This window comes from Paenarthrobacter sp. GQ52 (assembly GCF_059759005.1).
The window spans coordinates 1-57,671 of record NZ_JCAXEJ010000001.1; the positions used below are offsets into that span (position 1 = coordinate 1).

At 62.1% G+C, this 57,671-nt stretch carries 46 protein-coding genes, 1 tRNA gene and 1 pseudogene (1 of these 48 running past the window's edge); 18 read left to right on the forward strand and 30 right to left on the reverse strand.

The genetic code is table 11. The features are described from left to right. Positions 1-148: 148 nt before the first annotated feature. A complete protein-coding gene (locus AC6CH8_RS00005) occupies positions 149-643 on the forward strand; it encodes an SRPBCC domain-containing protein (protein ID WP_420180219.1) in 495 nt (164 codons plus the stop codon). Continuing rightward, on the forward strand, positions 636-1,157 hold the full coding sequence (locus AC6CH8_RS00010; RefSeq protein ID WP_498188090.1) for a GNAT family N-acetyltransferase: 522 nt from the start codon (positions 636-638) through the stop codon (positions 1,155-1,157). The genes AC6CH8_RS00005 and AC6CH8_RS00010 overlap by 8 nt, the downstream gene beginning before the upstream one ends. A 7-nt stretch (positions 1,158-1,164) precedes the next feature. On the opposite strand, the gene AC6CH8_RS00015 is transcribed toward AC6CH8_RS00010, so the two are convergent. Together AC6CH8_RS00015 and AC6CH8_RS00020 are read right to left on the reverse strand one after the other, a co-directional pair. Next, positions 1,165-2,187, reverse strand: a complete 1,023-nt coding sequence (locus AC6CH8_RS00015; RefSeq protein WP_091465519.1) for a LacI family DNA-binding transcriptional regulator — start codon at positions 2,185-2,187, stop codon at positions 1,165-1,167. 20 nt (positions 2,188-2,207) lie between these two features. Then, positions 2,208-3,986, reverse strand: coding sequence for a glycoside hydrolase family 13 protein (locus AC6CH8_RS00020; protein WP_498188091.1), 1,779 nt, complete (start codon positions 3,984-3,986; stop codon positions 2,208-2,210). Positions 3,987-4,193: 207 nt separating this feature from the next. On the opposite strand from AC6CH8_RS00020, the gene AC6CH8_RS00025 reads away from it, so the two are divergent. The 7 genes from AC6CH8_RS00025 to AC6CH8_RS00055 all read left to right on the forward strand — a co-directional run bounded on the left by AC6CH8_RS00025 (position 4,194) and on the right by AC6CH8_RS00055 (position 14,025). Beyond that, the gene (locus AC6CH8_RS00025) at positions 4,194-5,492 is read left to right on the forward strand and encodes a sugar ABC transporter substrate-binding protein (RefSeq protein WP_498188093.1); all 1,299 of its coding nucleotides are present in this window, start codon (positions 4,194-4,196) and stop codon (positions 5,490-5,492) included. A 96-nt stretch (positions 5,493-5,588) separates the two neighbouring features. After that, positions 5,589-7,247, forward strand: a complete 1,659-nt coding sequence (locus AC6CH8_RS00030) for an ABC transporter permease subunit (protein WP_498188094.1) — start codon at positions 5,589-5,591, stop codon at positions 7,245-7,247. Continuing rightward, the gene (locus AC6CH8_RS00035; protein ID WP_091465525.1) at positions 7,247-8,182 is read left to right on the forward strand and encodes a sugar ABC transporter permease; all 936 of its coding nucleotides are present in this window, start codon (positions 7,247-7,249) and stop codon (positions 8,180-8,182) included. The genes AC6CH8_RS00030 and AC6CH8_RS00035 overlap by 1 nt, the downstream gene beginning before the upstream one ends. A 2-nt stretch (positions 8,183-8,184) precedes the next feature. Next, positions 8,185-10,167: a glycoside hydrolase family 13 protein gene (locus AC6CH8_RS00040; RefSeq protein ID WP_498188096.1), complete on the forward strand. Its 1,983-nt coding sequence runs from the start codon at positions 8,185-8,187 to the stop codon at positions 10,165-10,167. Positions 10,168-10,268: 101 nt separating this feature from the next. Next, positions 10,269-11,732, forward strand: coding sequence for an FAD-binding oxidoreductase (locus AC6CH8_RS00045; RefSeq protein ID WP_498188098.1), 1,464 nt, complete (start codon positions 10,269-10,271; stop codon positions 11,730-11,732). Between the two features lie 470 nt (positions 11,733-12,202). After that, positions 12,203-13,432 (forward strand): MFS transporter, encoded by a 1,230-nt coding sequence (locus AC6CH8_RS00050; RefSeq protein WP_498188100.1) that lies wholly within the window; start codon positions 12,203-12,205, stop codon positions 13,430-13,432. A gap of 104 nt (positions 13,433-13,536) precedes the next feature. Continuing rightward, complete coding sequence (locus AC6CH8_RS00055; RefSeq protein WP_498188102.1) at positions 13,537-14,025, forward strand: pyridoxamine 5'-phosphate oxidase family protein; 489 nt, start codon at positions 13,537-13,539, stop codon at positions 14,023-14,025. An 83-nt stretch (positions 14,026-14,108) separates the two neighbouring features. On the opposite strand, the gene AC6CH8_RS00060 is transcribed toward AC6CH8_RS00055, so the two are convergent. The 6 genes from AC6CH8_RS00060 to AC6CH8_RS00085 form a co-directional block, all read right to left on the reverse strand. After that, on the reverse strand, positions 14,109-15,338 hold the full coding sequence (locus AC6CH8_RS00060; RefSeq protein WP_498188103.1) for an amidohydrolase family protein: 1,230 nt from the start codon (positions 15,336-15,338) through the stop codon (positions 14,109-14,111). 36 nt (positions 15,339-15,374) lie between these two features. Next, positions 15,375-16,397 carry an ABC transporter ATP-binding protein gene (locus AC6CH8_RS00065; RefSeq protein ID WP_498188105.1) on the reverse strand — a complete coding sequence of 341 codons (1,023 nt, stop codon included), beginning with the start codon at positions 16,395-16,397 and terminating at the stop codon, positions 15,375-15,377. 8 nt (positions 16,398-16,405) lie between these two features. Then, a complete protein-coding gene (locus AC6CH8_RS00070; RefSeq protein WP_498188107.1) occupies positions 16,406-17,464 on the reverse strand; it encodes an ABC transporter ATP-binding protein in 1,059 nt (352 codons plus the stop codon). Beyond that, positions 17,461-18,462, reverse strand: coding sequence for an ABC transporter permease (locus AC6CH8_RS00075; protein WP_091465538.1), 1,002 nt, complete (start codon positions 18,460-18,462; stop codon positions 17,461-17,463). Before AC6CH8_RS00075 ends, AC6CH8_RS00070 begins: the two co-directional genes overlap by 4 nt. Positions 18,463-18,543: 81 nt before the next feature. Continuing rightward, entirely contained in the window at positions 18,544-20,268 is a 1,725-nt protein-coding gene (locus tag AC6CH8_RS00080; protein ID WP_178996081.1) for an ABC transporter substrate-binding protein, read from the reverse strand. Positions 20,269-20,312: 44 nt separating this feature from the next. Continuing rightward, entirely contained in the window at positions 20,313-21,344 is a 1,032-nt protein-coding gene (locus AC6CH8_RS00085; protein WP_498188109.1) for an ABC transporter permease, read from the reverse strand. 160 nt (positions 21,345-21,504) lie between these two features. Between AC6CH8_RS00085 and AC6CH8_RS00090 the strand changes: the two genes are divergently transcribed. Both AC6CH8_RS00090 and AC6CH8_RS00095 read left to right on the forward strand, forming a co-directional pair. Next, positions 21,505-22,971 (forward strand): chlorohydrolase family protein, encoded by a 1,467-nt coding sequence (locus AC6CH8_RS00090; RefSeq protein ID WP_498188111.1) that lies wholly within the window; start codon positions 21,505-21,507, stop codon positions 22,969-22,971. 34 nt (positions 22,972-23,005) lie between these two features. Next, entirely contained in the window at positions 23,006-23,707 is a 702-nt protein-coding gene (locus tag AC6CH8_RS00095; protein WP_243836685.1) for a GntR family transcriptional regulator, read from the forward strand. Here the strand turns inward: AC6CH8_RS00095 and AC6CH8_RS00100 are convergent, their stop codons facing one another. The 5 genes from AC6CH8_RS00100 to AC6CH8_RS00120 form a co-directional block, all read right to left on the reverse strand. After that, entirely contained in the window at positions 23,708-25,123 is a 1,416-nt protein-coding gene (locus tag AC6CH8_RS00100; protein ID WP_011773665.1) for a DUF4032 domain-containing protein, read from the reverse strand. Next, positions 25,120-26,709, reverse strand: coding sequence for a beta-N-acetylhexosaminidase (locus AC6CH8_RS00105; protein WP_498188113.1), 1,590 nt, complete (start codon positions 26,707-26,709; stop codon positions 25,120-25,122). Before AC6CH8_RS00105 ends, AC6CH8_RS00100 begins: the two co-directional genes overlap by 4 nt. Before the next feature lie 160 nt (positions 26,710-26,869). Further along, positions 26,870-27,952 carry an ABC transporter ATP-binding protein gene (locus tag AC6CH8_RS00110; protein WP_089593814.1) on the reverse strand — a complete coding sequence of 361 codons (1,083 nt, stop codon included), beginning with the start codon at positions 27,950-27,952 and terminating at the stop codon, positions 26,870-26,872. A gap of 206 nt (positions 27,953-28,158) precedes the next feature. Then, complete coding sequence (otsB, locus tag AC6CH8_RS00115; RefSeq protein ID WP_091465546.1) at positions 28,159-28,956, reverse strand: trehalose-phosphatase; 798 nt, start codon at positions 28,954-28,956, stop codon at positions 28,159-28,161. Continuing rightward, positions 28,946-30,448 (reverse strand): alpha,alpha-trehalose-phosphate synthase (UDP-forming), encoded by a 1,503-nt coding sequence (locus AC6CH8_RS00120; protein WP_498188115.1) that lies wholly within the window; start codon positions 30,446-30,448, stop codon positions 28,946-28,948. Before AC6CH8_RS00120 ends, otsB begins: the two co-directional genes overlap by 11 nt. Before the next feature lie 175 nt (positions 30,449-30,623). Here AC6CH8_RS00120 and AC6CH8_RS00125 point away from each other — a divergent pair, with 175 nt between their 5' ends. After that, the gene (locus AC6CH8_RS00125) at positions 30,624-31,502 is read left to right on the forward strand and encodes a DsbA family protein (RefSeq protein WP_498188117.1); all 879 of its coding nucleotides are present in this window, start codon (positions 30,624-30,626) and stop codon (positions 31,500-31,502) included. A 157-nt stretch (positions 31,503-31,659) separates the two neighbouring features. Next, positions 31,660-31,736 (forward strand) — tRNA-Thr (locus tag AC6CH8_RS00130). Positions 31,737-32,280: 544 nt separating this feature from the next. Here the strand turns inward: AC6CH8_RS00130 and AC6CH8_RS00135 are convergent. From AC6CH8_RS00135 to AC6CH8_RS00185, 11 genes are all read right to left on the reverse strand, one after another. Further along, positions 32,281-34,668, reverse strand: coding sequence for a beta-ketoacyl synthase N-terminal-like domain-containing protein (locus AC6CH8_RS00135; protein ID WP_498188119.1), 2,388 nt, complete (start codon positions 34,666-34,668; stop codon positions 32,281-32,283). Between the two features lie 3 nt (positions 34,669-34,671). Continuing rightward, positions 34,672-35,667 (reverse strand): aminomethyl transferase family protein, encoded by a 996-nt coding sequence (locus AC6CH8_RS00140; protein WP_420180239.1) that lies wholly within the window; start codon positions 35,665-35,667, stop codon positions 34,672-34,674. Beyond that, entirely contained in the window at positions 35,664-37,823 is a 2,160-nt protein-coding gene (locus AC6CH8_RS00145) for a GNAT family N-acetyltransferase (protein ID WP_498188121.1), read from the reverse strand. The genes AC6CH8_RS00140 and AC6CH8_RS00145 overlap by 4 nt, the downstream gene beginning before the upstream one ends. Then, a complete protein-coding gene (gene fabZ, locus AC6CH8_RS00150; protein ID WP_498188123.1) occupies positions 37,820-38,272 on the reverse strand; it encodes a 3-hydroxyacyl-ACP dehydratase FabZ in 453 nt (150 codons plus the stop codon). Before fabZ ends, AC6CH8_RS00145 begins: the two co-directional genes overlap by 4 nt. An 11-nt stretch (positions 38,273-38,283) precedes the next feature. After that, positions 38,284-38,577, reverse strand: coding sequence for an acyl carrier protein (locus AC6CH8_RS00155; protein WP_054808455.1), 294 nt, complete (start codon positions 38,575-38,577; stop codon positions 38,284-38,286). A 13-nt stretch (positions 38,578-38,590) separates the two neighbouring features. After that, positions 38,591-39,337 carry a 3-oxoacyl-ACP reductase FabG gene (fabG, locus tag AC6CH8_RS00160; RefSeq protein ID WP_498188125.1) on the reverse strand — a complete coding sequence of 249 codons (747 nt, stop codon included), beginning with the start codon at positions 39,335-39,337 and terminating at the stop codon, positions 38,591-38,593. Continuing rightward, the gene (locus AC6CH8_RS00165) at positions 39,318-40,235 is read right to left on the reverse strand and encodes an ACP S-malonyltransferase (RefSeq protein ID WP_498188127.1); all 918 of its coding nucleotides are present in this window, start codon (positions 40,233-40,235) and stop codon (positions 39,318-39,320) included. Before AC6CH8_RS00165 ends, fabG begins: the two co-directional genes overlap by 20 nt. After that, positions 40,232-41,110: an ABC transporter permease gene (locus AC6CH8_RS00170; RefSeq protein ID WP_178996093.1), complete on the reverse strand. Its 879-nt coding sequence runs from the start codon at positions 41,108-41,110 to the stop codon at positions 40,232-40,234. The genes AC6CH8_RS00165 and AC6CH8_RS00170 overlap by 4 nt, the downstream gene beginning before the upstream one ends. Further along, positions 41,107-42,027 (reverse strand): ABC transporter ATP-binding protein, encoded by a 921-nt coding sequence (locus AC6CH8_RS00175; RefSeq protein WP_498188129.1) that lies wholly within the window; start codon positions 42,025-42,027, stop codon positions 41,107-41,109. The genes AC6CH8_RS00170 and AC6CH8_RS00175 overlap by 4 nt, the downstream gene beginning before the upstream one ends. 1,444 nt (positions 42,028-43,471) lie before the next feature. Further along, complete coding sequence (locus AC6CH8_RS00180) at positions 43,472-44,839, reverse strand: MFS transporter (RefSeq protein WP_498188131.1); 1,368 nt, start codon at positions 44,837-44,839, stop codon at positions 43,472-43,474. Between the two features lie 117 nt (positions 44,840-44,956). After that, positions 44,957-46,519, reverse strand: a complete 1,563-nt coding sequence (locus tag AC6CH8_RS00185; protein WP_498188133.1) for a helix-turn-helix domain-containing protein — start codon at positions 46,517-46,519, stop codon at positions 44,957-44,959. Between the two features lie 168 nt (positions 46,520-46,687). On the opposite strand from AC6CH8_RS00185, the gene ppnP reads away from it, so the two are divergent. Then, positions 46,688-46,999: a pyrimidine/purine nucleoside phosphorylase gene (gene ppnP, locus AC6CH8_RS00190; RefSeq protein ID WP_091465575.1), complete on the forward strand. Its 312-nt coding sequence runs from the start codon at positions 46,688-46,690 to the stop codon at positions 46,997-46,999. A gap of 448 nt (positions 47,000-47,447) precedes the next feature. Here ppnP and pdxR read toward each other — a convergent pair whose 3' ends face one another. Continuing rightward, a complete protein-coding gene (pdxR, locus tag AC6CH8_RS00195; RefSeq protein ID WP_498188135.1) occupies positions 47,448-48,872 on the reverse strand; it encodes a MocR-like pyridoxine biosynthesis transcription factor PdxR in 1,425 nt (474 codons plus the stop codon). Between the two features lie 96 nt (positions 48,873-48,968). Between pdxR and AC6CH8_RS00200 the strand changes: the two genes are divergently transcribed. Together AC6CH8_RS00200 and AC6CH8_RS00205 are read left to right on the forward strand one after the other, a co-directional pair. Further along, positions 48,969-49,874 carry a dihydrodipicolinate synthase family protein gene (locus AC6CH8_RS00200; protein WP_498188137.1) on the forward strand — a complete coding sequence of 302 codons (906 nt, stop codon included), beginning with the start codon at positions 48,969-48,971 and terminating at the stop codon, positions 49,872-49,874. Continuing rightward, positions 49,875-51,098 (forward strand): MFS transporter, encoded by a 1,224-nt coding sequence (locus tag AC6CH8_RS00205; RefSeq protein WP_498188140.1) that lies wholly within the window; start codon positions 49,875-49,877, stop codon positions 51,096-51,098. It begins immediately after the preceding gene. Between the two features lie 319 nt (positions 51,099-51,417). On the opposite strand, the pseudogene AC6CH8_RS00210 reads toward AC6CH8_RS00205, so the two are convergent. From AC6CH8_RS00210 to AC6CH8_RS00220, 3 genes and pseudogenes are all read right to left on the reverse strand, one after another. Beyond that, positions 51,418-52,329, reverse strand: a pseudogene (locus AC6CH8_RS00210) (trans-sulfuration enzyme family protein); the annotation flags it as partial. Next, positions 52,298-53,041: a B3/B4 domain-containing protein gene (locus tag AC6CH8_RS00215; RefSeq protein WP_498188142.1), complete on the reverse strand. Its 744-nt coding sequence runs from the start codon at positions 53,039-53,041 to the stop codon at positions 52,298-52,300. The pseudogene AC6CH8_RS00210 and the gene AC6CH8_RS00215, both read right to left, overlap by 32 nt. Next, entirely contained in the window at positions 53,034-53,636 is a 603-nt protein-coding gene (locus AC6CH8_RS00220; protein WP_498188144.1) for a helix-turn-helix domain-containing protein, read from the reverse strand. The genes AC6CH8_RS00215 and AC6CH8_RS00220 overlap by 8 nt, the downstream gene beginning before the upstream one ends. A 149-nt stretch (positions 53,637-53,785) precedes the next feature. Between AC6CH8_RS00220 and AC6CH8_RS00225 the strand changes: the two genes are divergently transcribed. Both AC6CH8_RS00225 and AC6CH8_RS00230 read left to right on the forward strand, forming a co-directional pair. Further along, positions 53,786-54,733, forward strand: coding sequence for a LysR family transcriptional regulator (locus AC6CH8_RS00225; protein WP_498188146.1), 948 nt, complete (start codon positions 53,786-53,788; stop codon positions 54,731-54,733). Beyond that, positions 54,711-55,166: an Lrp/AsnC family transcriptional regulator gene (locus AC6CH8_RS00230; RefSeq protein WP_498188148.1), complete on the forward strand. Its 456-nt coding sequence runs from the start codon at positions 54,711-54,713 to the stop codon at positions 55,164-55,166. The genes AC6CH8_RS00225 and AC6CH8_RS00230 overlap by 23 nt, the downstream gene beginning before the upstream one ends. A gap of 196 nt (positions 55,167-55,362) precedes the next feature. Here the strand turns inward: AC6CH8_RS00230 and AC6CH8_RS00235 are convergent, their stop codons facing one another. Both AC6CH8_RS00235 and AC6CH8_RS00240 read right to left on the reverse strand, forming a co-directional pair. Then, positions 55,363-56,778: an aldehyde dehydrogenase family protein gene (locus AC6CH8_RS00235; protein WP_498188152.1), complete on the reverse strand. Its 1,416-nt coding sequence runs from the start codon at positions 56,776-56,778 to the stop codon at positions 55,363-55,365. Continuing rightward, on the reverse strand, positions 56,771-57,671 hold the 3' portion of the coding sequence (locus AC6CH8_RS00240; protein WP_498188154.1) for a homoserine dehydrogenase. The gene runs 146 nt beyond the window's last position; only the last 901 of its 1,047 coding nucleotides appear in the window; its start codon lies beyond the right edge, outside the window; it ends in the stop codon at positions 56,771-56,773. Before AC6CH8_RS00240 ends, AC6CH8_RS00235 begins: the two co-directional genes overlap by 8 nt.

The following is a 57,671-nucleotide window of genomic DNA, read 5'->3' on the forward strand; positions in this document are numbered from 1 at the left end:
GTGTGGGAGAGTAGGACACCGCCGGACATAATTTGAGAAGAGCCCCGACCTTTATGGTCGGGGCTCTTTGCATTTAACCGTCCCGCTTGAGCGAAGCCGTCCTGTTTAACCCAAGTGAGTGCCTTCTGCCCCGGTAGAGTTGGTGGTCATGGAAAACCTCTTCAGCCACCCCGAGTCGGAGCCCGAGTCGTCCCAGCAGGACAACGATGCTTTGGAGCCCTTCATCATCACCGTCGTGGTCCCCACCAACGTCTCACATGCCTTCCAGGGATTCACGGATCACCCACACCTCTGGTGGCCGCTGGACCAAGAGAGCGTGTTCGGCGAGGGATCACATGTTGAGTTCGAAGAGAACCTGATCCTCGAGACGGCCGAGGACGGACGTACCTCCGTGTGGGGAACCATTGACGATTGGCAGCCGCCATTGTCTTTCCACGCCAGCTGGTATCCCGCGAGCACACCCCTTTGGTCCACCGAGATCCGTGTATCGTTCCGGGCCGTGGAAGAGGGCACTGAGGTTCGCTTGGTCCACGACGGGTGGGAGGGCGCCGAAGACCCCGCGGCCTCGCGCGCGTCCTACGCCGAGGGTTGGCCCCGTGTCCTGGAGCGCTACGTGAGATTCATGGGCGGAGCAGTTGCCTAGGATCCGCAGGCTCCACGCGAAAGATTGGGCCCTGTTAAGGGCCGTCCGCCTGGAGATGCTCAGAGATACGCCCATGGCCTACGTGGAAAGCCTGGATGCTGCGCGCCGGCAAACGGACACCCAGTGGCAGGAGCGTGCTGCCGCGATGTCCGGGGACGCCAGTGTCACCCTGATTGCCGATGGCGGCGAAGACGGCAGCAGATTCTGTGGCCTGATGCGCGTGGTGGTCAAACACCCCCAGAGCCCGGAGAAACCGCTGCAGGCTATGCTGATCAGCGTGTATGTCGCACCCGAGCATCGCGGGCTGGGACTGGCCGACGAACTCCTCAATGAGGCGTGCAAGGCCGCAGTGGAAGACTTGGCAGCGGAAAGCATTGAGCTTGGGGTGCATGAGGACAACTCAAGGGCACTGGCGTTCTACAGGCGTCACGGATTCGAGACAACGGGTGCCAGCCGGCCTTATCCGCAGGATACGTCAAAGCTGGAGCTCGTGATGGAACGGCCGCTGCCCTAGGAACGTCCTAGGATGTACCGGGCCTGGGCACAGCGGTACTTGTCCGCACCACCAGCCTGGTGGGGTGCTCCGTGTCTGCGGGTTCCAGAACCAGCCCGTTGTTGATGGCACCCAACAGGGTCCGGACAGCCAATGCCCCCTGCCCTTTGGCATCCTGGTCGATGGTGGTCAAGCCAAGGACATTGCCCAGGTCATGCCCGTCGATGCCCATGACGGAGAGATCGTCCGGGATGCGCAGGCCGAAGTCCCGGGCGGCAAGGATGGTGCCAATGGCCATTTCGTCTGACGCTGCGAAAACGGCCGTGGGGCGTTCCGGTGCGCTGGCCAGCAGTTGCCTCGCAGCCGCGTAGGCGCCTTCTATGGTGAAGTCCGCGGAAACGATCCATTCGGGCCGGACCGGGCAGCCGGCGTCGTTCATTGCCTTTTCAAAACCGCTGCGGCGGGTTCCCGGCAGATGGAAGTCTTGGTCGTAGGCTTCATTGCCGGTGATGTGCGCTATCTTGGTGTGCCCCAGACCCAGCAAGTGGTTAGTGGCTTTCAGCGCGATCCCGGAGTCGTCGATCCTGATGGTGGATGCTCCCGGTAAGGGCCCGCCGATACCCACTATGGGGCGGTGCACCGCGTGAAGCTGCTCGATTTCGTCTTCGCTAAGCTCCAGGGATACTGCGATGACCGCATCCACCCGCTTGCGGAGCAGAAAGTCGCTGAAGACGCTCTGCCGGTGTGCGGGGTTTTCACCAATGTTGTACAGGGTGAGGTCGTAGCCGGCCTCAAGCAATGCCGCTGAGGCGCCCTCGATCACCGCTGAGAAGAACCAGCGGTGGACCGAGGGCACCACCAAGCCGACATTGTGGGTGCGCCCGGAGGCCAGGCTCGACGCATGGTAGGAAAGCACGAATCCCAACTCGGCAGCTGCGGCACGGGCACGTTCGCGGCTTGTGGGGGAGACATTGCCCTTCCCGCTCAGCGCCCGTGAGACCGTGGCAACGGACAGCCCTGCTCGCTCGGCTACGTCCTTGATGCCGGTCATGCTGCTCCTTGGTGGAAAAGTTAGCTGGCCGTGAGCCAGATTGTCTCCCCCGAGCCTAGTAGATCAACGCCTGGTAGATCAGCGCTTGGTAGGACGGTGCCTGGTAGATCGGCGGCGCTGCCTTCTCCAACGGAGCTCCGCAGGATCGTTTCGCCGGCCGGAAGTGGCATGGCCTCAGCCCCGACGTTCATGATCACCAGGGTGTTGCCGTTGAGGTAGGCGAGCGAGGTCTCACTGCAGTAGTCCTCCGCCCAGGCGAGGGAGCCCTCGCCCAGACGGTGCGTGGCCCGGAGGGCGAGCATCCGGCGGTACAGGTTAAGGTGCGACGCCGGATCAGACTCTTGCTTGTCCCTCGCCAGCGCGGTCCAGGACTCGGGCTGAGGCAGCCAGGGGTCCATACCGCTGCCGAACCCGGTGTGAGGTTCGGTCGAACGCCAGGGGAGCGGCACACGGCAGCCGTCGCGGCCGATGCGGGCTCCGCCGGTGCGGGCGAACGTGGGGTCCTGGCGCATGCTGCCGGGAATGCTGGAGGAGTCGGGTAGGCCCAGCTCTTCGCCTTGGTAGAGGTACGCGCCGCCGGGAAGTCCGAGCATGAACATGGTGGCTGCGGCAGCGCGTCGTCGTCCGAGTTCTTCGTTGGGCTGCATGTCATCAGGCCCAATGCCGTCACCGTCGCGGGGCCCTGGTCCGTCGTAGCCGAAACGGGACACGTGCCTTACGACATCGTGGTTGGACAACACCCAAGTGCTCGGGGCACCCACGGCGTCCAGCGAGACCAGCGAGTCGGTGATGATGTGGCGGAGGCGGTTCACATCCAGTCCTGCGTGCAGGTAGGGGAAGTTGAAGGCCTGGTGCATTTCGTCGGGACGGACCCACTGTGCCAGCCGGGGGAGCGGGTCGACGTTGGCTTCGGCGCACAGGATGCGGTCCGGTCCGTACTCTTCCAGGATGGAGCGCCAGCGGCGATAGATATCGTGCAGGGCGGGCTGGCCGAACATCGGCGCATCCTGGCCCGGGAAGCCGTCGGAGCTGTTGCCGTCTGCACGCCCACCCCAGTTGGGGAGGCCAGCGGCCTTGACCAGCGCGTGGGCAACGTCCACCCGGAAGCCGGAGATGCCGCGGTCCAGCCAGAAGCGGAGAACGCGTTCAAACTCAGCATGGACGGCAGGGTTGTCCCAGTTGAAGTCCGGCTGTGAGGAGTCGAAGAGATGCAGGAACCACTGGCCGGGCTGACCGTCAGCTTCGATGATGCGTGTCCACGCCGGGCCGCCGAAGTGCGATTGCCAGTTGTTGGGTGGCTCGTTGCCGTCGGGCCCTTGACCATCACGGAAGATGAACATGTCCCGCTCCGCGCTGTTGGCGCCGGCAGCAAGTGCTGCTTGGAAAGCGACGTGCTGGTCAGAACAGTGGTTGGGGACGAGGTCCGCGATGACGCGCAGGTTGAGCCTGTTGGCCTCTGCGATGAGGGCGTCGAAGTGGTGCAGGGTGCCGAAGAGGGGGTCGACGTCGCAGTAGTCGCTGACGTCGTATCCTGCATCGCGCTGGGGTGAGCGATAGAAGGGGGATAGCCACACGGCGTCGACCCCCAATGCCGCCAACTGCGGCAGTTCGGCAGTGATGCCAGCCAAGTCGCCTACGCCGTCACCGTTGAGGTCCCGGAAGGACCGCGGATAGATCTGGTAGATCACGGCGGAACGCCACCATCCGTGCGCCATTGAGGCGTCGTGGACCGGGGTCACATGCGTGAAAACAGTGGTGGGCTCGGGGCTCGCAACCGAGAGCAAGGAATCAACGGACATGAACACATCGTAGAAGACAAATCTAAAAGTTGTAAACGTTTCCAGTCCTAAGGGTGCTGTCTTTGCGCTACTCGGGAGGGGTGGGCTTTTCAAATGTGCTGCGGGCCCTGTAGTGTGTGGAAGCGCTTGCAGTTGTGAGCCATGTCACCGGCGGAGAGGCGGGCCTCAAGCCCTTGCCGTCGAAGCAAAAGAACGAAAGGGACACCAATGAAGGTGCACAATACCCTCGCGACTCACACCACCCGGCGCGTTTTCGCCACCGGGGCGCTCTCCGTGGCCGCAGCCTTGGCACTGAGCGCGTGCGGTGGAAGCGCCTCCACCGCACCGAGCTCGGAAGCCGCAAAACCGGATCTCAAGGCGGCAGGAGCCGGTGTCATCACCATGTGGGTGGACGCCGAGCGTTCCCCGGCATTGAAGGACATCACGGAGAAGTTCAAGTCCGATACCGGCATCGAGGTGAAGCTCGTGGTCAAGGACTTCGCCGCCGTGCGCGACGACTTCATCACCCAGGTGCCCACCGGGCAGGGGCCTGACTTGATCGTCGGACCCCACGACTGGATTGGAAAGTTCGTCCAGAACGGCGTGATCGCACCCGTCGAGCTGGGTGACAAAGCCGGACAGTTCCAGGATTCCTCCATCAAGGCCATGACCTACAACGGCGCTGTCTATGGCGTCCCTTACGCCATCGAAAACATTGCCCTCCTACGCAACACCGGCATCGTGGACAGCAAGGCTGCCACCTTGGACGAAGTAGTGGCGAACGGCAAGAAGGCCGTGGCAGATGGCAAAGCCACTTTCCCCTTCCTGGTGGGCATGGACCCGAAGCAGGGCGATCCGTACCACCTGTACCCGCTGCAGTCCTCCATGGGCTCACAGGTCTTCGGTAAGAACGCCGACGGCGAATATGACGCCAAGCAGCTCCTCATCGGTGACGCTGCCGGCGTCGAATTCGCCAAGAAGCTGGCCGCCTGGGGCGATGCCGGCGAGAAGATCATCAACTCCAACATCACGGGTGACATTGCCAAGGAGAAGTTCCTGGCCGGCGAATCCCCGTACTTCGTGACGGGCCCGTGGAACGTTCCGGATGTCCAGAAGAAGGGCATCAAGTTCTCCGTAGACGAGCTGCCCACCGCCGGCAACGAGCCTGCCCAGCCGTTCATCGGCGTCAACGGCTTCTTCATCAGCGCCAAGAGCGCCAACGCCTTGGCCACCAACGAGTTCGTCACCAACTACCTCACCTCCGAGTCGGCTCAGGACTCCATGTATGCAGCAGGAGGACGGCCTCCGGCCCTCAAGGCGTCATTCGACAAGGCCGCCAGCGATCCCGTGGTGGAGGCATTCGGCAAGATCGGTGCCACCGGCGTTCCCATGCCGGCCATCCCGGAAATGAGCGCGGTGTGGGCTGACTGGGGTGCTACCGAACTGGCCATCATCAAGGGCCAAGGCGATCCGGCTGAGGCCTGGACCAAGATGGCAGACAGCATCAAGTCCAAGATCGGCGGCTAGCACCGCAACCGGATAACTCCACCGGTCTGCCAGGGCCGGGCGGCACTCCACCGCCCGGCCCTGCCTGCCGCCAACCGCTTCACCCAAGGATCCACAATGCCAAAACCAGATCTCCGCGAACTGCCCTCCAGCCAAGGCCATGCGGCCCCGGCCGAGAATTCCAGCAGCAGGACCGGCCGTCCAGCGAAGCCCGCACGTCCAGCCAAGCCCACACGCCATCCGGATTCCCTCAAGGGCACCATCCTCAAAGTTGTCCTGCTGGGACTTGTGGACGCCTTCGCGGTGTATGTCCTGATGATGCTTTTCCTCAGCCAGTCGTGGGCTGCGCTGGCAGTGTCGTCGTTGGTGGTCCTGGCTATTAACTGGATCTACCTGCGGAAAGGCGGGCTGCCGGCAAAATACCTGGCCCCCGGGGTCCTGTTCCTGCTGGTGTTCCAGGTACTGGTGGTGGTATTCAGCGGTTACATCGCCTTCACCAACTACGGCGATGGGCACAACAGCACTAAGGACGATGCCATTTCGGCCATCCAGCTGACAGCGCAGAAACGCGTCCCGGATTCGCCTGCTTACAAGGCTTCCGTGCTGACCAAGGACAACGAGTTCTATCTGCTGTTCACCGATCCGGCAGGGAAGGCGCAACTCGGTAGTAGCGAAGATCCGCTCGCCGAAGCCCCGGACGCCGGCAAAGACTCAACGGGCAAGGCCAACTCCTTGCCGGGCTACCAGGCGCTGAAGTTCCAGGAGATCGTGGCCAACCAGCAGGAGATCCTGAAGATCACGGTCCCGGTTTCGGACGACCCCGCCGATGGAACGTTGCGCACAGCAGACGGCAGCACGGCGTACCAGTTCAAGCCGGCGCTCAACTACGACGCCGCTACGGACACCTTCGTGGACACCGAAACCGGCGCGGAATACCGCGACAACGGCAAGGGCGCCTTCGCCAATGCCAACGGAGAAACATTGGCCACCGGCTGGAAGATCGATGTCGGTATGGACAACTTCGTCCGGGCCTTCACGGATCCCAGCCTTCGCGGGCCGCTGGTGGGCGTGATCCTCTGGACGTTCACGTTCTCCATCGCGTCCGTCGCGCTCACCTTTGTGATGGGCCTCTTCCTGGCAATGACCTTCAACCGCGAGGACCTCAGGGGAAAGAAGGTGTACCGGATCCTGATGATCCTTCCCTACGCTTTTCCCGCCTTCCTGTCCGGCCTGGTATGGTCCGGCATCCTCAACCCCGAGTTCGGCTGGCTGAACCAAACCTTGCTCGGCGGCGCGAACATTGGCTGGCTGACGGACCCCGTCCTGGCCAAGATCAGCGTGCTGGTGGTCAACGTGTGGCTTGGTTTCCCTTACATGTTCCTGGTCTGCACCGGCGCCCTGCAGTCGCTGCCGTCCGAAATCGACGAGGCAGCCCGCATGGATGGAGCCTCCGCTTGGCGGGTGTTCCGTTCCATCAAGCTACCGCTGCTGCTCGTGTCCGTGGCGCCGCTGTTGATCTCTTCCTTCGCCTTCAACTTCAACAACTTCAACGTCATCTACATGCTCACCGGCGGTGGGCCGCGCTTCGCGGACACTGATCGCGATATCGGTTCCACCGACATCCTCATCACGCTGGTGTACAAAGTCGCGTTCGGCCAAGGCACGGGCCGCGACTACGGCCTGGCCAGCGCGCTCGCGATCATCATTTTCATCATCGTGGCCACCATTTCGGCCATCAGTTTCAAGCAGACCAAAGCACTCGAGGACGTGAACTGATGAGCGTACGCACCCTGGCTTCCAGCAAGGAAACAACAACGGTCGACGGCGGCCCGTCGCCGCTGACGCAAAAGCGCCGTCCCTTTGGGGTCTGGTTCAAAGACAAAGGCTGGCGGCATGTGGTGGGCATCGTCACCACCATCTTCGCCGTGTTCCCGCTGCTCTACGTGCTCTCCGCTGCCCTGGATTCCAACGGCACCCTTGTGGGTTCCAACGGGCTGTTCTCCAGGTTCGACACCGGTAACTTCGTGGCACTCTTCAGCGACCCCACCCGCCCCTTCGGCCGCTGGTTCGTGAACACGTTGGTGGTAGGTACGGTAACGTCCGCCGCTACCGTCTTCCTCGGTGCCATGGCCGCGTACGCTTTCTCCCGCATGCGCTTCAAGGGCCGCCGGATGGGACTCCTGACCCTCCTCCTGCTGCAGATGTTCCCGCAACTGTTGGCCGTCGTCGCGATCTTCCTGCTCCTCAGCGGGATCTCGCAGGTAATTCCGGCCTTGGGGCTGGGCAGCCAACTGGGCCTCATCATGGTGTACCTGGGCGGAGCGCTGGGTGTGAACACCTACCTTATGTACGGGTTCTTCAACACAGTCCCGCAGTCACTGGATGAGGCCGCCAAGATCGACGGCGCCAGCCACGTGCAGATCTTCTTCGGCATCATCCTGCGACTGGTCACGCCCATTCTGGCGGTTGTGGGTCTCTTGGCCTTCATCGGCATTTCCAGCGAGTTCGTCATCGCCAGCGTGGTGCTGACCGATCCGGACAGCCAGACGCTCGCCGTCGGGCTTTACTCCTACGTGGCCCAGCAGCGCTCCGAGAACTGGGGCGTATTCGCGGCCGGGGCCGTGATCGCAGCGATCCCGGTCATGGCACTGTTCCTCTTCCTGCAGAAATACATCGTCAGCGGACTTACCGCCGGATCAGTGAAAGGCTGACCATGCCAATCGCCCTTCCGCACCACGACGGCTCGAGCCTCTTCGTATCCAACACCGCACCCGGGCCTGTGTCCCTCGGCGACACCGTTCGCCTCCGGGTCCGCGTACCGCAGGGCTGGGGACCGGCGTCGAAAGTCTGGGTCCGTTCTGTCCAGGACGGTGAGCCCCGCTACGACGCCGCATTCCGGCTCGGCTCCGCCGATGGCTGGGACTGGTGGGAAGCGGCGATGCTGGTGGCGAACCCGGTGGCCAGGTACCGCTTCCTGCTGGAAGTCACTGACACGCACGACGACGGTGCTGCCGCCGGCACGCCGACTGGCGGCGCACTGGTTGGCACTACCGTCGGGCGGCGCTACTGGAACGTCAACGCCCAAGGCCTGTTCGCCCGGGACGTTTCGGATTCAGCAGACTTTAGGCTGACGGCGTTCGCCCCGGCGCCGGAGTGGCTGGGCAAGGGCACCATGTATCAGGTATTCCCGGACCGGTTCGCCCGATCCGCCCAAGCGGACGGACACCCCACGCCGGAGTGGGCCATCGCTTGCTCCTGGGATGCCCTGGTGGTGGGAACGGGCGAGGAAGCCTCCACACAGTTCTACGGGGGAGACCTCCCCGGGATCACGGGCAACCTGGACCACCTGAAGGAACTGGGCGTGGACATCCTCTATCTGACGCCCTTCTTCCCTGCACGTTCCAACCACCGCTACGACGCTTCCACCTTCGATTCCGTGGATCCGCTCCTGGGTGGTGACCAGGCCCTGGTGGATTTGGTTGAAGCCGCACACGCGCGGGGCATCCGCGTCATGGGGGACCTCACCGCGAACCACTCCGGCGCTGCCCACGAATGGTTCGTCAAAGCGCTCGCCGATCCTGGATCAGAGGAAGCCGGCTACTACTACTTCAGCCCGGACCATTCCAGCTATGAGTCGTGGTGGGGAGTGCCGTCGCTACCCAAATTCAACTGGTCCTCGGAAGCCCTCCGCCGGCGTTTCGTGACGGACCATGATTCCGTGGTGTCCCGTTGGCTTAAGCCGCCGTTCAACCTGGATGGATGGAGGATCGACGTCGGCAACATGACGGGACGCCTTGGATCTGTGGATCTCAACCATGAAGTTGCCCGGCTCATCGCTGACCGTGTGCGTGAAATCAACCCGAACGCGGCCCTGCTCGCTGAGTCCACATCCGATGCCGCCCCCGACGTTACTGGTGAGCACTGGCAGGGTGCCATGACGTACTCCAACCTCACCCGGCCGCTATGGTCCTGGCTCGCGAAAGACGCGCCGAACGTAAACTTCTTCGGCTCACCCCAGTCGGGGCCCAACAGGATCTCCGCTGAAGATTTCCTTGTGACGCACCAAGACCTCGCAGCGGGATTTAGCTGGGCTGTGCGACAAAACAACATGAACGCGCTCAATACGCACGACACAGCGCGGGCAGCAACGGTAATGGTCGACGGCGGCCCGGCAGTGGGCGCGGTGCTCACCTTCTGCCTGCCGGGAGTTCCGGTGTTGTTTGCCGGCGATGAATATGGATTCGAAGGGTTCAACGGCGAGGACTCCAGGACTCCCATGCCGTGGGCTGAGTCGGGATCGGAAGGGGAGCCGGCCCCTGTGGTCGAGCATCGCGTGGTTAAGGACTTGCGATCCGTCTACGCAAGCCTCGGGCGGCTCCGCAGGGAAATGCCCGCGCTGACTGAGGGTGGTGTGCGATGGCTGCACGCAGAGGGCGACGCCATGGTCTTTGTCCGGGAAACCATGGAGTCTTCAGTGCTGGTCTTCGTCTCGAGGGATGCTGCCCAAGTGGTCCTCGACGATTCGGTTCTCAGCGACGCGCAGCTTAGGGCGTTGCTACTGCCGCCCCTGCACCACTCCGGCACGGTGGCATCGGCAACTGCCGGTCCATCCGGCGTCGAAGGTGTTTGTCTACGCTCGGAAGGTATCTCCGCAGGAATCTGGGCGATCCCCGGAACCCCGCTTCCCTTGGACTAAAGGTTGCCCGATGCCCCGCCGGTGCTGGCTAGACTGGCAAGGAAAAGACTGCGAAGACTGCCGGTTTGGCGTGTCCGCGGTGCTCATGTGGAGGGAAAGCCTTGTCGGACGAAACAGCCATCGCCGGAACATCAGCGGAAAGCATCAAGGAACGCACGGTGGGCCGAGGGGAAGCCGCCAAGCCACCTGTCATCCAGGGGACTTTCGTGGAGGAGCTTGCCGCTGGACTTGGGGCCGGGCAGATGGCGGACGACGAAGAAACCCTCACCGTGTACTCGGCGGATCAGGGTCCAATGCTGGAGAGGCATCTGCCCCTGGCTGTGGTGTGGGCCGAGTCCGTGGAGGACGTGCAACATATTGTTCGCAGTTGCGCGGCGCATCAGGTGCCTATCGTCGCCCGGGGTGCTGGAACCGGTGTCTCCGGGGGAGCGCATGCCACCCAGGGCTGCATCGTCCTGAGCCTTGAACGGATGAACCGGATCCTGGACCTCAACCCCGACGACGAGACCGCCGTCGTCGAACCCGGCGTTATCAACGCCGAACTGAACGCTGCCGCGGCCAAACACGGCCTGATGTACGCGCCCGACCCGGCGAGCTACAAGATATCCACCATCGGCGGCAACGTTGCCACCAACGCCGGAGGACTGCGCTGCGCCAAATACGGTGTAACGCGCGATTCCGTGCTGGCCCTGGACGTCGTCATGGCGGATGGTTCGCTGATGCATACCGGCCACCAGACCTTTAAGGGCGTCGCAGGTTATGACCTGACCGCGCTCCTTGTCGGGTCTGAAGGAACGTTGGGAATCGTGGTGGGCGTGACCGTCCGCTTGAAGTACCTGCCTCGCGAGGTCCACACCATCGCCGCCTTCTACCAGGACTTCCGCAGCGCCGCCGCCGGAGTCCTCGCTGTGGGCAGGGCCAGGGTACAGCCCGCCATCATGGAGCTCCTGGACAACGGCACCTTGGTGCAGCTCGACGAACTCCATGGCGGTGACCTCCAAAAACGCGGCAAGTCATTACTTCTGATCCAGACCGATGGCTTCGGTGCGGCTGCAGAAGCCGACGTCGTTCGGCAAGTCCTCGCTGAAAGCGGCGCAACAGTGACCATGGAAGCCAGTGCGGAAGCCGAAATGCTGGTGGAAATGCGCCGCAACAGCCGCGGCGTCGAAGTGGATGACGAATTCAGGGTGGGGGAAGACATCGCCGTCCCGCGCTCGCGGCTGGTCGATTTCGTAGCCGAACTCGAGGCGATGGCCACCCGATTCCACGTCCGACTCAAAGTAGTGGCCCACGCCGGCGACGGCAACCTGCACCCCACTTTCTGGCTGGACAGGGTTGACCCTGCTACCGATGCGGAGGCCCTGAAGAGGCTGAATGCTGCCTTGGACGAATCCATTCGAGTCGGCCTCGATATGGGCGGCACCATCACAGGTGAGCACGGAGTTGGCCAATACAAGCTGCGATGGCTCGGCCTGGAGCAGCCCGAGCCCGTGAGGGAGCTGCAGCGGCGCATCAAAGAACTGTTCGATCCCCAAGGGATTCTGAACCCGGGGAAGGCTATCTAGGGTCTTGCCTTTGAGTCGGCCCGCAGGGCCGGAACGCTCGGCGCGCTCGGTCGTCTGGTGCCCGCAGGGCCGGAACGCTCGGCGCGCTCGGTCGTGCCTCCCTTAGACGCGCGCTGCCGCGTGCCGGCCCTGCGGGCCATCCGGGGACGACTCGCTGACGCTCTATCACGTCCCTCGTGTTTGGTTGTGACGCTCTATCACGTCGCTCGTGTTTGGTTGTGACGCTCTTTCACGTCGCTCGTGTTTGGTTGTGACGCTCTATCACGTTCAAGGCCGTCCACGGATCGACCTTGCGTTTCTTGGTATTCCAAACTTGACAGCATCGCACTTGGAGTCGTTTATTCACCATGGTTTACGGCATTTACTTTCTGCGCATCACCTCTTAGTCTTACTTGGTATACCAAAATTGCTATGAGGGGAATGACGTGCGTGTGAAGCGGTTGGCTGGGGCGGGATTGAATCCGAGGTTGATGACTGGCCTGATGCTGCTCGCACTTGTTGTGGTGTCAGTTAACCTTCGACCGGCCATTACGACCGTCGCCGGGGTCATGAACCAGGTCCCGGGAGTTTTCAACCTGGACCCCGCGCTGCTGCCCTTGTTGGGGACTCTGCCCGTGCTGGCGTTTGGTATTTCCGGTCCCATCGGGCCTAGGCTGGCTAGACGATTCGGCACCGGGCGGGCTGTGGCTCTCGCCTTGCTGGTTCTCGCTGTAGCGCTGGTGGTTCGGGCGACCGTGCCGGCACTCCTGCTGCCGGGCACATTCCTGGCCGGCATGGCGATCATGACCGCGAGTGTCCTGGTGCCCCAGATCGTCAAAGCAAACCGCGGCACCGGCTGGTGGACGGGACTGTGCACCATGGGGTTCGGGCTCGGAGCGGCGCTTGGGGCCGGACTGGTCCAGCCACTGGAGCACGCTTTCGGCGGCAACCTGCCATCAGCACTGGCTGTGTGGGCTGTCCCAGCCCTGTTGGGAGCCTTCCTGATCCACCGTGCCGGAGGCCCCGCCGGGGATGGCGCCGCTAGGTCGCTGGCCGGGGACGCGCCGTCGACGATTGTCACGAGAAAGCGGGCCGTCCCGCTCCGGAAGCAGCGCACCGCGTGGGCCGTGACAGCGTTCTTCGGCCTCCAGGCCATGCTCTACTTCGCGATCACATCCTGGCTGGCGGTGTATTTGGTATCCCGTGGGCTTGCAGCAGCCGATGCCGCTGCCCTGCTCGCTTGGTTCAGCTTGGCCGGGTTACCGGCAAGTTTGTTGGCACCCGTGCTGGCCGGTCGTCCTGCCATCCTGCGGATCATGGCGCCGGGGCTAGGTGTGTCTGTCGCGTTTGCGCTGTTGGGAGTCCTGACATCGCCGGTTGAGGTGCAGTTCCTCATGGTCGGGATTCTGGGGGTTGTGCAGAGTGCGGGATTCGGGCTCGCCATGGCGTTGGTGGTGATCCGATCTGACGGACCACAATCTGCGGGAAAGCTTTCGGCAATGAGCCAGGGATTTGGCTTTGCGTTGGCGTCCCTCGGTCCGCTGGGCGCCGGATTGCTGCACACCATGACCGGTGGCTGGGAGCTGACGTTCTGGGCGCTCGCCGCCGAAGCCGTAGTGCTGGCCGGTGCCGGGTTCCTGGCCGTCCGGGGACCACTGGTGACTGTTGATCAGGGAAGCCAACAGGCCGAGAATGTCTCGAAAGCCAGCCTTGTTCGATAATCCGGCCGTAGGAGGGCGGGCGCAGCGAACAAGACCGGGACTGGCCGCCCGGAACCCGAAGCACGGCCTGTCGGGCAGCAACTCCGCGGCGTATCCTCGGCGATATGACTAACTCACCATCAGGGACGCAACAGCCGGAAACACCTGCCACGGAAATCCTGGAAACCAACGAATGCTGGGAGCTTCTCCGTGGCGTCTCAGTGGGCAGGCTTGCCGTTGTGGTGGACGACCACCCGGACATCTTCCCCGTGAATTACAAGGTTGATCACGGGACCATGGTGTTCCGGACTGGCGAAGGCACCAAACTTCATGCAGCCCTGGGCGACGCGCCCGTGGCCATCGAAGCCGACGGCGTTAATGCCGAAACAGGGGTGGCATGGAGCGTTGTGGTCAAGGGCCAAGCATCTGCCGTGAAACTCACGCAGGACGTGCTGGATACCGTCGGGCTCCTTCTTTTCCCATGGGAAGCAGGCCAAAAGGACCAGTTCATCCGCATCACTCCCAGCAAGGTGACGGGTCGGCGATTCACAGTGACTCCCCCTGTGACGTGGTGGACGCCGCTGGATGAAGCGCCCACGGCCAGAGGCGAGTAGCCCGGCACGCAGAAACCCGTCCTCGTCCGGGCTCCTCACCGTTCAACGGAGAGGAGCCCGGACAAGAGCGGGTTCCGAGGGAGCTAGACCAGTTCCAGCTGGTCCGCCACAACCCTTCCGGCGTGGATCACGGTGCGGTCCCTTCCTCGGTCCATCACCGTGGAAGCCACCGTTTCGCCGTCCACCAGCAACAGGTCCGCGGGATCGCCAACCTCGACGCCGGGACGATGGGCCGTGTCCTTCAGCCTGGTTGCGCGGGGGTCAAGGATGCTCGCACCACCGATGGTGGCGATGGCCAGGCAGTGCTCGATCAGCTCGTCCTTGCGGAAACCGTGCGTGAAGGCGAGCTGCCAGGTGCGGTCCAGCATGTCCGTGTTGCCGTAAGGGGACCAGTAGTCACGTTGGCCATCCTCGCCCAACCCCAAACGAACGCCGGCTTCGGTGAGCAAGGGAATGGGCAGTTGGCCAGCAGCAGACGGAGCAACCGAGGCCAAGGACACGTCCAGTTCCGCGAAGGCATCAATGAGCCTGCGCGTAGTGGCCTCGTTGACGCTGCCCAATTGGTACGCGTGGGACATGGTCACCTTCCCCTGCATGCCTAACGCCCGGGTGCGCTCGAGGACCAGATCCGTGCTGAAGACTCCCAATTCGCCGGGCTCGTGGAGGTGGATGTCGATGGGAACCTGATACTTCTCTGCCAGCCCAAACACGATGTCCAGGTGCTTCGCCGGATCGCGGTCCAGCGTGCAGGGATCGATGCCACCCATCACGTTGGCGCCGGCTTTCAGCGCCTCCTCCATGAGCTCCAACGTCCCTTCCTCCAGCAACAACCCGGCCTGGGGGAAAGCGATGATGTCCACGGAGGCCTGGCCGGCGAATTTTTCCTTGGCGGCAGCAACGGCGTCGAAACGCTCCAGCCTGCAGTCCACGTCAACCTGCGCGTAGGAGCGGACCCGGGTAGTACCACGGGCGATCATCCGGCCCAGGGTGTCGTTCACGCGTTCCTGCAACGGGACCTCAGCGTTGCGCCAGTTTTGACGGTCGTTCATCATCATGGTCCACACACCCGGACCTCCGGTGTGCTCACGGAACGGAAGGCCGATCCGGGTGGAATCAAGGTGAACGTGGACGTCCGAGAATGACGGGAGCAGCAAACGTCCGCGGCCTTCCACTACCGTAACGCCACCCGGAACCACGCGGGCTGGATCATGCGGTTCGACGGCGGTGATCTTGCCGCCTGCTTCGCCCGCGACAAGGGTGACGTCGCTGAGCGCTTGCCCCCAGGGGCGGACGGCGCGGATCAGGGTATTCAATGGTTACTCCTTTGATAGTGAATCTATTGCCTGCTTCTATTGCACGCCCGCCAGGACCGTTGCGGCCATAGCTGTGTGGTGGCAGGCCGGAGCCGCGAGGCTGGCTGGTGTGGGAATCTGGTCAATGCACCGCTGGCGTTGCTCCTCGGGAAGCGTGCCGATCAACGGGCAACGGGTCCGGAAGACGCAGCCGCTGGGTGGGTTGGCCGGTGAGGGCAGGTCGCCACGAAGCCGGATCTTCACCTGTTCCCGTGCGGCACGGGGATCCGGGAGTGGTACTGCGGAGAGCAATGCCTTGGTGTACGGATGCAAGGGATCGCTGAACAAAGCGTCCCGAGGCCCCTGCTCGACGACCTTGCCCAGGTACATCACCGCGACTTCGTGGGAGATGTGCCGGACCACAGAGAGATCGTGCGCGATGAAGATGTAGGAAACGCCGGTGTCGCGCTGGATCTGCTGCAGCAGGTTCACCACCTGTGCCTGCACTGAGACGTCCAAAGCGGACACTGGTTCGTCGCACACAATCACTGACGGACTCAGGGAAATCGCCCGGGCGATACCCACGCGCTGACGCTGGCCCCCGGAGAACTCATGCGGGAAACGGTTGTAGTGCTCCGGCTTGAGCCCCACTTGGTCCAGGAGTTCCTTCACCCGGTTCTTGAGGCCACCTGGCGGATTGATCCTCTGCGCCACCATGGGAGCGGCGATAGCTGTACCCACTGTTTGCCGCGGATTCAGGGACGCGAAGGGGTCTTGGAAGATCATCTGGACCTTGCGCCGGAAGTTGTACAGATCCTTGCCGCGAAGTTGGCTGATGTCCTCGCCGTCCACCAGAATCCGGCCGCCCGTCGGGTCCATGAGGCGCGCCACCATACGGCCAGTGGTCGATTTACCGCATCCGGACTCACCTACGAGTCCCAAAGTCTGGCCTCGGGCGAGACTGAACGATACGCCGTCGACCGCTTTGACAGAGCGTTTGGCAGCGCCCGGAAGCAGGCCGCCCTTCAGCAGGAAGTGCTTTTGCAGGTTCTCCACCTGAAGAATTGGCTGATGTTCCATGGCCGGTCCTAACGCGAATTCCGAATGGTGATGATCTGCGGGCCGCTCAGATGGCAGCGTTTGCCGTGCCCGTCCTCCACCAGCAGTTCAGGCCGCTGGTTGGCGCAGATGCCGTCGCCGGCGAGTTCTGTGTACTGGCATCTTGCGCTGAAGATGCAGCCCTTGGGGAGGTCAAGGAGCGACGGCGGCTGGCCGGGTATGGGGTTCAGCTGGCTCGATGCGCTGTTGAGCGTGGGCATCGAGTTGAGCAGGCCCAGTGTGTAGGGGTGCTGGGTGTCGTAGAAGATCCCGTCCACCGGCCCGGACTCGACGCACTGCCCGCCGTACATGACCAACACGTTGTCGCAGACCTCGGCAACCACACCGAGGTCGTGCGTGATGAGGATCAACGCCGAGTTTGTTTCCTCTTGGAGCTCGGACATGAGGTCCAGGATCTGCGCCTGAACTGTGACGTCCAGCGCCGTGGTTGGTTCGTCCGCGATCAAGAGCTCAGGTTCGCAGATCAGCGCCATCGCGATCATGGCACGCTGGCGCATGCCACCGGAGAAGTGGTGGGGGTACTCGTCGTAGCGCTGCTCAGGGCTCGGGATACCCACCCTCCCCAGCATGTCGACGGCGGCCGCCCGGGCCTGCTTCTTGCTCGCCTTGTTGTGGACCAGGTACGCCTCGGCGATCTGGTGACCCACAGTGTAGAAGGGGTGCAGCGCCGAGAGCGGATCCTGGAAGATCATGCCGATGTTGCGGCCGCGGAGCGGGCGCATCGCGGACTCGGGCAGGGTGACAAGGTCCTTGCCTTGGAACATCGCCTGGCCACTCACCTGCGCCGAGGTGCCCTTGAGCAGGCCCATCAGCGCTTGGCTGGTGACGGATTTTCCGGAACCGGACTCGCCCACAATGCCAAGGGTCTGACCGCGCTCAAGGGAGAAGTCCATCCCGTTCACTGCGGAGACAACACCGTCGTCCGTAGGGAACTTCACGCTAAGGTCACGGACCTCCAGGAAGGGGGCGGTGGCGAGGCCGCCCGCTGGGGCGCCCGCCTGTTGAGTGGTGGTGTTCACATGGGTCATTGGAGCCTCACTCGGGGATCGATGGCGGCGTAGGCGAGGTCCACCACGACGTTGGCCACGATGACGAAGAACGCGGCCAGCATGGTGATGGCCATGGTGACGGGAAGGTCTCCGGAAATGGCAGCATGCACGGCCGTGAAGCCCAGGCCGGGGACGGAGAAGATCTGTTCAGTGAGGACCGCGCCGCCCAGCAACAAGCCGATGTCCATGCCGAGCATGGTCACAACCGGTGTGATGCCGGCCCGTACGCCGTGCTTGAACGTGACCATCCGTGGTGCCAGGCCCTTGGCGCGGGCCGTCCGGATGAAGTCCTCGCCGAACGTCTCGATCATGTTGGTCCGGGTGACACGGATGTAGGAGGCACTGAAAAGCACGGCCAACGCAATCCAGGGCAGCAGATAGTTGGCCACCCAGGCTCCCGGACCTTGCGGGCCGAACGGGCTGTTGATCTCGTTGGTGGTGAAGGGCAACAGGTGTAGTTGATTGACGAACAGGAGCAGCAGGAACAGGCCCGTGACGGGGATCGGCAGTGAAACGCCCACGGAGGCGGCGCCCACAATGAACTTATCCACGGGAGAGCCCTTGCGGAGGGCGGCCAGAAGGCCAAGCCCGACGCCGGTAACGGTCCACAGCACCAGCGCGCCGATGGCCATGGAGAAGGTGTAGGGGAGTGAACGGCCGATGATGTCGGCTACGTTCTCATTGGTTTGGAAGGACTTTCCGAGGCACGGCCATTCGCAAAGAGTCTGCGCACCCGGGGCGCCGATCATTCGTGAAGAAAAGAGCCCGCGGATGTAATCGGCGTACTGGACGAAGAAAGGTTGGTCCATGCCCAAAGCAACACGGGCCTCGGCCACGCGCTCGGGTGTGCACTCCTGACCGCACGCAGCGGCTGCGGGATCAGAGGGGCCGAGCTGGAAAAGCGTGAAGGTAATAAAGCTGACCGCGGCGAGAAGCAGGACCAACGAACCGGTCCGGCGAAGAATGAAAGTCATCATGGTGGTGGTTGCGGGCCGCCCGCTGAGGCAGGCGGCCCGCTTCTCCTTCTGGACTATGCCCGAATAGTTTTCGAAGCCCGGTTATTGCTCGACGCCGACGATCGAGAGATCGATGCCGCCGAAGAAGTAGCCCACCTGGGCGTTGCGGACGTTGGAGCCCACCACGCTGTTGGTGTGGCTGCGGATGAGCGGGACGATCGGGTAGGTCTTCAAAGCTGAGCCGAAGGCCTCGGACCACTTCTTGCCCAGTTCCTCGGAGGTGCCGTCCGTATTGCGGAGATCGAACATGGCCTTGGAAACTACGGGATCGAAGTATCGGGACGTGTTGGAGAAGCCGTAGCTGGTGCCTTCATTGTTCGGTCCCAGCAGGGGATCCGCGGAGGTGCGGACTGACGCCGGGTCGGCACCACCGCACCAGCCGGAACGCCCCATGTCCGGCAGTTGCTCACTGGCCAGGACGGAGTAGTAGTTCGGTGCCGGGATCGGTACCAGCTCAACCTCGATTCCCAGGGCCTTGAGGTTCTGCTGGACAACCGTGCCGGTGTTCTTGAACGCATCGCGGTTGTTGGCGTAGCCGTACGTCAGGGTCTTGGGGAAGTCCTTGCCTTCCAGGAGCTTCTTGGCTTCTTCCAGCTTGGGCTTTCCGGTGGGGTCCAGTTCCAGTTCGGTCTCCACGTAGCCGCGCATCTTGGCATTCAGCGGGCTCTGGGTGATTTCACCGAAGCGTCGTCCACCGTACTGAACCAGGATCGACTGGCGATCCAAGGCCAACGCGATCGCCTTGCGGACATCCGGGTCCTTGATCTTTTCCGTGTTCAAACTCAGGACGTCGTTGCATCCCAGAAGACCCGAAGCCACCCGGTCTTTCACCTGGGCATCAGCCAGCTTGGCGGAGTCCGAGGTTTGAAGCGCGCCATTGGAGTCAAGGGTGATGGCGTTGGGGTCCGAGTCGGCCAGAAGCTGCTGGCTGATGGTGGCCTGCGAGGTGGAAAGCGAGAAGCTGAACGTGTCCGGGAGTGCTGAGCGGTTGGGGTCCGTCGCGGGATCCCAATGCGGGTTGCGAACCAGTTTCAGGGACTTGCCACGGTTGTAGGACTCCACCATGTACGGTCCCGAGGACACCGGGTGGTTGGTGTAGTCCAGCTTGGTGTCCTTGGCCTTCGGGACAGGAGCGGTATTGGACCGGGATGCCAACGCCGGGAACTCGGCGAACGGTTTTTTCAGATGGAAGACCACGGTGCGCTCATCAGGCGTTTCAACGGCCTTGAGCACAGCGGAAGGATCCTTGTACGGCCCCTTGTACCCGCCGGCGTCGAGCGCTGCGTTCAACTCTTGCGGCGCCTGGGTGAAGACATCCTGCGCGAAGGTGCGCTCCACGCCGTACTTGATGTCCGCTGAGGTGATGGGTGTTCCGTCCTCGAACTTCACGCCTTCCTTGAGGGTGAAGGTCCAGCTGAGGCCGTCGTCGGAGACCTTGCCGGTGTCCGTTGCGAGGTCCGGGACCACTGTTGGCGGCTGGCCCGCTGTTTCCTTGGCCATGGTCAGGGTGCGGTAGTACAGCTGGCCAACATTTGCCGTCTGAACGTAGTTGCTGTTTCCGGGGTCCAGAGTCTGGAAATCGGAAGACATCAGGACGTTGATGTTGCCGCCCTTGGCAGTGAAGCCGGACTTGACCACGTTGGGCGCCAGTTCCGTGACCGACCCGGCGGGCTTGGAACTGCTTGGCTGGCTTTGGCCGGCTCCGCAGCCGGTAGCGGCCATGGCGATCAACACCGAAAGTGCCAGAGCTCTTGCAGGGGTTTTCATGATGCTCCTTGTGAGGGGGTGAAAGGCGATGCGGGGGATGAGTGTTAGTGGCGCGAAGCTTTAGGGTCAAGGGCGTCCCGGACGGCGTCGCCCAGGAGGTTGAAAGCCAGGACGGTGACGATGAGCATGATGCCGGGGACAGAGAGGAACCACGGATCACTGAGGTACCAGTTGCCGGATTGGGCGGCGTTGAGCATCTGGCCCCACGACGGTGTGGGGTCCTTGACGCCGACGCCCAGGAACGACAGCGCTGCCTCGGCTGAGATGTTGGTGGGGATCAGCATGGTGGCGTACACCAAGACGACTCCCATGACATTGGGGATGATCTGTCGGAAGAGAATGCTGAGGTGCGAGGCGCCAAAGGATCGGGCGGCTTCCACGAACTCGCGCTCGCGGAGGCTCAACACCTGTCCGCGGACGATTCTTGCGAGGTACGCCCAGCCGAAGAAGCCCAGGATGATGACCAAGGAGGCCATGGGCAGGAAGCTCCCTTCACCCAGCGGCGTATCCCTGAGCCGTGACTGCAGGATGGGCGTCAGGGAGAGCACCAGGAGTAGGTGCGGGAAGGCCAGGAATAAGTCCATGATGCGGCTGATGATGGCGTCGGTCTTGCCACCGAAGTAGCCGGCGGCCGCGCCCAGGACAGTTCCGAGGACCACCGAAACAACGGTTGAGAGCAGGGCGATGGTGAGGGAGACCTGTCCGCCGTACGCGAGTCTCGCGAAGAGGTCGCGTCCCAGCCCGGGCTCCACACCCAACCAGTGCTGGGCGGACGGGTACATGTAGCCGGGGAGCGGCAGGCCGGGCGTTTGAAAGTCGTCCAGAACTTCGGGGCTGGTATTGGACGTGTAGGGGTCGTTGCCGGACATGGCACTCAGGACGGGAGCCAGGATGGCGAACAGCAGGATGGCGACCACCACGCACAGGCTGAGGAGGGCGATCTTGCTGCGCCGGATCCTCATCCAGGCAGTGGCGAGGAGGGAACGCGCTTCGGCAGGTGCCTTGGCCTCCGGCGACGTTGCAGGAGTCAGCGGCGGGCTGCCGATGCTTGGTTCGACGGACTGTATCTGGGTCAACGGTTCTGCTCGTTTCGTGATCAGGAGCTGGCTCCGGAGTTCTTGTATACCAAAATAGACTAGAGCAGGATTGATGCGATGTAAATCACAAATAATGTACTGTTTGGAATACCAGAGAGTAATACGAGCTGTCCTTGGCGGACAGGAAACAGGAGTCGCCGTGCCTACCAAGGTCACCGCCCGCTACGTGCTGGGCCATCACAACGGACACCACGTGCTGCTGGAAAACGCGTGCGTGGTCTACAGCGGCCACATCATTGACTATGTGGGGAATGACTACGCAGGTCAGGTGGACGAGGAACGCGATCTCGGCGATGCCTTGCTCATGCCCGGCCTGATCGACCTCGATGCCCTCACGGACATTGACCACCTCATCCTGGACAGTTGGGCAGGTCCGGAGCAGGCCAAGGGTCACCAGTGGTCCGAGGACTATTTCCGTTACCGCCGCGCTGACGTCTTCACCGCCGAAGAACGCCAGGAGGTCCGCGAGTACGCCCTGATCCAGCTGATTCTGCACGGCATCACCACGTACATGCCCATCGCATCGGAAGTTCACTCCGAGTGGGCTGAACCTTTCAAAGAACTCGTGGGCATGGCTGAGTCCAGCCGACGCCTGGGCCTGCGCGGCTACCTGGGCCCGGCGTACCGCTCGGGAGTCAACGTCGTGTTGGAGAACGGCGAACGTTCAGTGATGTTCGACGACGACCGCGGGCGGGAGGGGCTGGCCGATGCCTTGCGCTTCATTGACCACGCAACGGAACTCGATGACCCGTTGGTCAACGGAGTCCTGCTACCGTGCAGGATCGAGACGCTGGACATCGAGCTGCTTAAGGCCACCGCAGCAGCGTCCAGCGAACGGGACATCCTGGTGCGTCTGCACTCACTCCAGGGCCTCGTGGAGCGCGAGCTCATCCTTGACTGGCACGGAGTGACACCCTTGGAGCTTTTGGAACAAGTAGGGATGCTCAACGAACGCCTGCTGATCCCGCACGCCACCTACACGGACCGAAATCCTGCGGTCCACGGCGAGGACCGCGGCGACCTCACCCGACTGGCAGCCAGCGGTGCCAGCATCATTCACTGCCCTTTGACTTCCATGCGTTATGGCAGCACGCTGGATTCCTTCGACGCCTACAAGGCGGCAGGCATCAACATCTCCTTGGGTACGGACTCGTTCCCGCCGGACCTGATCCGCGGCATTGATGCCGGCGTCCAGCTCGCCAAGATCATGGCCGGGACCAACGACGCCGGCGACGTCGCCGGATATTTCGACGCCGCCACCCTGGGAGGAGCGCACGCACTGCGGCGTCCTGACCTTGGGCGCCTCGAACCCGGTGCCCAAGCAGATCTCGTGGCCTTCTCACTGGGAGACATCCGGGACGGCGTCCACGACGACCCGCTCCGGACCCTGATCCTGAACGGCACTGCCCGCCAGGCCGTGCTCTCAGTGGTGGCAGGCAGGACCATTATGACCAACGGTGTGATCGAGGGAGTGGACCTGGACTACTGGCGCGCAAAAGGGCAGGAGCTCTTCGATAAGATGCGCAACGCCTACACCGTCAGGGACGCCCGGAACCGTGCGGCGGATGAGCTGTTTCCTCCCGTGTATGCTCGGTTGGAACGCTGACCGGCGTCGTCCGGCACATGGAGCGGACACTGGCATGAAGGGAAGTTCGACAGTGGCTGAGGCGATGCCGGAAACCGGAAATGGCCGCGACGAAGAGGCCCGCGCGGAGAACGTCTACCAACTGGTGTTGGAGGGCATCGTCACGGGCACGTACGCGCAAGGTATGCGGTTGCGGGAACGCGAACTTTCGGAGCTTTACAACGTCTCCCGTATTCCCGTGCGCGAAGCCATTCAACGCCTGGAGCAGGACGGCTTCGTTGCAACCTTCCCGCGCCGCGGTGCCGTGGTGCGCCAACTGACCCTGACCGATGTCAACGAACTCTTCGACGTCCGTCTCTGCCTGGAGACATTCGCCGCGCGGATGGCCGCCACGCGTGTAGCCGAAGGACGCGACGGCGGGCGGTTGGAAGAACTTATGGAGGCCTCCAAGGCAGCGATCGACGACGAACGCACCGACGACGTCGCCCTGATCAGCGCCGAGCTCCACGCCGAAATCGTTCGCCTATCCGGGAACAGGCTGCTGATTGAGTCCGTTAAGCCGCTGTTCGGAAGGATGCGCTGGATCTTCGGGCTGGCCCACAACCGCAGCAACGAACTCCAACGCGATGAGCACACGGAACTTTGCAACGCGATCCTGAAGGGTAAGCCGGACCTGGCCTACTCGCTGGCGTACTCGCACATTGAGCTGGGCCGCGAACCAGTCCTGGCCGGCCTCGCCGAGACGCTGGAGCCGTAGCTAGTCGTCAGCGTCCGGGTACTCGTCCTCGTCGTCGTACCGGCCCGATTCCTCCACCTCCACCTCAAGGATCTTGAGCAGTTCCGTGTCCGGGTTCAGCATGATGGCAGCTTCGTCACGGCGGTGTTGCAACACCGTGTCCAAGTAGGACTGGACGGTCTCAGCCAACGGGACGTACCTGTCCTGCTTCTGGCTCATGTACCAGCGGTGCTCCAGGACCTCGTGCACCACTTCCGCGGGCTCAAGTTTCCCAGCCAAGTGCCGGGGAATGGAACGCACAATGGGCTCGAAGATCTGGCTGACCCAGATATGGGCGCTGATTTCCTCGTCCAGGTCCGGGTTGTTGTCCGCCCGGAACTGGTCCATGTCGTTGAGGAGCCGGCGGGCCTGGTTCTCCTGGGCGTCCAGTCCGGTAAGGCGAAGCAGCCGCCGCTGGTGGTGGCCGGCGTCGACAACTTTCGGCTGGAGCTGGATGGTGGAGCCATCCGCCGTGGTCTTGATGGCGTACTCCTCCACGTCGAAGCCGAGCTCGTTGAGGCGCCTGATGCGGGCGGCCACGCGCCACCTTTCACCGAGCTCGAAGGACTCCTTCTCCGTCAACTCAGTCCAGAGCCGGCGGTAGCTGTCCATGATCAGCTCACTGGTAGCTACGGGATCCACTTTTTCCTCGATGAGCCCGCCGTCCAGCAGGTCCATCAGTTCGCCGGCGATGTTCACGCGGGCGATTTCGAGGTCGTATTCACGTTGGCCCATGGAGAGGTCCGGGTAGAGCTCGCCCGTCTCGGCATCCACCAAATACGCGGCGAAGGCGCCGGCATCACGGCGGAACAACGTGTTGGACAGGGACACGTCACCCCAGTAGAAGCCCACAAGGTGCAAGCGCACCAGCAACAGTGCCTGGGCATCGATGAGCCTGGTCAGGGTGTCCTTGCGCAGCATCTGGGAGAACAACGCGCGGTACGGCATGGAGAACTTCAGGTGCCGTGTGACCAGTACGGGGTTCAGCGGCCTGCCGTCCGCGGTGGTCCTGCCCGTAATGACGGCCACGGGCTCAACACAGGGAACGTCCAGCCGGGCCAGCTTCCGCAGCATGTGGTACTCGTGGCGGGCAACGTGCTCCGACGTTTCCTTGATGGCGATCACCGAGCCACCCAAGTGCGCGAAGCGGACGATGTGCCGGGAGATGCCGCGGGGGAGCGCGGCCAGGTTTTCGGCGGGCCAGTCTTCCAAGGCAATATGCCACGGGAGGTCCAGCAATTCCGGATCCGCAGCAGCGGCAGTGATGTTGAGGGAACCGATGACACTCGCAGGCGGCGCGGTGTCCTGCGCACTGGCGGCCTCGGTCCTGGGGAGCTTGCCGATCTGCCCGTAGTCGGTGGGTTCGTCGTGCCACTGGGCTTCGTTTTGCTCGCTCATGCCTCAATTGTTCCGTACTTGGAAGGGAAGGACGGCGTCGCGTCCGGAAACGGCCAGTTCGACGTCGCGGACCATTCGATGTCGGGCGCCTCCTGGAAGGCGACTCCCTGGCTGGCGAGCCGCTCGCCCAAGGCGCCCAAGCGGCGTCGGAAGTCACCCGCGTTGCGGACTTCCTGACCGGACCAGGCAACCTCGGCCAGGGAAATCGCCCTCGGGTAAAGGAGCCACTGGGCTTGCTGGTTGTCACGGACTGTTTCAGTCCACAGGGGACCTTCGACGCCAAGGATCCGATGATCTTTCAGCCCGCCTTGGGCAGGATCCCAGTTGTAGTACTCCGCCCAGGTGAACGGTCCGCCTTCCACCCACTCGAGTCCAACTGGCGAGTCCGGCGCGTACTTTTGGTCCAGGTACGTATTGGCGGCCGGCGACATGATCACGAGTGAACCGCCGGACTCCGCCTGTTGGACAACCGGAGCGAGGTCGCCGTGCCAGTACTGGATCACAGCGCCTTGGGGAAGGGCGCCCGCGGCGTACTCGTTCCAGCCGACCACCGTTTTGCCGGTCCCGGCGGCAATCCTGGCAAACTCCTGAACCATGGTCACGTAGTTCTCATGACCGGTCACCAAGGCTTCATCGCCACCAATGTGGAGGTACGGGCCGACCGTGATGGCCGCGAGCTGGCCGAGGACTTCCCGGACGAACTCATACGTTGCCGGCAAGTCTGAGGTGAGAGTCGACCAGCCCACCTCCGCCGTAGTGCTCATGGGTTTGGCTTGGCCGTCAGGGTTGAGCTGCGGAATGGCGGCGAGGGCAGCATTGACGTGTCCCGGGAGGTCGATCTCAGGTACCACGAGGACGTTCTTGCTCGCGGCGTAGGCCTGGATGTCCTTGAAGTCCTGCTGCGTGTAAAACCCTTCGCGCCCCCTCGCCGGCGTCGCAGTGGGCACTTCTACAGCGCCTTGGCCGCCGATCGCGGTCAGATTGGCGTAAGGCAGCCCGGACGGGTTGCCCGCGGACCCGGGATCGTGAATTTCGATGCGCCAGGCTTGGTCGTCCGTGAGGTGCAAATGAAGGGCGTTCAGCTTGAACTGCGTCATGACGTCGATCTGCTCTTTCAGCTCCTCCACGGTGAAGAAGCTGCGGGCGACATCCAGCATTAGCCCGCGGTACGCGAATCGCGGGGCGTCCGCAATCTCGACGGCGGGAATCACCCAAGTGCCAACACCCGGGTTGGAACCCTCAATGGCGGCTGGGAACAACTGACGGAGCGTCTGCACTCCGTTGAAGAGTCCAGCGGCAGTAGAGGCCGTGAGCCCGGCCCCACCTACGGTGACGCTTAGCGCATAAGCTTCCGGGCCGCCGTCGAACGTGTCCGTCAACTCGAGGGAGATGTCACCGGGGCGGGTGTCCTCAACGATGGGCAATTCGAAACCCGTGGCGCCGCGCAGCAGCGAGGCCAACTGCTCGGCGACCGGCACCGCTTGGTGGGGAGCGGCGATCCGCGCGGCAGGGGCAAGCGTGAAGGCCGACCCGTCCACAAGCGCGACGTGCGATGGACGGGGGATCAGGTTATCTGTGGTGTTCATGCCGTTCTTTCCAGGAGAAAGGTTAACGCGAGAGCGGCCCGACCGGGAGGGGTCGGGCCGCTATCTAAATGCGGAACGTACAGACGCGTCAGCGCCGCGATGGGCCCACGCCGGCAGGGTTCCCTGGCCGAGCGAAGCGAGGCTAGGGTGCCGGTGGGGACTAGTCGCCCAGGCGGAGACCGGTCTTGGTGTCGAACAGGTGCACGTGGCCGGACTGCGGACGAACGAAGATGGACTCGCCCTTCATCGGGGGGCGACGACCGTCGACGCGGGCAACGATGTCGTGGCTCTTGCCATCCAGGATGGTGTGGCCGTAGACGTAAGCGTCAGCGCCGAGTTCTTCGACGACGTCAACCTCAACCTGGAGGCCTTCGCCGTTGCCGACGGTCTCAAGGTCTTCCGGACGGGAACCGACTGTGACGGTCTGGCCGTGAGCTTCTTCGAGGATGTTGCGCGGCACGGGGTAAACCGTTCCACCGAACTGGACGCCGCCGTCCACTACAGGCAGTTCAAGCAGGTTCATGGCAGGGGAGCCGATGAAGCCTGCAACGAAGACGTTCTGCGGGCGGTCGTAAAGGTTGCGCGGGGTGTCAACCTGCTGCAGAAGACCATCCTTGAGGACTGCAACGCGGTCACCCATGGTCATTGCTTCGACCTGGTCGTGCGTCACGTAAACGGTGGTGACACCGAGGCGGCGGGTCAGGGATGCGATCTGCGTACGGGTCTGGACGCGGAGCTTGGCGTCAAGGTTGGAAAGCGGCTCATCCATGAGGAAGACCTGCGGGTTACGGACAATTGCACGGCCCATGGCAACACGCTGGCGCTGACCACCGGAGAGTGCCTTCGGCTTGCGGTCCAGGTAAGCCTCAAGGTCAAGAAGCTTGGCGGCTTCGCGGACACGCTCGGCGCGCTCTTCCTTGGAGACGCCGGCAATCTTCAGTGCGAAGCCCATGTTGTCCGCAACGGTCATGTGCGGGTACAGGGCATAGTTCTGGAAGACCATTGCGATGTCGCGGTCCTTCGGCGGTACGTCCGTGACGTCGCGATCGCCGATCAGAATGCGGCCGGCGTTGACGTCCTCAAGGCCTGCGAGCATGCGCAGCGAGGTGGACTTACCGCAACCGGAGGGTCCAACGAGGACCAGAAATTCGCCATCGGCGATGTCGATGTTGAGCTTATCGACGGCGGGCTTATCTGTGCCCGGGTACAGACGCGTAGCGTTATCAAAAGTAACTGTAGCCACAGTTATCAATCCCTTCACCGGCAGGTACGTGCCGGACGATCCGTTGTGAATGGTTCATTTTCTTCAGTTGAACTCCCCGGCCGATGGCCGGGGAGGATCGTGTGACGTCGCACGGTACTGTGCGTCACATCACATCCAAGAGTATGTCAGACTTTTGGACGAACTACCTAAATGTTACAAACGTCACATGTTGCGCTGGTCACTCGCTAGGCCTCCGCGGTCACCCGCCGGCGTTCCCGCAGCAAGGCTTCCAGTAACTCTGCCACGTGCACCGGCGCTTCCACCCGGTACTGCGCCTGGGTGAAGTCCAGGCCCACTTTGATGCCGACGTCGTCACCCATCAGCCGGCCGAGCGCATCCTCATCCGTGACGTCGTCACCGGCAAACAGGATGGCTGTAGCACCCGTCGCCTGACGGAGAAACTCCACGGCCTCACCCTTGGATGCGTGGACTACCGAGGTCTCCAGCACTCGCTTGCCGGTCTTCAGGTAGACCCCCGGATGCTCGCGGAGCACCCGCATGGCGGCCTCGACGGCGTCTTCGGCAACGTCGTCGTCGGCCATCCTCGTGTGGAGGACGACGCCGGCAGGCTTGTCCTCGAGCAACGTCCCCGGAGCGATGTTCACGATTTCCGCAAGAACCTCGCGGACCGCGGCAAGCTTCAGGCGCTGATCTTCGTCCAGTTCCAGGCCCAAAGAACCCTCACCCAGCCAGACCTCGGCGCCATGGCTGCCGATCAGCAGCGTATCCACCGGAGGCGAGGCGACCAGCCGCAAACTGTCCAGTGCGCGGCCTGAGATGAGTGCCGTCGTCGTGCGTGGCAGTTTTGCCAGGGCCTCCAGCGCAGCGGCGGACCGGGGCAGGGGGCGTGCGTCCTCCGCGTGGTCGACGAGAGGGGACAGCGTGCCGTCGAAGTCGAGGGCAACCAGGAGGTGCTCCGTGCCGGAAATACGTCGGACGGCGTCCAACAGTTCCGGTGACAGGGTGAGGTTTTCAGCTGTCATCACGCACCACCTTTTCCTCCAATGCAGCCAGGAACTCGGCTGACCAATGATCCACATCGTGGTCCAGGATCTGCTTGCGCATCAGCTTCATGCGGCGGCGGGCCTCCTTGGGCGGGAGGTTCACGGCACGCAGGATGGCCGACTTGAGTCCGTCAATATCGTGCGGGTTGATCAGGAGTGCTTGCTTGAGTTGATCGGCGGCACCGGCGAACTCGCTGAGTACCAAGGCGCCGTCGTCTTCCGAGCGGGCGGTGACATACTCCTTTGCCACCAGGTTCATGCCATCGCGCAGGGCGGTTACGAGCATGACATCCGCGGCAAGGTACAGCGCCACCATTTCCTCCACCGGATAGCTGTGGTGCAGGTAGCGGACTGCCGTGTTCTGGATGGTGTCGTAGGTGCCATTGATGTGGCCAACTGTGCCTTCGATTTCCTCGCGCAGCAGTCTGTACTGTTCCACGCGCTCACGGCTGGGGCTCGCCACCTGGATGAGTGTGGCGTCCTCCACCTTGATGCTGCCTTCGCGAAGGAGTTCCTCGAATGCCTTGAGGCGGTGGCCGATTCCCTTGGTGTAATCCAGCCGGTCCACACCCAACAGAATGGTCTTGGGATCGCCCAGGTCCTTGCGGATCTGCTTGGCCCGCTCGATGATGTCCGGCCTGGCCGCGAGCTCGCGGATCTGATCAACGTCGATCGAGATAGGGAAGGCCTGCGCACGGGCGATGTGGGTGACTTCGCCGTCCGGGCCCTTCACGTGAACCTGCTGCTGCTTGACGCTGGCACCTAGGAACCGACGTGCAGAGCGCATGAAATTGCCTGCGTCGCTGGGGCGCTGGAAGCCCAGCAGGTCAGCGCCCAGCAATCCGTCAATGATCTCCCGGCGCCACGGGAGCTGCGCGAAAATCTCCGGGGGAGGGAAGGGGATGTGGTTGAAGAAGCCGATCTTCAGGTCCGGCCGTGCCTCGCGGAGCATTCGCGGAACCAGTTGGAGCTGGTAGTCCTGGACCCACACGGTGGCGCGGTCGGCTGCGTGGCGAATGACGGCGTCGGCGAACTTCTTGTTGACCTGGCGGTACGAGTCCCACCACGTACGGTGGAACTCGGGCGGTGCGATGACATCGTGGTAGAGCGGCCAGATGGTCGCATTGGAGAAACCTTCGTAGTACAGCTCCACCTCGTGGCTGCTGAGCTGAACCGGAACCAGGTCCATGCCTTCGTGGCTGAACGGGCGCACAGTCTCGTCCGGGGCGCCATGCCAACCCACCCACGCGCCGTCGGACTTCGTCATCATCGGGGCGAGAGCAGTGACCAGGCCGCCGGGCGAACGACGCCAGCCATCTCCGCCGTCGTCGTTACCGTCGCTGCTGCACCGGTCCACGGGCAGCCGGTTGGAAACCACCATGAAATCGAACGTGCTCGCCGTGGGCTTCTTGGTTGGAGAAGCCTTGGCGCTTTGTTCGTTAGCGAGTTTTTCGCTTGCCAAATCCTGCATTAACGCTCCCTGGGGTTGCTGTGACTCAACTCCCAGCCTACTAGCGGAATCTTCCCGGGCAGTTGATCGTTCAACTACCGGGCCACGAGGTGTGGGGCAAAGCTCAAGTTTGCTCCCGTAAACTGACCCCGTTGCCCTAGCTATGCACTTTGACGTCGAATACCCCGAGGAACTGATGAGCCCCGCAAACGAACCACGCCTGTCCAAGGCCGAAAAGACCGCCCAGGCGCGGGAGAAAGCGCGTGCAATCCGCGAAGAACAGCTGAAGAAGGAGAAGCGCAACAAGCTCCTTGTCGGCTGGGGCATCGTGGTGGCCGTGGTGGTCATCATCGCTTTGGTTGCGTTTGTTGTTATCGGTAACGCTCAGAACAACGCGCCCGTGGCTGATCAAGGGCCAACACCGGCCAACGGCAACGTTCATGGCGGCATCACGCTGCTTGCCAACACCGAAGTTGTGAAGTCCGAACCTGCCTCGGTCAACGTGGCAGATGTGCCGGCTCCTCTTGATACCAAGCCGGCTACGGTGACCGTACCGGGTGGCGAGGCCGAGGCCGGCAAGCCCGTCAAGGTTGTTGCCTACATCGACTTCATCTGCCCGGTCTGCAAGCAGTTCGAGACCGCTTACGGCGAGTCACTCACTAACCTTCGCAATGAAGGCAAGATTTCCGTCGAGTACCGCGCCCTCGGCTTCCTGGACCGCCAGTCCACCACCAACTACTCATCCCGCGCAGCCAACGCTGCTGCCTGCGTAGTCAACTCTTCCCCGGAGAAGTACGCGGAATTTTTCAACCTGCTCTTTGAACGCCAGCCGGCTGAAGGCGGAGCAGGCATCTCCGACAACGACCTCAAAAAAATGGCCACCGAAATTGGTGCGGCAAACATCGACTCCTGCATCGACAGCAAGCAGTTCCGTCCGTGGGTGAAGGTCGCCACGCAGGAAGCTGCAGCAATCGGCGTCACCGGTACGCCCACCGTGTTCATCGATGGCAAGCAGTGGGACGGCAGGTCCGACCTCAACGCCGAGATCCAGACAGCCATTGGCGCCAAAGGCTAACCCCTTTTGAAAATCACGACGGCGGCTGGTCACCCTTGCGGGAGGCTGGCCGCTGTTGCGTGGTAGCGGTGTTGAGCGGTGAATTTCGTTGACGGGGATGGTCTGGGCTAACCTTATCTAGCGCTCTTTTGCGCTTTGCTTCGGGTAACCGGAGCGTGCCTCCTTAGCTCAGTTGGCCAGAGCACCGCTCTTGTAAAGCGGGGGTCGTCGGTTCGAATCCGACAGGGGGCTCCACGAGTGCAGTGTCAGTGGTTCGACGTTCTGTGACGCCAGGCTCCAGACGGCATCCCGGCTGGCGGCTGTGTGGACGTACCAATCCCCGTCCGCAGAGCTCTGCCAGCCGTAGTGCCACTGTGGGCTGAGCCGGAGTTCGCCCGTTTTTGGGCGGCGTGCCGCGTTGCCCATCGCTTTCCATAAGGCTTCACCTTGGGTCCATTGCTCGATGCCGACACTGGGCACACCCGTGACGCGCCCCAGCCATCTGAAGGCGGCGTTCCGTCTCTTTGGTGTCTCAATGTCCACACCTACCCAACTTCTTGCCCGTGCTGCGACAAGAATATTCTGCGTGTGTGAAACCGACCAGCCTGACAAACAGCTTCCGCAAAACCACCTGCCGTCCTCTGCCCGGATGACGTGGCAGGGTCGGGAGAGGTCATCCGGGCATCGGGTCGACTTCGCCGCTTCCGCGAGAAAGCGGGCACCGGACCGGGACCTGTACCGCCCAAAGTCGTCAGTAGGTGCTGGGCCTGTCGAATGAATCCATACATCCACCATCCTGTTACGTCGCGATGGTGACGGACTGGAAACTGCCTCCGGCCTCACACGTGGACACCAGGGTCCGGTAGACCTCTCCGGCCTTGCCGCTGCCTGGTACGAGTCCTGCAGGGCCGGACGCGACGACTCCGGCGTTGCCTGGGATGAACTTTTCCTGGCTCATCCACACTGCTTGTGCGACACCCAACAGACCACCTGAGGCGCCCGCATCGCCGAAGATTGCCTTGGGCGTCGAAATAGGCCGCCTGCTCAGGCCAGTTACCGCCAATGCCTCGATCTCCAAGGTATCCACGGCTTCCCGCCCGCAAGCGGCAGCAACAACGGCATCAACGGTTTCCGGTGAATGGCCGTCGAGGGCCAGCCGGAAGGACCGCGCCCAAGCCCCTGACCCTTGGCGCAGACGGCTGGGGCCACTGCCGTCACCGGTCATGCCAAAGTTCTCGATGCGGCCAAGAACTCTCCCGGGATCGACGCTGCCTTCGCTTTCCAACAGGATGGCCACGGCGGCACCGGAAATGACCCGGCCCGAGTTCGTGTAGGGGAGGCAGACCGAACGTGCCAAGTAGCCCGGAATCGGCGCGTAGGCGGCGAGCATCGCGTGCGGTGCTTCGTCCGCCGCCAAGACGATCATCCGGTCCACGACCCCGTTCGAGATGAGGTTCTGGGCGAAATGGAGCGCAGTGATCGCCCCCGTGTTGCCGGCACATATGGTCGCGGTGGGTCCTTGCAGCTTGTTCAACAACGCGACATGCCCGGGCGCGGCGTTCATGACCGTGTTAGGGAACAGCAGGGCGTTGCCGCTGCCCGTAGTCAGGAGCTCACGTTCGAACGCCTCAACGGTGGAGATCGGTCCGGTGCCGGTGGCGAACAACAGCCCGGTGCTGGTTGCCTCCGCTCGTGAGAGGCCCCGTTGTTTCAGGAGTTGGCTGACAGCCAGCGCCGACCTGCGTCCCAAGGTGTCCATGTGACGCAGGTACTTTGGGTCGATCCCTTTTTTGAGCTTGTCGACCGGAATGTCGCCAAAGGGGAAGGATCCGAATCCCTCGACCTCGACAGTCCCGTCACCGTAGACGGGCCGGCCCTCGAAAAGGGCGGCCTTTACGTCCTCAGTGGTGACGGCATCACCGGCAAGTGCGCCGATGCCGGTGATGACCACCGGTCGTACGCTCTTTGGTGCTTGGGCTGAGGGGTCAGCGCTGTATTCCCGGATGGCCAGCGAAGCGTTGTTGCCGCCGAAGGCAAACGAGTTTGAAAGCACGGTTTTCAGCCGCGCCTTCTTGGCTGTTTCTGCAACGATGTCCAGGCCTGTGGGTGAGCGCAGGCCGTCGGGTGTGACCGTTGGAGGCATCTCCTGGTTTTGGATGGCAAGCACTGATGTCACCGCTTCGATGGCTCCGGCGGCACCAAGGGTGTGTCCGATCATGGACTTCGTTGAACTTGCCGGGGGAGCGGCGCCCTCTCGCAGGTTGGCTATGGCTTTGGCTTCGACGCTGTCATTAGCGGCCGTTCCGGTTCCGTGGCCGTTAACGTAGTCGACGTCGTCGACAGTGTTCCCGGACATCCGCAGTGCCGCGTGCATGGCCCGTAACGCTCCTCGGCCCATGGGGTCCGGCGCTGTAGCGTGGTAAGCGTCGGCGCTGAGCCCGTACCCTGCGATTTCAGCGTAGATCGCAGCTCCCCGGCCGACAGCCGAAGCTTCACTTTCCAGAACAAGGAAACCAGCTCCTTCACCCAGGTTGAGTCCCGAACTCCGGGTGTACGGTGCGCAATGCAGGGGATCCAGTGCCTTCAGGCTGGAGAAACCACCGAAGGACAACAGCGCGAGCGGGTCAACGCCGCCGGCAAGGACCATGTCAGCGGCGTCGGATTCGAGGAGTTCGATCCCGTAGGCGATGGCGACAGCGCCGGCCGCGCAGGCGTTGGATTGGACACTCCGGGGTCCGAACAGCTGGAACTCAGAGGCAAGGTAGTCCGCGACGCTATGGAGTGGGTATTGCCGCAGCAGACCGGTGTTGGCTTTACGCAATCCGTCCTGTATCCACTGGCGATGGAATTCTTCTCCACTGCGGGCCCCGCCCAACGATGTTCCCAATGACAACGCGATTCTGGTCCGGTCAACGGGGGCCTGGTCGACCCGGGCATGGGTCAAAGCTTCGGTCGCGGCGGCTGAAGCCAGCCTGTGGCAGCGATCAACGTAAGTGGTCCGGGACGACGGGGGCCCCGTTTCCACTTCCGACTCGACTTGGCCACCCATTGAACTAACCAGACCGTCGGTAGGAACTACGGTCGTTCGAACGATCCCCGATTTTCCGTTGGATATGGATTCCCAGCTTTGTTCTGCGTCCGGGCCCACTGCTGCTCTGAGGCCGAAACCGGTGACAACTATTTTCATGGCTTAACCGATCGGTTCGGTCCAGGAGACCGGATCAACTGAGGGGCGCGAAATCGTCGTCAAGGTCACGCCGCCTGCTTGCAGTTCCAGACCCGGCACGTTGAAGGGGGCATCCAAGAGGGCCAGGGCGAACCCTTGTGGCTGCCCAGCGGAGGGAAGCGTATGGTGGATCCGGCCGATTTCGGTTTCCCCTGCGGTAATGCTGGTTCCTGCCGCCGGGATCGATGACGTGGTGGCAGTGACGGCGACTAGTGAACGCGCGGCTTTTTCCTTCTCAAGCTGGTCGCTGCCGAGGAAGTCGTCATCACGGTCCGCTGAGAGCATCCAGAGGGCAGCAGCTTCCCGGACGGTCAGGCCACTGAATTGTTCAGGGTAGAGGGGGTGGCTGACTTCGGCCTGAGCGCGCTGTAGTGCCTCGGGGCCGACTCGTTGGCCGCCTAATTCCGTGGCGATCGTTGAAATGAACTTCAGCAGCGCGTCACGGTCGGTGTCCGGAGCGAGAATCAGGTAGCCGTACTCGGCGGTGGTGCCGGTACGGATAATGGTCGCCGGCTGCTCTGATACCGGCAACGTCGCAGTGCAGCTTTCGCCCAAGAGGACGCCTGCGATTTCTTCGTCGGCGAAGTCTTGGACAACTTTCCAGGCCACGGGTCCTTCCACAGCTACGACGGCTGTGGACGCGGACAGGTCGGTGACGCGGACGGACTCCAGGCCGCGTTGCTTCGCGATGGTGGTGATGTCGACGTCGATGGGCTGTTCTGCAATCAGCAGGACGCGTTCCTCTTCGATATAGGCCGCGACGTGGCCTGCAACGGAAGCATCTTCCCTGAGCACCAGTGATTCAACGACGCTTCCGGGTTGGGCGAATTCGGTGCGTTTGGCTAGCAGGAAGGAAACGAGTTCCTCCCGCTGCTCGCCGGCGATTTCGAGAACCAGTTCACCGGTGGGGTAAACGGCGGCGGTGGAACGAATTGCCTCGTAGTCAGTCGTAGCTGTCATGACGGATTCTCCTTGATGGTTGTGGTGGGGCTCCCTAGTTCCTGAGCGGAAAGGAGCCATGATGTCGTGTTGGTGTCCCCGGCTCTGGCGAGGAGGGACAGCAGGAGGTACTCACCGGAGGACCTGATCAAAATTTCGGGATGGCTGCCTTCGTCGTTTTCGATGACCAACCAGGTCGTCCCGCCCAGACCTATGGCCGCTCTCCGCACTGAGGCCCGCCACGGAGTCCGGTCCCGGGCTGCTGCCCACCACAGGTCGGTATTGGTATCCGTCTGAAAAAGGATCGGCGCCCAGTTTCGGGCCTGCATTTGGGCGTTCGGCGTGAGGTGCGTGACCTGTTCAGACCCGTTGGCGCCGTCAACGACGATGCGGAGCGCTGTCAGATCGCTGTCGCGCTGCTGGATTTCCCAGCGGGGTCGATCTGATGGGCTGTCAGCGAGGTGGGATGTGCAACCATCGCTGCCCCACTCGATGCCTTGCTCCGGGTCTTCTCGCCCTCCCTGGTCCGAGACCCAAAGACCGGATTGCCATGCCGTCAGGGGCCCAAGTGTCCGTGTTTTCGGGAACGGCGACGCGAGGACCTGAGTTTGGCCTGACTTCCACGAAACGATGCCCCGGTCGGGAGCGACGAGCAAAAACCCGTTGCTCCCTACGGCCTCAAGCACATCGACACGCGACCTTTCCGCCGCCACCCACTGGATGGGCTTCCAATCCCCCTGGGTTCTGGAGGATAAGGGGTGAAACACCGGTGTTAATGAAGGAAGGATTTCCGGGTTTTCGGGAACGGGCAAAGCATCTGCGCCGTCGAAGAGGTCCACGTCATACAGGATGGAGCCGTTCTCGGAGGACGCCGCCGGAAGATGGGAGCCTTCGACCCGGAGCTTCCCATCCGAGTTCCAGGTAGCAGCCAATGCGAGCCCCAGCGCAGTATCGGTCCAAAGGGCGGAAGCGCCGTTGCTTTGATCATCGAAGGCACTTTCGGCGGCTTCAAAGTCGGTCCTGTCCGGCGGCCAGATACCGCGGACGATTGGACCGCCTAAGGGGCGCTGGCGGTTTTTCGTGTTGAGGTGGAATTCCCCTGAACGTAGATTCACCCAGGGGAACGCCGTCACCTTTTGATTTCCTTGGTGGCTCACTGCGATGCTGACTTTGCTGCCATGAACACGGATTTCGCGGGTAATCGGTCCCCGCCGGGTCGTCCATCCGTCGGGAAGATCCTGGCACGTGACGTTCAGCGCGGCGGGACGGCGCCAGAAAGGTGCACCGTCGGCTCCTACGGGGAAATGATCGGTCAATACCGGACCCGGGTGCCGAGGATGCTCAATCGTCAACGTCCCTGCCGCGTCCAGGGAGATAGTGAAAGCGCCAAGCCGGCGGGAGCCGATTGAAGGCCCGTGGTTGCCGTTCGGAGCAGCACGTTGAGGGGATTCCGGCCAGTCGAAGAGTTGGCCGTTGTGGCGGGCCTGGATGACTGCACCTGTTGACATGTTGACCTGGACTTCAACGACGTCATTCTTCACGGGGAAGGTGTAGGTCAGCAGCGGGGTGCCGTCCTGGACGGAGACGCCGTCCGTGAGGTCTTTGCCGCGGGCTGAGCCCATGCTTCGCCAGGAGTACTTCGAAAACATGTCCTCTGGGGAGGCGCCGGCAAAGGGCGTTTGAAGCAGATCCGATACGACGCCGGGGAGGAAGCTGATGAGTTCGATGTAGCCGTCCTCATCAGGCCTGATGATGCCTGCCGTCCTGAAGCCAACCCGTCCGTAGAGCGGGAAAGCCTTTTGGTTGGCTGGATCAACTTCAAGGCGCAGAGCCCGGACACCCTGTACGACCAGCTTGATGAAGGACTGCATGAACAGGTCACCGGCCAGGAAGCCCATCCGGTAGCCCGGCTCGATGAGGAACATGCCGGAAAAGAGTTCTCCGTCGCCGGCGACCCGTCGGCCCGAGACCTTCAGGTAGCCTATGGTGCCAACAATGTTCCCGCGGTCTTCCCCCACCATGAACAGTACTGCGCCGCGTTCTTTCAACACTGCGTTAACGTCGTTGCCAGTAAGAGGTGAGCCGCTCTGGATCGTGCCGTAGTTGTTTCGGTTGTAGAGCTCCGCGACACGTGCCGCGTCCAGTTCCGGGTCGTAGAGCCTTACTGCCGGTTTCATGTTGATGGGTCCGGGTCTATGCGTGCAAGCGCCAGGGACCCGGAGGCCACGATCTTGCCGCTGACTTTGATGTCGACGCTGAAGTCCGCAAGATTGGCGTGGCTTACGCCCGCGCGTGCTTGGATGCTCAGCACATCGCCAGGGTAGACCGGGGTGATGAACTTGAATTTGCGCACTGACGCCAGGTACCCAAGGACGGGGCCGTCTTCACCTGTAGGGGAGCCCAACAGGAGCCCGCACAGCTGTGCCGAGGCTTCAATCATGTAGACGCCAGGGTACACGGGGTTGTTGGGGAAGTGGCCTTGGAAGACGGGGTCCGAGATCGTGATGTTCTTGATTCCAGTCGCGGATTTGCCGTGGTTGAGGTCTTCAACCCTGTCCAGGAGGACCATGGGGTGACGGTGTGGGAGCCGGGCCAGGATGTCGCTGGCCTTGAGGGCGATGGACATTGCGCCCGCCCCTAGTCGTCGTCGCTGTTGGCAGCGATGAAATCGGCAATCTTGTTGATTGACCCGAAAACTGTCCGGTCCTCGTCGGTAATGTAGACGCCGAACTCCTCTTCAACCAAGCTCACGATTTCAAGGGTGTCGAGGCTGTCGAGTTCGAGTCCGCGCCCAAAGAGAGGCTGGTCGTCCTCGATCTGGTCACCGGTGATGGGCAACTCCAATCCTTCGGACAGCAGGTTTTTCAGGCGGGCGTTGAGTTCGGTCCTCTTCCGCCCGGCGGACAGGGAGGCTTCATAAATGTCGTTCATTGGGAGTTCTCCTTCAGGAGGTCAGGCCGCCGTCGACGGCGAGGACCTGACCGGTGATGTATGAGCTTTGGTGTCCTACGAGGAATGCCACAGCTGCAGCTATCTCGTGGGGTTCACCGATTCGTTGCAGCGGGATGTGCCGGGTATATTCGCGACGTGCTCTGGCATCCATCTGTTTGAGCATGTCGGTGTTCGTAAATCCGGGTGCCACAGCGTTTACCCTGATGCCGAAGGACGCCATTTCCTTGGCCATGGATTGGGTCAGGGCGTTGATTCCGCCCTTGGTCGCGCTGTAGTTCGCTTGGCCGGGCTGGCCGCTGATACCCGAGGTGGAGCTGATGAGCACGATCGAGCCGCCTGTTTTACGTAAAGCCTTGACACTTTCGCGACAGACCAGGAACGCGCCGGTCAGGTTGGTGCTGATGACGCGCTCCCAGTTATTCAGGGACATTGTTGCCAGTAGCCCGTCAGCGGTGATTCCGGAACTGTAAACAACGGAGCCGATTCGTCCGAAGTCTTTGAGAACCGTACGGAAGGCTGCGCGGACGTCGGCTTCAACGGAAACGTCGACGCGGACCGCCAAGGCCCTGCGTCCCAGTTCCCGTATCGCTTCAACTGTTCCAGCAGCGCCCTCGTCGTCCTGCCGGTAGAAGATCACAATGTCATGACCGTTCCTGGCAAGTTCCAGTGCGCAGGCTTTGCCGATGCCCCGGGATGCGCCCACAACCAAGGTGATAGGGCTAGGTTCGACGTCCAACATACGTGTCCTCCACGATCTGAACTGTTTGAGTTTGATTCCGTCTGAGACGGGAAAGTGATTTTGCTGTTCCCACGTAAACCCAGGTCCCGAAGCTGTCCGCGCTTTGAAGGACCTGGTCCCATCGCACCGGTTGTCGGATGCCGAAATAGAGCTCGTTGGAGACCTCCATCGCGGTTTCCAGGCGCCGGGGTGAGGTGCAGCCCAGCAGTGGTACGTCCCCGTCGCGGAACGGCGCGTGGCGCAGTAACTCCTGCCATTCGCCCATCACAGGGTCCATCAGCCGGGAATGGAATCCGTGGCTGACGTTGAGCTGGGTTGATTTAGCGCCGAAGTGTTTCCGCGCGTCCTCAATGTCGTTGATGGGCCCGGAGAGAACGATCTGGCGTTCGCCGTTGACTGCGGCTACGTCGAGACCGAACGTTGCTGCCGAGGCGATGAGTCCATCTCGTTGTTCCTCTCCCCGGACAGCCACGGCCAACATCGACCCTCGTCCAGGGGCCGAGGCCATCAAATGACCTCGGCGCCTGGCAAGTTTGATGCCATCTGCCAACGGTATGTATCCGCCTGCAATGGCCGCTGACAGCGCCCCGATGCTGTGTCCGGCTACTGCGTGGGCCAGGTTGCCGCCCACCTGGGTCCACACCCTCCACGCAGCGATGCTGGCCGCGACGAGCGCCACTTGCGTGTTTTCGGTTTTCCCCAGTTGCTCCGGGGCTGAATCCCAGGCAAGTTCACGGACATCAATGCCGAGCGCATCGGAACATTCATCAAAGACGTCGTCGGCCACCTGGAAATTCTTTGTCAGGGCCTTGCCCATTCCCGGACGCTGGCTGCCTTGGCCCGGGAACATAGCGACGGTGGACTCGAGGCCTCCCCACAGGTCCTCGTTGCCGGTCATCGTATGCGCCGACCGATTCGCCAGGAGCCCAGTGCGATGAAGACGACAACCATTCCAAGGAGCACGGAGATCGCCAGTGTGTTCGTCACCGCGAGATCGCCGACTGAAGCTGTGATGCCGTAGAACGTCTGCACTGCGTCGACGGCCTGGTCTTGGTTATTTGTCAGCGCTTCAAGTGCCTGTGACGTGTAAGGCTGGCGGATCAACATGGCTGATTGCGCGAAAGGAAGTGCGTTCAGGACATTGACCACACCGGAGGGCAGGGTGCCGGCCGGGATGTAAGCGCCGGCAAGGAAGCCGATGATGGTTCCAACGATGGTGCTCAGAGCTGAGAAGGCGGTGCTGGACTTGATGAAAGTGACCACGAAGCTGGACAGCGCGGCAAACGCCGCAGATGAAACCAGGACGACGGCGGCGCATTGTCCAAGCTGGGCCCAGGTCATCAAGGGTTCCCCGCGGAAGAGGATGTAGAGCTGGCCTACCAGGATAACCACCGCTGTCATGATGACGGAGATGACGAAGCTCGCGATCAAGTATCCGAGAATCATGTTCGTCCGCCTGATAGGGGAGACGAGGAAGTCACGGAAACGCCCGGTCGACGCATCGTCAACAAATACGTTGAGGGCGGCAAGTCCGGTGGTCAGGGTGGTGATCATCGTAATGCCAGCAAAAACCCAGGCGTTGACGAAAGCGCTGATTTCCGAGCTGCTTGCGTCAGGGAATCTTGTCTGCAGGTTATCCACTTGCAGGTTGCCGAGGAACAGGGCGTAAAGGGCGATGAGAATCAGCGCCGAGAGCAGGGAGAAAAACACCCCGGCCCTGTCGCGGAAGAAGATCATCAGGTTACGGCCGCTGAGAATCATGATGCTGTTCACGGTTCGCTCCTCTTGGATGTCAGTGCAAGGAAGACGTCGTCCATGCGTCCGTGCCGGAACTCGAAGTCGTGGACGCGTTCTGCGCCCACAATGAGCAGGTGCCGGGCCTGCTTCGAGTCATCTACCTCAACGCGATAAACGTCATTGTCGAGTGTCCAGCTCAGGTCGGCGGTCCTGCAGTACTCCGCGAGGAATTCATGATCGTCTGTGGTGACGGTGAGGATGCTGTTGCTGTGCTGTTCACGCAATTGCGCAGGCGTTCCCTGGGCGACCAATTTTCCGGAGTCGATGATGGAGACCTGGTCAGCCACCTCGGTCTCTTCCATGTAGTGGGTCGTGAGGAAAACGGTCAGGCCGTCGTCGTCGCGAAGTTTGTGAATGGTTTGCCAGACTTGTTCCCGGCTCTGCGGGTCCAAGCCGGCGGTCGGCTCATCAAGGAAAAGAATCTCGGGTCGATGGATAAGAGCCCGCGCGATGTCCGCCCGGCGCTTCTGGCCACCGGAGAGCCGCCCGTAGAAGGGCTTCTCGAGGAAAGATTCGAGACCTATGAGCTGGGCGAGTTCACTGATGCGCTGGGTCCGCTCGGACCTCGTGAGCCCATAAAAACCTGCTCGTATGTCGAGGTTTTGCCTGACCGACAGTGTCGGGTCCAGCAGCGACTGTTGGAAAACGACGCCAATCTTGCGTCGAATCTCATCGTCTTCCTTGCCCACGATATGGCCGGCGACTTGAATGGTTCCGCTGTCGAATCCGAGAGTGGTGGTGATGCAGCCGATGGTGGTGGACTTGCCGGCACCGTTGGTTCCCAGAAAGGCAAAGATGGATGCGCGCTCCACTTGCAGGGACAAATCCTGAACGGCCTGCAAAGTGCCGTATCTCTTGCTTAGGTTACTGATTTTAATGACGTTACTGGTCACGCATAGCCCCCACTGTGTGCCTTGAAACAGTTCTGTGGGGCAACAAATGTCGCCCCCATTCGACAAAGTAACCACAACGTACCCGATGGATATGAGTGCCGCAAAACCGGCTCCCGGTGGAAAGTGCGCCCCGATCCTCACTGCTGTCGATGCAAGTATGCCGTGGGACCGGAATGATGTAATGGTCGAGACTTCAATTGCTTCGAGGTATTAGATGCACAATCGGCCCTGTGTCAGTTGTGGTGAAATTCTGCGTGGTACTCATTTCAGTCACATAAATTCTCAAGTTCTCAACACGTTTGTGCAGTTCTTTGGCTGCGGCGGCCGGTGCAGTGTAGGGCATCGGTGTCCACGATGCCTCTAGTCCGTGGATTGGCGGATACGTCCACTGATCTTGCGCCGAAGGGACTTCGGTCAACGAAGCGGTGGAAAAAATTTCATAATTTCTGACAATCGGGTTGTCTTTGAGAGTCTGCCGTTTTTGGCATCGTGAGAATGTTTCTGTCAATCTCATGACAAGCAATTCAAATACACTGCTGACTTTCCCTTGTAGTGAATATTTCGGAATCTTCTTTGCTTGTCAACGAAGAAATTAGCTGAACCGGAAGCTCGCGAATCAGCGACGGCTGGCTGTGATGCCCGAATGTGTCGAAGGGCAAAATCGGGTTCAGTGAGACGTCATAAACGGTTCGCTCGACCCGAGCGGCAGGCCGATAAGGCAGAGTACTGCTGCAGATCCGCATTGCTTCGGGCCGGAATCACCATCACACGAACTCCAATCCCAGGTTTTCGTCACCGATCATTACAACTAGGTACTTATGGGCTACTTGAAAGTGACCGCTAAATGAACAGCGGGTGCATTGCGTGCGCCTTACGTCGATGGTTGAAATCGGTCTGGGTCAGTTCATAGGCTCTGGACTCCAACCCCGGAAGACCAAGGCCCCGAATTCGGAAGCGTGAGCAGTTTCGGTGAGGCCAGCGCATCCCGTTCCCTAGCCTCTGCCGTGCTGTGCGACTTGGTCGACCGCTACCAGGTCCTAACCAGGCGCCGCTGCGTTCTTGCCGTTTCGCAGGGGAGTCAGCTGTCTTCGGTCCCTGCAGCCCTCTTCAACTCTGCGATCCTCAGCCGCAAGAAAATGATGGACAAGACCAACGCATACACGGCCAGGACGGCCACCGCGATAACGAAGACCGCGTATAGGATCCCGATGATTCCGAAAGCCGGACTTAAATTCACTGCTACCCCCAATAGTCGTTGAGCCCAATGCTATGCAGACGACCAGCGATTCCGCTGTACCCGGGAAGTCGTGCCTCGTTAGATGCGGAGGCTCGCCTGGGCGAGTAACTACTGCTCGCATCTGCACTGAGGGCCGGACAGCAATTACCGGAAATGCTGTCCGACCCTGAGCTTGGTTCTGAAGTCGAGTCGTTTGGTGTTGGGGCGCTACACCGTGGCGACCGGCGCCTTGCTTACTTCAGCTTGCTCGTCGGCGAGTGGTTTGCGTGCGGTTTCTGCGCTCATGAGGAGGCCAACCAGTGAGAGGACTCCGATACCCATCAGGAAGAATGCCGGTGAGCTGGGGTTGCCGGTGGTGGCGATCAGCCAGGTGCCGATGAGTGGCGCGACGCCGCCGAAGAGCATGGCTCCGACGTTGAAGGGCAGTGCGAACCCGAGGTAGCGGGAGCGGGTGCCGAACAGCTCGGTGAAGAAGGAAGGGAAGACGGCATCGTTCATGGCGAAGAACATCAGTGACACGATGAGGACCGCGGAGGCGAGGACCACTCCTCCGAAGGAGAGCAGCGTCATGATCGGGTAGCTCAACACGATGAAGGCGATGCTCGAGATCATCAAGGTCCGTTTGCGGCCGATCCGGTCGGAGAGGCGGGCCGCCAGGGGGATGAAGATGATGTGCGCGACGAGTCCGATCGTGACCACCAGCGTCGCTGTGGCTTCGCTCATCCCGGCTTCTTCTATCAGGAATGATGGCGTGTAACTGAGCAGCAGGTAGTAGGCGCCGGCATTGAGTGACATAACGAGCAGTGCTTTGAACATCGACGGAAGGCTCTTGCGGGTTTCCGACCAGCGGTTTGTGGCCGGAAGTTGGTCGGCCGCTGTCTTGAGCTGCTTCTTCTCGAGTTCCAGCGCCCTGCGGAATTGCGGGGTGTCTTCCAGTCGCATGCGCAGCCAGAGGCCAACGATACCGAGAGGGCCGGCGATCAGGAACGGGATCCTCCAGCCCCACTCCTGCATGAATTCCGGTGAGGTGCTGGCGTAGAGGACCGTGGCCATGAGGGAAGCTACCAGGAACCCTGAGGCAGCGGCTATGGGTACCACGCTGGTGAGCAGGCCCCGTTTGGCTACAGGAGCATACTCGGCAACAAAAGTGCCAGCGCCGGCGTATTCGCCTGAGGCGGAGAAGCTCTGCGTCACTCGAAGCAGGAGAAGAAGGATTGGTGCGGCGACGCCGATGGTGGCATAGCTTGGAATGAAGCCAATGAGGAACGTTGCCCCGGACATGAGGATGATTGTCGTAGCGAGGATGCTCTTGCGTCCGATTTTGTCGCCAAGGCTGCCCCAAACGAAGGCCCCGAGTGGGCGAACAAGGAACGAAAGTGCAAACACCGCAAAGGTGCTCATGAGCGCAACTGCCCGGTCCTCCGGGGGAAAGAAGACCACGGCGATGGTGGTCGCGAGGTAGCTGTAGCTGGCGTAGTCGAAGTACTCCAGCAGGGTGCCAAGCCCGCTGGCAATCACGACTCGGCGGAGTATGGATCGGGGGACTGAATCTGTGGTGGCTACGGTGGTGGGCATGATGTCGTTCCTCATTTGAGTACCGGATCTTCGCGGTGGGTCCGCAGGATGTGACGACCATCATGGCACCGAAGGTCACGACGGAATATGGCCGTGACGGAGAATCTCGCCGGTTGGTTATGGCCCTATGGGTGAGTCTCTAGTGTCGCGGAAGCCTCGGACTTTCAGGGCGAGCCACAGTTCGGTTTGAGCATCGATGCCGTCAAGATCGTGACCGGTGATCTGGACGATCCGCTGCATCCGGTTCCGCACAGTGTGTCGGTGGACTCCCATCCGTTCCGCCGTCGCCTCGACGGATCGGCGCTCAAGAAGCCACGTATGCAGTGTGTTCAGGAGGGCTTCGCCTCCTCGCGACTTCTCGATGGGGGCAAGGACGGCGCTGGAGAAAGATTCCAGGTAGTCCGATGGGGCGGCGTTGATCAGGAACTCGTGCGAGGCCCCGTCGACGTATTCGATGGGAGTGCCGGCCCGACGGCTGGTCTCCAATGCCAGGGTAGCCTGCCTGATGCTGCGGGCTGAGTGCTCGGGAGCCCCCCGCGTGCCGATGCCCGTGGGGACGCCAAGGCCGTAGTCAGCTAATGCCTGCCGGGGATCGACAGTTGCCAGGCACTCCACGATCCGGTGGCGATGCCGGACGAAGGGGGCGGCGAGCACCACGGCGAGGTCGTCGATGAGAACTTCAGCATGTGTTTCATTGCGCGCTTCGATGCTTACGCCCCACAGCGGACCCGAATCGATGCCGATACTGCGGAGGAATGTCCGAGCACTGCCCGGCTCCGTAAGCGTCAGGAGACGGGCAAACCGTTCAGCGCGTTTGCGGCGCGCTGACTCGTCCAGGAACCACACACGTTCAAATTCGAGGGCAAGGAGGGAACGCAGCGCCGGTGCAGCGAGTTCGGCCGTCTCATGGCCCGTAGTAATGCGGACGCAGAACCCGCGTACGGTGTCGTTGCCCGCGAAGGGGGAGATTTCGACCGTTCCTTCGGGGCTTGCAGACGTGCCATCGGGATCGGCAGCCAGCTCGGTTGCGTTCAGGCGAAGTTGTTCTCCGAGTCGTGGAGCTTCTTGACCGGCCAGGCGTTTGCCCAGCGGAGCGAGCAGGTTCGCTGGGAAGGACGAGCTTCTGGCAATGACCCGCCCGAGGCGGTCATACGCGGCTACTGCCTCCTCGGTCCGTTGCTGCCAGCCAGCCAGCAGGTCTCCGAACGAACCGCCGCGGGCCACGATCGCGGTGATCTCCATCTGAAGGTCGAGCGGTCGCCTGAACGATTCCCGTTGTCCCTCCGAGTGGAGAACGGCGATAGTGTGCGCAATCCGCCCGAAGTCGGCAATGTCGCCGGTCAGCAGTGGCAGGTCATGTTCGCTTGCCAGGGTCAGCACCTGTGTCGGGAGGCTTTCGAAGGCTGCCCCTGTGCCGAGGCCAATGATGAGCCCGGAGGCGCCGGCCCCCGTAGCTGCCAGCAGGAAATTCTTCCAGGCTGTCCAATCCTCACCGATGTGCAGCCCGCTGGTAAGCACTATCTCACCGCCGTGGAGCTCAGGGAATCGCCCCTTCCGCTCGACGGAGATCGGGATACCGGCTGCTCGTTCAACTCCGCTGCCTCCGTGCGCCATGGTCAGTCCGATGTTTGGAATGGAGGCAAGCCTGGCCACCGTGAACGACTTTGATTCAAGTGCCATGGCCCTATGTTAACAACGATCGGGTCGCATTTCTGTACATTGGGGCCACTACGTACCCAGCAAAGAGTACGCTCCGGCGATGGTACGGGAAGCATGGCTTCAATAGTGTGATTCTCAGCAGGCCGCAATCAGCGAGCCGAAGAACACAACTGCGAATGGGAGCATGTCATGATCGGCCAGAACGAATACTTCGAGGGACAGGTACGCAGCCTCGAATTCAAGAACGAGCAGGGCAACTTCACCGTCGGGGTGATGGAGCCCGGTGAGTGGAAGTTCGAAGCTCCCGTCAAGGAGTGGATGCATCTCGTTCGCGGTACCTGGGATGTGCAGCAGCCTGCCGGTCAGGGGGAGTGGACCACCTACAAGGAAGGCGAACGGTTCGAGGTCCCCGGGGGTACCGACTTCACGGTCCGTGTGAATGACACCGTCGCCTACCTTTGCCCATATACCGGAGAGTTCCTCGGCCACCTGGACATGTAGTCCTCAAAGAACGAGACACCACTCGTTGTGAGGTTTCAGAAGTGGAACGGCCGAAGGGACCGTGAGCAGCTGGGCCTGATTCGGGTGAGACGCGGATCAGGCCCAGGCTCAGCAGCGCCATGTACGGGATGTTTTTCAAGCGTCCAGAAGCGCGGCGCTGAGGCGGGATCGCCGTCGTGATTCTTGAAATAGAAGGCCCGCGTGGGGGGCGTGTGCCACGGGTTGGGCGTTTCTGATCGTCACGGAATGGATGTGTCGGGGGACTTGATGGTTTTGCGTTTATGAGTTTCAGACCGATGACACAGGCGATTGGAATCCGTTTGGCTGCAAATCCCAAGCCGGAGCAGTGCGGCGCGCGAAAGGGAGAGTTTCTCCTGCTCGCGTAGGACGGCAAGCACCGCGGTGAGTACAGCGCCGATGCCCACCCACTGGAATGCGCTTCTAGTTGCTAGTCGGAGGGGTCTGACCTCAAGCCCTGGGCGCCGTCTCCTATCAGGCCCGAGAGAACAGCCAGGGCCTTGGCAAGTTGCAGGTCGGAGACGGCCCCATAGCCAACGACCAAACCGTTTTCGGCTGGGCGATCGGCGTAGTATCCAGCCAAGGGGACCACCCGCACTCCTAACTCCAAGGCCTTTGTGGCCACGCTTGTCGCGTCGGGGCTTTTGAAGCGAATGACCGCATGCAGCCCGCCGTCGAGTGCGGTGAGTTCCAAGTCATCCCGCGGGTTCAGGCGGTCGATGAGGAGGGATCGTCGATGCGCGTATTCGCGCCTGGCCCGCGTGATATGCCGGGAAAGCCCGCCGCCCTTAATGTAGTGTGCGATAGCTGATTGCAGCACCCCGGCCACGGGCGTGTCCAAGGCCTCCCTCGTGGCTTTCAGCATTTCGCCGGAGTTGCCCCGAACCACTAAGTATCCGCATCGCAGCCACGGGCTGAGGTTCTTGGAGAACGTACCCAGCAGGACGACGTCGGCCGCGCTTGGGAGGGATGCCATGGCCGGAAGGGGCATTCTGCTGTGGCGGAATTCGCTGTCATAGTCATCCTCCAGCACAAGAACACCATGTTGGTCTGCCCATTTGAGCAGCCCCAGCCTTTCCTGGACGGCCATCCTGCCGCCCAAGGGGTATTGGTGGCTCGGGGTCACCAGGACTGCATCCGGTATTTTCTCCAGCAAGGCCAGCTGTGAGCTGTCCAGGCCGTTTTGATCCACCGGCACTGTCGCCAGCTGTGCGCCGGCCGCCGTCATGACCCGGCGTGCTGTGGGGTAGCCAGGGTCCTCTACCAGGATGCGCGGCTGTGGCGAGCGGTTGCGGAGCATGGCGACGACGAGATGCAGCGCGTCACTGGTGCCACCGGTGATGATGACGTCTTCTGCATCGACGGCGAGCCCTCGTGATACGGCAAGGTGATCAGCCACTGCTTCCCGGAGTGCCATGGTCCCCAGGGCTGGTGGGAGTTGGATGTTCCCCTGTTCCCCTATGGCCGACTTCCAGGCGCTGCGCCATTGCCTGTCCTGAAACGGTGATCCGGATGGGCGGCCAGGCGTCAGGTCTATCACGTCAGCCGGGAGAGGGGGCCTGCTGGGTTGTTTCCCGTTGGAGGGGCGGGGTTGCATATCGGGACGAACGGCCACCTTGGTCCCGCCCGAGCCGTTGCTCTCGAGGAACCCTTCGCCTGCCAGTTGTTCGAATGCGCGCACCACCACACCCCGTGAAATGCCCAGTTCTGTTGCGAGTCTTCGGGTCGCAGGCAGCGTGTGCTCTGGCTGGAGAATGCCATTGAGGATTGCGGTGCGCAGCTTGCTGGCCACTTGTGCCGCGAGCGACATCGGGCTGTTCCTGTCCAGTTCAATCGGTATTTCCGCTTCACTCACTTGGACCTCCAGGCTTATACGTTCTTGGACCTAGTGTAGGACCAAGGCCTTTGGAAGCATGGACCACGTCACCACGAAGCGCTGCGATTCTGCAGCATGACGAAAGTAGGACCAGTGTTCAACGGCCTCAGTGCATTCCCCCTCACCCCCATGGCCGGTGAAAGTGTCGACCTGAAGGCACTTGGCCGGGTGGTGAACCGCGTTGCGAAGGCCGGAGCAGATTCGCTGGGTGTTCTCGGTTCGACCGGAAACTACGCCTATCTCTCACGCGAGGAACGGAGGGCAGTCCTCGAAATTGCTGTGGAAGCAGCAAGCGGGGTGCCTGTTCTCGCCGGAATAGGAGCTGTTCGCACGCGGGACGTCCTGGTATTTGCCGCTGATGCCCAAAACGCCGGTGCTTCAGCTCTGCTGCTGGCACCGGTGTCCTACCAAAAGCTATCGGAGGCCGAGGTTTTCGGGCTCTTCGATACCGTCGCGGGAGAGTCCGATCTTCCAATTGTTGTCTATGACAACCCAGGCACCACCGGCTTCACCTTCAGCGATGACCTGCACGCCAGGATTGCCAGGATTCCGGGAATTGCTTCCATAAAGATTCCGCCGCCCGCCTCCGGTGAAGTAGCCGCCAGGGTTGCCAAGCTCAAGGCCGGTTTGCCGGAGGAGACGTCACTGGGCATCAGTGGAGACTGGGCGGCCGCCGAGGCACTGCTGGCTGGATGCAACGTCTGGTACTCGGTGATTGCCGGGGTGTTGCCTCAACAGGCAAGGACCCTTGTCGATCATGCTGTCGCGGGTCGAAACGATCTGGCATCGGCCGCCTCCTCGGATCTGGAACCGATCTGGTCCCTGTTCCGTACCTATGGAAGCCTTCGCGTCACCGCAGCCCTGGCTGAGGACCTAGGCGTCGTGCCGTCCTCGGCTTTGCCGCTGCCCCTCCACGGCTTGGACTCCGAGGGGCGGGAAAGAGTGGCCGAGGCCATTCGGCAATGTGGTTTGGAGGCTTAGGTGTCAGTTAGCCTGGCAAGAAAGAACCAGCACCGTCGGACGAACCAGCCGGGCTCTCCGGGTGGCCTTGCACGCTATGTCCTCGCTGCCACCCTGGCGCGTAGTGCCGATGGCGGAGCAGTTGTCGCGATAGTTCTGCTGGCAACCACGAGCGGAGCGCCCGGCTGGTTGGCTGGAATTTTGGGTGCTTGCATCACGGCGCCGCATCTCTTCGGGCCCCTCATAGCGCGCAGCCTGGATACCGCCAAGGATGGCAGGACAGTAATTGCGTGGGCATGTGTTGTCCATGGCGCAACCCTCGCGGCTGCGGTTCTTCTTTTCCCCGTAAGCCCGCCCATTGTTCCCGGTCTCCTGCTCATCGCCTCCGGCCTGGTCGGTCCTCTGCTCACGGGCGGCATCAGCAGCAGATTGGCAGCAATCGCCGGCCCTGAGCGCACCAGCCAAAGGCGCGCTCAGGGCTGGGACGTGGCCACGTACGGCATCAGCGGGACGATCGGACCGTCCTTGGTGGCGGCCGTCTCGGCCTGGGCCAACCCCGCCACTGCCGCACTGATCCTTGCAGGATCAACGTTTGTGGCCGCTGCTGTCATCAGGCTATTGCCCTACACGCCTCCGGCTTCGGTTGCCGCCGAAGTTCCCCGGCCTGGCCGGACACTGCTGATGATGATCTCCAACGGCCCGCTGCGACGAACCCTGTACATGACCGTTGTCGTGGCCCTGTCAGTGGCCGCACTACCGATCACCGCTGTGGCATCCACGGGCGAACTGGGGGTAGCGCCGGCAGCAGCCGGCATATTGACAGCAGCCTATGGACTGGGCGGACTCCTGGGATCAGCGGGCGTCATGATCCGGCCCCTGCAAACAGACGCAGACCCATTAATGACCTGGCTGGCCGCCGCGGTAGGGATTGCCTTGGGCGGTGCGGCCATAGCGGGGATATTCCCGACGGCGGTTGGAGCCTTTGCTTGCGCCGGCGTGCTGAACTCCTACTTCTTCGCCTCCACCTTGGCGGCCCGTAGCGAATACGCGCCGCCAGCGGCGCGAGGTCAGGTATTCGTCTGGATCGGCGCCCTGAAAATCACTGCCGGTTCGGCCGGGACAGCGCTTGCGGGGGCACTCGTCGCGCCTGCAACCAGGCTTCCCCTATACCTGGCAGCCGGGCTCGTCGTCTCGGCTGTGGTGGTCTCCTTTGTTGACCGCCATCTCGATCGGTCCCGAAGCTGATCCTTCCTGGCGACGAGTTCGTGTGCCGGACCGGACAGATTGGAAAGAAGGCCAAGCCTGGGACGGGCGCTGCTCCAGCGTCCGTCCCAGGCTTTGTCCTATGGTGTCTACTTGTCCCCGAAGGTCTTGTCCAGGGCGCTGAGGATGTCATCAATAATGTCCTCGGGGTCTTCAAGCCCGATGGACAGGCGCGCAAGTGGCCGTACTTATGGAATGATGCCGGGTAGTTTTCCGATCCGCCGCGGGCATCCGGGCCGACATGGACGATCAGCGTTTCATCGTGGCCGAGCGAGACCGCCGACGTGATGACCTGCAGGTTTTTCACGAAGGTGTTCTGGGTATTTGAGTCACCTTCCACAGCGAATGCGAGAACGCCTCCGAAGCCGCGGCCTCCGAATTGTTTGCCGGCCAGTTCGTGCTGCGGGTGGGAGACCAGGCCAGGGTAGAGGACGTAGGCGATCCGCGGGTCGGATTCGAGGACTGCCGCTACCTTCTCCGCGCTGGAGAATTGCTGCTTGAGGCGCAGCGGCAGGGTCACGGAACCGCGCATGATCATCCAGGCGTTGAAAGGCGAAATCACTCCGCCGGCATCAACGATGGCATCGTGCCGGATGTGCTGGACGAGTTCGCGTCGTCCAATGACCACACCGCCCATTGCGTCGCCGTGACCGTTGATGTACTAGGTCAGCGAGTGGATGACCAAGTCTGCGCCGTCGTCGAGGGCTCGGTAGAAAGGTGCCGGAGTGAACGTGGCATCAATGGTCAGCAGGACGCCGGCGTCCTTGGCGATACTGGCCAGGGCGGCAACGTTGGCCACCTTGGTAGTGGGATTGGCGATGGTTTCAGCGTGAATCAGCTTCGTGTTCGGACCAACGGCTGCCCGGACTGCTTCCAGGTCGTCCGCATCAACGAAGGTGGCCTCAATGCCGTACTTTTCCGGAAGAAGTTCCCCGAAGAGACGGTAGACCGCTTCGTAGGTGACGTTGGAAACCACCACGTGATCGCCGGACTTCAGGAGGGCGAAGAACACTCCATGCAAGGCGGCCACGCCCGTGGCGAAAGCGGCTGCCGCGTCGGCGCCTTCCATAGCGGCAAGCCTTGTTTCCAGGGCGACCTGGTTGGCTCCGGCATTTCGGGTGTAGACCAGTCCGTCGTCAACGCTCGACCAATCAGGTTTCCTTTCGGAGGGTACGCCCTCATCAGCGGGCAGTGGAATGCGGCGCTGGGCGATGGCTGATCAGGCGCTGGACGCTGACGACCTCTGAACCCAGCGTGGACAGGTGCTTGCTAAGGTCAGCTCCTGCAGCAAGCAACGATTCGGTGCTCATCGGTGCAAGTGCGTCCAAAATGAACAAAGCTGAGGTGGTCTCGTCACGCAATTGCGTGCGGCGGCCTTGACGCCAATTCCATCGACGGCAGGTGACGCCGTCGTCGTCGCACCAGAGAACTTCACCGGCGTCGGGGTATTCGACGATCGGTTCTCCGCTGGCTATGGTGTCGAAAGGTTCCTGGCCCGTCGCACGAACCAGTCGTGGTGCCCCGCTGTATCGGGCGAGGTCTTCGCCGCCGAGCGGGATCTGGTGCATGACCGAGATTGCGTTGTAAAGGTCCGTGAGCCTGTTGACCCTCGGGAGGCCCGCATCCGCCCGCCGAACCAATGCTTCAAGGCTGTTACGTGTGCGGTTGGGCTTGGCGCCGAAGGCTTGGTACGCCTCCCGCCATGCGGCAATGTGCGGAAGGTGTTCGGCCTTCTGCTCGCTCAGGGCTGTCCGGGCACCTTCCTCAGCCTGCTCCAGCAAGGCGTTGCTTGCTTCATCGCTGGCCCCGGGAACGAGGCCATCGACTGCAATCAGCAGGGCCCGGTAGTCGGGTCGAAGTTCGAAAACAGCGGGTTCAACCTGGGCGGCGTCCAGGGTTTCCTGAAGGGCTTGGGTACTAGGCATTGCCTGCCTCCCGATGGCCTGAACCGACACCGCGTTCAAAGACGGCGAGGGAGAACCGTGCCGGTTCGGAGGTGCTGTTGCTGTAAGAGTGGGCTACGTCTCCGGGGAAAGTGACCGAGTCCCCGACTTCGAGAATGATCGTTTGGTCCGCAATGCCCACCATGACGGTGCCTTGTTGAACCTGCAGGAGTTCCTTGGTGCCGGGAGTATGTGCTTCGCTTGAGTGCTGGTCGCCTGGTCCGAGGATCCAGTCCCATAACTCCACTACTTCCGGTGGAGCTGTTCCGCCGACCAGCACGCCGCGTCCGCCCGCATCGCTGCTCCACAGCACGGCACCTTCACCCTTGCGGGTCACTGTGACGGCCTTGGGCTCGGGCGACTGGACCAGGTCCGGCAGCCCGACGCCCAAGGCCTCGCTGATCCTTAGCAGAGTGCCGACGCTGGGATTCATGGTTGCTTGCTCAACGTTGACCAGCATGCGGCGGCTAACGCCCGCCGCTTCGGCCAGTTGATCCAGAGTCATACGGCGACCCAGGCGCTCCTGCTTCACCCGCGTGCCGATGGCCGAAGCCAAAGTTGCGATGTTCTCATCCATGAATGCAGCATACTGCACTTAGAGTGCACCCTAAATGGGTATCGCCCGGGAGCGTTGACAGATTCCTTTGCCTGTTCCTGGCACAGCCGGGAGTGGCGGAAACATAGTGCCTATGAGATATGTTGTTCTCAACGATTAAGGTAAGGCTTATGGATCCCTATCAACTCAGCGTCTTGCGCGAGCTCGGCGATCACGGCAGTGTGGCCGCTACGGCACGCGTTCTTGGCGTGAGCCCCTCGGCGGTCTCCCAGTCACTCGCTGCGCTTCAACGTAAGTTCAAGGCACCCCTCACTCAGAAACGGGGGCGATCCGTTGAACTCACTGATGCCGGTCAGGCCCTGGCGGTAGCTGCAATCGCTGTTTCCGAGGCGATCACCCGCGCTGAAGCAACGGTGGATGAGTTTGTCGGAGGCATCGATCGGACCGTGCGCGTCAGTGCTTTCCACAGCGCAGCGATGACGTTCTTCCCCGAGTTGGCCGCCTTGGAACACACGGAAGGATTCCCAGTGGTTGAATGCGTCGATGAAGACGTCGACCGTGTTTCGTTCCCCGCTCTGACGGCCAGCTACGACATTGTGATCGGCCACAGAATGAGTCACACACCACCGTGGCCCAGGGACAGGCTTGCCGTGTTGTCGTTGTTGCGGGAACCTATGGACGTGGCAATGCACTCGTCCCATGATCTGGCGATGAAGAGGACGCTGAAACCTTCTGACTTGGTGGGAACGACGTGGATTTCCACCCATGCTGGTTTCTCACCGGCCGACATGCTCGACGCAGTAGCCGCTGCGGCCGGGTATCCGATGCGCGTTGTGCACAGGATCAATGACTTCAGCACTGCCGCGGCCATGTTGTCCGAAAGTGGACACCTTGCATTGCTGCCCCGGCATACCGTTCGGATTCCTGCATCCCAGGACGTCGTCCTGCGTCCGCTCGAAGGCGTGCAAACAGTTCGCCACGTGGACATGTTGGTCCGCCCCGAACGGGTAGTTCACCGGGCAGTGGCTGTCGTTATCGATGCCTTGCGCGGGATCGCCCAATCACATGTTCAAACCCCCTCAGCCAGGAGCGCCCATGCCCAAGAATCCACGCGATGAGATAGACGCGCAGATTCTTGCCGAGCTTCGTCGAAACGCCCGCATCAGCTTGGCTCAACTTGGCGGGAAGGTGCTGCTTTCCCGTAACGCTGTGCGGCAGCGAATCGAACGGCTTGAACGGGACGGCTTCATCAACGGTTACACTATCAAGGAATCCGCTGGGAACGGGGCGCCCACAGTCAACGCCGTGCTCCTGATTCAGCGTCAGGACAGGATGAGGGGTGGTGACGTCATCGCCGGGTTGCGGGCGATTCCGGAAATTACCACCTGCGACGTCGTGAGTGGGGAGCTTGATCTGATCGCCAGGGTGGAGGCACCTGATGCAGCAAGGATCCAGGAAATCTGGCGGCAGGTTTCAGAGTTTCCCGGAGTCCGCGATATCACCACTGCCTTGTCCCTCTCGACTGTGATAGACAGGCAGACTCCACGCTGAGGGGGCGCTGATACCGAGCTTGTGGCCCGAATCAGACGCCCATTAAGGCCTCAGCCTGCTCGGGCGGGAGCTGAAGCAAATTGGATGCCGCTGATGGGGAAGTTGAGGATGGCCAGTTCAATATGGATTCCCCACAAGGCGGACCTGGGGACCGCCAAGGTCCCCAGGCTGTCCTGTTCAATTCTCACGCCTGCGGTCATGAGGCGATCGCGATGACTTTGGGCTGGGTCATTTCCTCGTAGGCGAAGTGGACACCTTCGCGGCCCATGCTGCCGTATTTTGAACCGCCGAACGGCATTGCGTCGTGCCGGTAGTCCGAGGAGTCGTTGATCATGACGCCGCCTGCGTCGATTGCCTTGGCGGTTGCCAGGGCTCGGCCCAGGTCCTTAGTGAATACCCCGGCCTGCAGGGCGTATTCGCTGTCGTTGGCCAGCTCGATGGCTTCCTCGGGCGAGTCGAACGGCTCCACCAGGACTACGGGGGCAAACACTTCCTCGCTCCATGCCTCACAGTTGCGGGGGACGCCCGTGAGCACAGCGGGCGTCAGGACCGGCCCGTCCAGGGTTCCGCCAGTGAGTAGCTGTGCCCCGGCTACGACGGCGTCATCGATCTTCCGCTTCGCTTCGACAGCGGAGCCATTGCTGATCATGGGTCCGACGTCGGTTTGTTCGTTGCGCGGGTCGCCGGTTTTCAAAGCCGCCGTTTGGGCGACGAAGTCCTTAAGGAAGGCAGCGAAGACAGTCCTTTGGACAAGGATTCGCTGGGCGCCGATGCAGTTCTGTCCGGCAGCCCAGAAGGAGCCGGAGACACAGGCTTCGACGGCGGTGGCAAGGTCGGCGTCGTCGAACACGATGACAGGCGCGTTGCCGCCGAGTTCCATGGACAAGCGCTTAATACCGGCGTTCGCCGCGATCGCACGCCCGGTGGCAAAACCTCCTGTGAAGGAAACCATGCGGACCAGCTTGGAGGAGATGATGGTCTGAGCGATCGTGCGATCACCCAGGACCACGGTAACGAACTCCGCCGGCAGCCCGGCCTCACGCAGCAGGTCCACCAGGAGGATGGCTGTCAACGGAGTCAGCTGCGACGGCTTCAGGATCACGGTATTGCCGCCGGCAATCGCGGGGCCGAGCTTGTGGGCCACCAAGTTCAAGGCGTCGTTGTACGGGGTAATGGCCGCAATGAGTCCCAGCGGTTCACGGGTGAACCAACCCTGCCGGTTCTCGGAGCCTGCGAAGGAGTCGAACGGGACTACTTCGCCGACGTTTCGGCGCGTCTCCGCTGCCGAGAGCTTGAGGGTGTTGACGGCCCGCGCGACTTCCTTGCGTGCCTGTTTGATGGTTTTGCCGGCTTCGGCAACGATCAGTTCCGCGACCTTTTGAGACCGCTCCTGAAGAAGGTCGGCGGCGGTGTCCAGGATCCGGCCGCGCTCGTGGCGGGGCATGGCGGCCGCTGCGGGAGTGGCGGAAGCGGCACGGATCAACTCCACCTGTACATCTGCCTCGCTGCACTGGGGCAAGGTTGCCAATACGGAACCGTCAAACTTGTTGTGCACCACCAGATCGTGAGTAGCCACTGGGGAGTTGGCTTCGGCAATGGCTGTTTCAGGCACGGACGGCTCCTTTGACGAATTCGTTGACGGCCATGATGTCCGAGATGAGAGCGTAGGCGGTCTCCACACGGCCAGCGCCCGGGCCGGATACAGTGACTGCCCCGAGCAGATCGGTGGTGAAAGACACGGCGTTGGTGGCACCGGAAATGCCGGCGAGCGGGTGATCGGCCTGCAGGGCGATCGGCTTGACGGTGGCAACGACCCGGCCGCCTGCTTCACGGCGGGCTTCGCCGATCAGCTTCCAGCGATGTCCGCTTGCCAACGCCTTGGCCACGTCATCACTCTTGATGTCCTGAATGCCAGTGGTTTCTACATCGCTGGGCTTCATGCCGGCCCCGAGCAGTTCGTTGGCCAGAATGGCGACCTTGAGCCGGACGTCGGAGCCGCCGATGTCCGCGGTCGGGTCAGCCTCCGCGTAGCCGAGATCCTGGGCTTCGGCGATAGCCTCGTCCAAGCGCAAACCGGCTTCCATGCGGCCCAGCACATAATTGCTGGTTCCATTCAGGATGCCTTGGACTGCCGTCAGCTCGAGACCTCCGAGCATCTTGTGTGCCAGGCGGATGACTGGCGTACCGCTCATGACGGCGCCTTCGTATTCGAAGCGGACGCCGTTGCTTGCGGCGAGTTTGCTCAGTTCAGGGCCTCGGAGAGCGACGGGACCCTTGTTGGTAGTCACCACGTGCTTGCCCGACTCGATGGCCCACCTTACGTGCGAGACGGCCGGTTCGCCGTCGATTGGGCTGGTGAAGGTTGCTTCGACGACGATATCGGCGGGGCTGTTCTTGATGACGTCTTCATTTCGGGGGTCGGAGCTGCCGCCGGGGAGGCCATCGAAGGAGGTCCCGCGGGGCATGGCCAGGACGGCTGCAAGGTCGATGCCGTCGCCCTGGACG

What these genes read in the sequence shown, in the direction of transcription:
- AC6CH8_RS00100 (WP_011773665.1), bottom strand. Translation starts at nt 25,123, where the DNA reads ATGAGCGAGCAAAACGAAGCCCAGTGGCACGACGAACCCACCGACTAC.
- AC6CH8_RS00040 (WP_498188096.1), top strand. Translation starts at nt 8,185, where the DNA reads ATGCCAATCGCCCTTCCGCACCACGACGGCTCGAGCCTCTTCGTATCC.
- AC6CH8_RS00015 (WP_091465519.1), bottom strand. Translation starts at nt 2,187, where the DNA reads ATGACCGGCATCAAGGACGTAGCCGAGCGAGCAGGGCTGTCCGTTGCC.
- AC6CH8_RS00020 (WP_498188091.1), bottom strand. Translation starts at nt 3,986, where the DNA reads ATGTCCGTTGATTCCTTGCTCTCGGTTGCGAGCCCCGAGCCCACCACT.
- AC6CH8_RS00155 (WP_054808455.1), bottom strand. Translation starts at nt 38,577, where the DNA reads ATGAACGACATTTATGAAGCCTCCCTGTCCGCCGGGCGGAAGAGGACC.
- otsB (WP_091465546.1), bottom strand. Translation starts at nt 28,956, where the DNA reads ATGACAGCTGAAAACCTCACCCTGTCACCGGAACTGTTGGACGCCGTC.
- AC6CH8_RS00215 (WP_498188142.1), bottom strand. Translation starts at nt 53,041, where the DNA reads ATGCCTAGTACCCAAGCCCTTCAGGAAACCCTGGACGCCGCCCAGGTT.
- AC6CH8_RS00070 (WP_498188107.1), bottom strand. Translation starts at nt 17,464, where the DNA reads ATGACCCATGTGAACACCACCACTCAACAGGCGGGCGCCCCAGCGGGC.
- AC6CH8_RS00095 (WP_243836685.1), top strand. Translation starts at nt 23,006, where the DNA reads ATGAAGGGAAGTTCGACAGTGGCTGAGGCGATGCCGGAAACCGGAAAT.
- AC6CH8_RS00025 (WP_498188093.1), top strand. Translation starts at nt 4,194, where the DNA reads ATGAAGGTGCACAATACCCTCGCGACTCACACCACCCGGCGCGTTTTC.
- AC6CH8_RS00230 (WP_498188148.1), top strand. Translation starts at nt 54,711, where the DNA reads ATGCCCAAGAATCCACGCGATGAGATAGACGCGCAGATTCTTGCCGAG.
- AC6CH8_RS00145 (WP_498188121.1), bottom strand. Translation starts at nt 37,823, where the DNA reads ATGAAACCGGCAGTAAGGCTCTACGACCCGGAACTGGACGCGGCACGT.
- AC6CH8_RS00225 (WP_498188146.1), top strand. Translation starts at nt 53,786, where the DNA reads ATGGATCCCTATCAACTCAGCGTCTTGCGCGAGCTCGGCGATCACGGC.
- AC6CH8_RS00120 (WP_498188115.1), bottom strand. Translation starts at nt 30,448, where the DNA reads ATGCAGGATTTGGCAAGCGAAAAACTCGCTAACGAACAAAGCGCCAAG.
- fabG (WP_498188125.1), bottom strand. Translation starts at nt 39,337, where the DNA reads ATGTTGGACGTCGAACCTAGCCCTATCACCTTGGTTGTGGGCGCATCC.
- fabZ (WP_498188123.1), bottom strand. Translation starts at nt 38,272, where the DNA reads ATGTCCATCGCCCTCAAGGCCAGCGACATCCTGGCCCGGCTCCCACAC.
- AC6CH8_RS00105 (WP_498188113.1), bottom strand. Translation starts at nt 26,709, where the DNA reads ATGAACACCACAGATAACCTGATCCCCCGTCCATCGCACGTCGCGCTT.
- AC6CH8_RS00185 (WP_498188133.1), bottom strand. Translation starts at nt 46,519, where the DNA reads ATGGCACTTGAATCAAAGTCGTTCACGGTGGCCAGGCTTGCCTCCATT.
- AC6CH8_RS00035 (WP_091465525.1), top strand. Translation starts at nt 7,247, where the DNA reads ATGAGCGTACGCACCCTGGCTTCCAGCAAGGAAACAACAACGGTCGAC.
- AC6CH8_RS00065 (WP_498188105.1), bottom strand. Translation starts at nt 16,397, where the DNA reads ATGGAACATCAGCCAATTCTTCAGGTGGAGAACCTGCAAAAGCACTTC.
- ppnP (WP_091465575.1), top strand. Translation starts at nt 46,688, where the DNA reads ATGATCGGCCAGAACGAATACTTCGAGGGACAGGTACGCAGCCTCGAA.
- AC6CH8_RS00125 (WP_498188117.1), top strand. Translation starts at nt 30,624, where the DNA reads ATGAGCCCCGCAAACGAACCACGCCTGTCCAAGGCCGAAAAGACCGCC.
- AC6CH8_RS00180 (WP_498188131.1), bottom strand. Translation starts at nt 44,839, where the DNA reads ATGCCCACCACCGTAGCCACCACAGATTCAGTCCCCCGATCCATACTC.
- AC6CH8_RS00030 (WP_498188094.1), top strand. Translation starts at nt 5,589, where the DNA reads ATGCCAAAACCAGATCTCCGCGAACTGCCCTCCAGCCAAGGCCATGCG.
- AC6CH8_RS00050 (WP_498188100.1), top strand. Translation starts at nt 12,203, where the DNA reads ATGACTGGCCTGATGCTGCTCGCACTTGTTGTGGTGTCAGTTAACCTT.
- AC6CH8_RS00220 (WP_498188144.1), bottom strand. Translation starts at nt 53,636, where the DNA reads ATGGATGAGAACATCGCAACTTTGGCTTCGGCCATCGGCACGCGGGTG.
- AC6CH8_RS00055 (WP_498188102.1), top strand. Translation starts at nt 13,537, where the DNA reads ATGACTAACTCACCATCAGGGACGCAACAGCCGGAAACACCTGCCACG.
- AC6CH8_RS00080 (WP_178996081.1), bottom strand. Translation starts at nt 20,268, where the DNA reads ATGAAAACCCCTGCAAGAGCTCTGGCACTTTCGGTGTTGATCGCCATG.
- AC6CH8_RS00200 (WP_498188137.1), top strand. Translation starts at nt 48,969, where the DNA reads ATGACGAAAGTAGGACCAGTGTTCAACGGCCTCAGTGCATTCCCCCTC.
- AC6CH8_RS00075 (WP_091465538.1), bottom strand. Translation starts at nt 18,462, where the DNA reads ATGATGACTTTCATTCTTCGCCGGACCGGTTCGTTGGTCCTGCTTCTC.
- AC6CH8_RS00135 (WP_498188119.1), bottom strand. Translation starts at nt 34,668, where the DNA reads ATGAAAATAGTTGTCACCGGTTTCGGCCTCAGAGCAGCAGTGGGCCCG.
- AC6CH8_RS00140 (WP_420180239.1), bottom strand. Translation starts at nt 35,667, where the DNA reads ATGACAGCTACGACTGACTACGAGGCAATTCGTTCCACCGCCGCCGTT.
- AC6CH8_RS00005 (WP_420180219.1), top strand. Translation starts at nt 149, where the DNA reads ATGGAAAACCTCTTCAGCCACCCCGAGTCGGAGCCCGAGTCGTCCCAG.
- AC6CH8_RS00165 (WP_498188127.1), bottom strand. Translation starts at nt 40,235, where the DNA reads ATGACCGGCAACGAGGACCTGTGGGGAGGCCTCGAGTCCACCGTCGCT.